At 44.0% G+C, this 57,671-nt stretch carries 52 protein-coding genes, 1 pseudogene and 1 riboswitch (1 of these 54 running past the window's edge); of the genes and pseudogenes, 12 read left to right on the top strand and 41 right to left on the bottom strand.

Features of this window, described 5'->3' with window-relative positions:
* Both H065_RS26305 and H065_RS0118155 read right to left on the bottom strand, forming a co-directional pair.
* Nucleotides 1–346, bottom strand: a 346-nt coding sequence (locus H065_RS26305) for a hypothetical protein (RefSeq protein ID WP_036630329.1), incomplete at its 3' end; no start/stop codon positions are given.
* A gap of 518 nt (nucleotides 347–864) precedes the next feature.
* The gene (locus H065_RS0118155) at nucleotides 865–1,086 is read right to left on the bottom strand and encodes a hypothetical protein (protein ID WP_017814510.1); all 222 of its coding nucleotides are present in this window, start codon (nucleotides 1,084–1,086) and stop codon (nucleotides 865–867) included.
* 536 nt (nucleotides 1,087–1,622) lie between these two features.
* On the opposite strand from H065_RS0118155, the gene H065_RS26310 reads away from it, so the two are divergent.
* On the top strand, nucleotides 1,623–2,264 hold the full coding sequence (locus tag H065_RS26310; protein WP_017814512.1) for an RDD family protein: 642 nt from the start codon (nucleotides 1,623–1,625) through the stop codon (nucleotides 2,262–2,264).
* A 513-nt stretch (nucleotides 2,265–2,777) separates the two neighbouring features.
* Here H065_RS26310 and H065_RS0118170 read toward each other — a convergent pair.
* Nucleotides 2,778–3,242 (bottom strand): annotated as a pseudogene (locus tag H065_RS0118170) (GntR family transcriptional regulator); the annotation flags it as partial.
* A gap of 558 nt (nucleotides 3,243–3,800) precedes the next feature.
* On the opposite strand from H065_RS0118170, the gene H065_RS26315 reads away from it, so the two are divergent.
* Nucleotides 3,801–4,325 (top strand): RDD family protein, encoded by a 525-nt coding sequence (locus H065_RS26315; RefSeq protein ID WP_081604170.1) that lies wholly within the window; start codon nucleotides 3,801–3,803, stop codon nucleotides 4,323–4,325.
* Nucleotides 4,326–4,549: 224 nt separating this feature from the next.
* Here H065_RS26315 and H065_RS0118180 read toward each other — a convergent pair whose 3' ends face one another.
* The 11 genes from H065_RS0118180 to H065_RS0118230 form a co-directional block, all read right to left on the bottom strand.
* Nucleotides 4,550–4,918 (bottom strand): iron chaperone, encoded by a 369-nt coding sequence (locus tag H065_RS0118180; RefSeq protein WP_017814515.1) that lies wholly within the window; start codon nucleotides 4,916–4,918, stop codon nucleotides 4,550–4,552.
* Between the two features lie 328 nt (nucleotides 4,919–5,246).
* Nucleotides 5,247–5,885 carry an endo-1,4-beta-xylanase XynA gene (gene xynA, locus H065_RS0118185; protein ID WP_017814516.1) on the bottom strand — a complete coding sequence of 213 codons (639 nt, stop codon included), beginning with the start codon at nucleotides 5,883–5,885 and terminating at the stop codon, nucleotides 5,247–5,249.
* A gap of 465 nt (nucleotides 5,886–6,350) precedes the next feature.
* Nucleotides 6,351–6,920, bottom strand: coding sequence for an SF0329 family protein (locus tag H065_RS0118190; protein WP_017814517.1), 570 nt, complete (start codon nucleotides 6,918–6,920; stop codon nucleotides 6,351–6,353).
* Between the two features lie 64 nt (nucleotides 6,921–6,984).
* Complete coding sequence (locus H065_RS0118195) at nucleotides 6,985–7,809, bottom strand: hypothetical protein (RefSeq protein ID WP_017814518.1); 825 nt, start codon at nucleotides 7,807–7,809, stop codon at nucleotides 6,985–6,987.
* A gap of 208 nt (nucleotides 7,810–8,017) precedes the next feature.
* On the bottom strand, nucleotides 8,018–10,873 hold the full coding sequence (locus H065_RS0118200) for an amidohydrolase family protein (RefSeq protein WP_017814519.1): 2,856 nt from the start codon (nucleotides 10,871–10,873) through the stop codon (nucleotides 8,018–8,020).
* A gap of 11 nt (nucleotides 10,874–10,884) precedes the next feature.
* The gene (locus H065_RS0118205; protein ID WP_017814520.1) at nucleotides 10,885–13,860 is read right to left on the bottom strand and encodes a P-loop NTPase fold protein; all 2,976 of its coding nucleotides are present in this window, start codon (nucleotides 13,858–13,860) and stop codon (nucleotides 10,885–10,887) included.
* The gene (locus tag H065_RS26320) at nucleotides 13,857–14,747 is read right to left on the bottom strand and encodes an SIR2 family protein (RefSeq protein ID WP_017814521.1); all 891 of its coding nucleotides are present in this window, start codon (nucleotides 14,745–14,747) and stop codon (nucleotides 13,857–13,859) included. The genes H065_RS0118205 and H065_RS26320 overlap by 4 nt, the downstream gene beginning before the upstream one ends.
* Complete coding sequence (locus H065_RS0118215; RefSeq protein ID WP_017814522.1) at nucleotides 14,744–15,328, bottom strand: non-canonical purine NTP pyrophosphatase; 585 nt, start codon at nucleotides 15,326–15,328, stop codon at nucleotides 14,744–14,746. Before H065_RS0118215 ends, H065_RS26320 begins: the two co-directional genes overlap by 4 nt.
* A 181-nt stretch (nucleotides 15,329–15,509) precedes the next feature.
* Entirely contained in the window at nucleotides 15,510–16,493 is a 984-nt protein-coding gene (locus tag H065_RS0118220; RefSeq protein ID WP_017814523.1) for a tRNA dihydrouridine synthase, read from the bottom strand.
* A 237-nt stretch (nucleotides 16,494–16,730) separates the two neighbouring features.
* A complete protein-coding gene (locus tag H065_RS26325; RefSeq protein WP_017814524.1) occupies nucleotides 16,731–17,621 on the bottom strand; it encodes a hypothetical protein in 891 nt (296 codons plus the stop codon).
* 88 nt (nucleotides 17,622–17,709) lie between these two features.
* On the bottom strand, nucleotides 17,710–18,177 hold the full coding sequence (locus H065_RS0118230) for a MerR family transcriptional regulator (RefSeq protein ID WP_017814525.1): 468 nt from the start codon (nucleotides 18,175–18,177) through the stop codon (nucleotides 17,710–17,712).
* A 170-nt stretch (nucleotides 18,178–18,347) separates the two neighbouring features.
* On the opposite strand from H065_RS0118230, the gene H065_RS0118235 reads away from it, so the two are divergent.
* A complete protein-coding gene (locus H065_RS0118235) occupies nucleotides 18,348–19,199 on the top strand; it encodes an aldo/keto reductase (RefSeq protein WP_017814526.1) in 852 nt (283 codons plus the stop codon).
* Between the two features lie 119 nt (nucleotides 19,200–19,318).
* Here H065_RS0118235 and H065_RS0118240 read toward each other — a convergent pair whose 3' ends face one another.
* Both H065_RS0118240 and H065_RS0118245 read right to left on the bottom strand, forming a co-directional pair.
* Complete coding sequence (locus tag H065_RS0118240; RefSeq protein WP_017814527.1) at nucleotides 19,319–19,861, bottom strand: GerMN domain-containing protein; 543 nt, start codon at nucleotides 19,859–19,861, stop codon at nucleotides 19,319–19,321.
* A 30-nt stretch (nucleotides 19,862–19,891) separates the two neighbouring features.
* The gene (locus tag H065_RS0118245) at nucleotides 19,892–21,253 is read right to left on the bottom strand and encodes an N-acetylmuramoyl-L-alanine amidase family protein (RefSeq protein ID WP_238557988.1); all 1,362 of its coding nucleotides are present in this window, start codon (nucleotides 21,251–21,253) and stop codon (nucleotides 19,892–19,894) included.
* 367 nt (nucleotides 21,254–21,620) lie between these two features.
* Between H065_RS0118245 and H065_RS0118255 the strand changes: the two genes are divergently transcribed.
* The gene (locus H065_RS0118255) at nucleotides 21,621–22,556 is read left to right on the top strand and encodes a copper amine oxidase N-terminal domain-containing protein (protein WP_017814530.1); all 936 of its coding nucleotides are present in this window, start codon (nucleotides 21,621–21,623) and stop codon (nucleotides 22,554–22,556) included.
* A 267-nt stretch (nucleotides 22,557–22,823) separates the two neighbouring features.
* Here H065_RS0118255 and H065_RS0118260 read toward each other — a convergent pair whose 3' ends face one another.
* Together H065_RS0118260 and H065_RS0118265 are read right to left on the bottom strand one after the other, a co-directional pair.
* Nucleotides 22,824–23,564 (bottom strand): glucose 1-dehydrogenase, encoded by a 741-nt coding sequence (locus H065_RS0118260; protein ID WP_017814531.1) that lies wholly within the window; start codon nucleotides 23,562–23,564, stop codon nucleotides 22,824–22,826.
* Between the two features lie 180 nt (nucleotides 23,565–23,744).
* Nucleotides 23,745–24,713 (bottom strand): phosphotransferase enzyme family protein, encoded by a 969-nt coding sequence (locus H065_RS0118265; protein WP_017814532.1) that lies wholly within the window; start codon nucleotides 24,711–24,713, stop codon nucleotides 23,745–23,747.
* Nucleotides 24,714–25,002: 289 nt separating this feature from the next.
* Here H065_RS0118265 and H065_RS26330 point away from each other — a divergent pair, with 289 nt between their 5' ends.
* The gene (locus H065_RS26330) at nucleotides 25,003–26,079 is read left to right on the top strand and encodes a polysaccharide deacetylase family protein (RefSeq protein ID WP_017814533.1); all 1,077 of its coding nucleotides are present in this window, start codon (nucleotides 25,003–25,005) and stop codon (nucleotides 26,077–26,079) included.
* Between the two features lie 466 nt (nucleotides 26,080–26,545).
* On the opposite strand, the gene H065_RS0118280 is transcribed toward H065_RS26330, so the two are convergent.
* The 12 genes from H065_RS0118280 to H065_RS0118335 form a co-directional block, all read right to left on the bottom strand.
* On the bottom strand, nucleotides 26,546–27,175 hold the full coding sequence (locus H065_RS0118280; protein WP_017814535.1) for a hypothetical protein: 630 nt from the start codon (nucleotides 27,173–27,175) through the stop codon (nucleotides 26,546–26,548).
* An 88-nt stretch (nucleotides 27,176–27,263) separates the two neighbouring features.
* Nucleotides 27,264–27,965 carry a CPCC family cysteine-rich protein gene (locus tag H065_RS0118285; RefSeq protein WP_017814536.1) on the bottom strand — a complete coding sequence of 234 codons (702 nt, stop codon included), beginning with the start codon at nucleotides 27,963–27,965 and terminating at the stop codon, nucleotides 27,264–27,266.
* 190 nt (nucleotides 27,966–28,155) lie between these two features.
* Nucleotides 28,156–29,739: a 23S rRNA (uracil(1939)-C(5))-methyltransferase RlmD gene (rlmD, locus tag H065_RS0118290; RefSeq protein ID WP_017814537.1), complete on the bottom strand. Its 1,584-nt coding sequence runs from the start codon at nucleotides 29,737–29,739 to the stop codon at nucleotides 28,156–28,158.
* 373 nt (nucleotides 29,740–30,112) lie between these two features.
* Nucleotides 30,113–30,634: a glycosyl-4,4'-diaponeurosporenoate acyltransferase CrtO family protein gene (locus H065_RS0118295; RefSeq protein ID WP_017814538.1), complete on the bottom strand. Its 522-nt coding sequence runs from the start codon at nucleotides 30,632–30,634 to the stop codon at nucleotides 30,113–30,115.
* Nucleotides 30,635–30,741: 107 nt separating this feature from the next.
* Entirely contained in the window at nucleotides 30,742–31,671 is a 930-nt protein-coding gene (locus H065_RS0118300; protein ID WP_017814539.1) for a YwqG family protein, read from the bottom strand.
* Between the two features lie 378 nt (nucleotides 31,672–32,049).
* Nucleotides 32,050–32,949, bottom strand: coding sequence for a diacylglycerol kinase (locus tag H065_RS0118305; protein ID WP_017814540.1), 900 nt, complete (start codon nucleotides 32,947–32,949; stop codon nucleotides 32,050–32,052).
* Between the two features lie 90 nt (nucleotides 32,950–33,039).
* Nucleotides 33,040–33,813, bottom strand: a complete 774-nt coding sequence (locus H065_RS0118310; RefSeq protein ID WP_026136324.1) for a sirohydrochlorin chelatase — start codon at nucleotides 33,811–33,813, stop codon at nucleotides 33,040–33,042.
* 2 nt (nucleotides 33,814–33,815) lie between these two features.
* Entirely contained in the window at nucleotides 33,816–34,106 is a 291-nt protein-coding gene (locus H065_RS0118315) for a YerC/YecD family TrpR-related protein (RefSeq protein WP_017814542.1), read from the bottom strand.
* Between the two features lie 136 nt (nucleotides 34,107–34,242).
* On the bottom strand, nucleotides 34,243–35,205 hold the full coding sequence (corA, locus tag H065_RS0118320; RefSeq protein ID WP_026136325.1) for a magnesium/cobalt transporter CorA: 963 nt from the start codon (nucleotides 35,203–35,205) through the stop codon (nucleotides 34,243–34,245).
* Between the two features lie 104 nt (nucleotides 35,206–35,309).
* Nucleotides 35,310–36,311, bottom strand: coding sequence for an inorganic phosphate transporter (locus H065_RS0118325; RefSeq protein ID WP_017814544.1), 1,002 nt, complete (start codon nucleotides 36,309–36,311; stop codon nucleotides 35,310–35,312).
* Between the two features lie 214 nt (nucleotides 36,312–36,525).
* Nucleotides 36,526–37,140 (bottom strand): DUF47 domain-containing protein, encoded by a 615-nt coding sequence (locus H065_RS0118330; protein WP_017814545.1) that lies wholly within the window; start codon nucleotides 37,138–37,140, stop codon nucleotides 36,526–36,528.
* A gap of 195 nt (nucleotides 37,141–37,335) precedes the next feature.
* Nucleotides 37,336–38,505 (bottom strand): DUF3048 domain-containing protein, encoded by a 1,170-nt coding sequence (locus H065_RS0118335; RefSeq protein ID WP_017814546.1) that lies wholly within the window; start codon nucleotides 38,503–38,505, stop codon nucleotides 37,336–37,338.
* A 690-nt stretch (nucleotides 38,506–39,195) separates the two neighbouring features.
* On the opposite strand from H065_RS0118335, the gene H065_RS0118340 reads away from it, so the two are divergent.
* Entirely contained in the window at nucleotides 39,196–39,726 is a 531-nt protein-coding gene (locus H065_RS0118340) for a DoxX family protein (protein ID WP_026136326.1), read from the top strand.
* A gap of 127 nt (nucleotides 39,727–39,853) precedes the next feature.
* Here H065_RS0118340 and H065_RS0118345 read toward each other — a convergent pair whose 3' ends face one another.
* The 7 genes from H065_RS0118345 to H065_RS0118375 form a co-directional block, all read right to left on the bottom strand.
* Entirely contained in the window at nucleotides 39,854–40,654 is an 801-nt protein-coding gene (locus tag H065_RS0118345; protein ID WP_017814548.1) for a hypothetical protein, read from the bottom strand.
* A gap of 34 nt (nucleotides 40,655–40,688) precedes the next feature.
* Nucleotides 40,689–41,105 (bottom strand): hypothetical protein, encoded by a 417-nt coding sequence (locus H065_RS0118350; protein WP_017814549.1) that lies wholly within the window; start codon nucleotides 41,103–41,105, stop codon nucleotides 40,689–40,691.
* Nucleotides 41,106–41,418: 313 nt separating this feature from the next.
* Nucleotides 41,419–42,699, bottom strand: a complete 1,281-nt coding sequence (locus tag H065_RS0118355) for a helix-turn-helix domain-containing protein (protein ID WP_017814550.1) — start codon at nucleotides 42,697–42,699, stop codon at nucleotides 41,419–41,421.
* Nucleotides 42,700–42,942: 243 nt separating this feature from the next.
* On the bottom strand, nucleotides 42,943–43,704 hold the full coding sequence (thiE, locus tag H065_RS0118360; RefSeq protein WP_017814551.1) for a thiamine phosphate synthase: 762 nt from the start codon (nucleotides 43,702–43,704) through the stop codon (nucleotides 42,943–42,945).
* Nucleotides 43,701–44,510 (bottom strand): bifunctional hydroxymethylpyrimidine kinase/phosphomethylpyrimidine kinase, encoded by an 810-nt coding sequence (thiD, locus tag H065_RS0118365; protein ID WP_017814552.1) that lies wholly within the window; start codon nucleotides 44,508–44,510, stop codon nucleotides 43,701–43,703. Before thiD ends, thiE begins: the two co-directional genes overlap by 4 nt.
* 81 nt (nucleotides 44,511–44,591) lie before the next feature.
* Nucleotides 44,592–45,389 (bottom strand): hydroxyethylthiazole kinase, encoded by a 798-nt coding sequence (thiM, locus tag H065_RS0118370; protein WP_017814553.1) that lies wholly within the window; start codon nucleotides 45,387–45,389, stop codon nucleotides 44,592–44,594.
* Between the two features lie 124 nt (nucleotides 45,390–45,513).
* Nucleotides 45,514–45,615: riboswitch (TPP riboswitch) on the bottom strand.
* Between the two features lie 165 nt (nucleotides 45,616–45,780).
* Entirely contained in the window at nucleotides 45,781–46,617 is an 837-nt protein-coding gene (locus H065_RS0118375) for an alpha/beta hydrolase (protein ID WP_017814554.1), read from the bottom strand.
* A gap of 256 nt (nucleotides 46,618–46,873) precedes the next feature.
* Here H065_RS0118375 and H065_RS26335 point away from each other — a divergent pair, with 256 nt between their 5' ends.
* From H065_RS26335 to ppk1, 5 genes are all read left to right on the top strand, one after another.
* A complete protein-coding gene (locus H065_RS26335; RefSeq protein ID WP_017814555.1) occupies nucleotides 46,874–47,542 on the top strand; it encodes a DUF1129 family protein in 669 nt (222 codons plus the stop codon).
* A 457-nt stretch (nucleotides 47,543–47,999) separates the two neighbouring features.
* Entirely contained in the window at nucleotides 48,000–49,007 is a 1,008-nt protein-coding gene (locus tag H065_RS27145) for a nuclear transport factor 2 family protein (protein ID WP_017814556.1), read from the top strand.
* 192 nt (nucleotides 49,008–49,199) lie between these two features.
* On the top strand, nucleotides 49,200–50,177 hold the full coding sequence (locus H065_RS0118390; RefSeq protein WP_017814557.1) for a polysaccharide deacetylase family protein: 978 nt from the start codon (nucleotides 49,200–49,202) through the stop codon (nucleotides 50,175–50,177).
* Nucleotides 50,178–50,383: 206 nt separating this feature from the next.
* A complete protein-coding gene (locus H065_RS0118395) occupies nucleotides 50,384–50,602 on the top strand; it encodes a hypothetical protein (protein ID WP_017814558.1) in 219 nt (72 codons plus the stop codon).
* 151 nt (nucleotides 50,603–50,753) lie between these two features.
* Nucleotides 50,754–52,910 carry a polyphosphate kinase 1 gene (gene ppk1, locus H065_RS26340; RefSeq protein WP_017814559.1) on the top strand — a complete coding sequence of 719 codons (2,157 nt, stop codon included), beginning with the start codon at nucleotides 50,754–50,756 and terminating at the stop codon, nucleotides 52,908–52,910.
* Here ppk1 and H065_RS0118405 read toward each other — a convergent pair.
* Complete coding sequence (locus H065_RS0118405) at nucleotides 52,831–54,387, bottom strand: Ppx/GppA family phosphatase (protein ID WP_017814560.1); 1,557 nt, start codon at nucleotides 54,385–54,387, stop codon at nucleotides 52,831–52,833. The genes ppk1 and H065_RS0118405 overlap by 80 nt on opposite strands.
* A 243-nt stretch (nucleotides 54,388–54,630) precedes the next feature.
* Between H065_RS0118405 and H065_RS0118410 the strand changes: the two genes are divergently transcribed.
* On the top strand, nucleotides 54,631–55,353 hold the full coding sequence (locus H065_RS0118410; protein WP_017814561.1) for an HAD family hydrolase: 723 nt from the start codon (nucleotides 54,631–54,633) through the stop codon (nucleotides 55,351–55,353).
* A gap of 109 nt (nucleotides 55,354–55,462) precedes the next feature.
* On the opposite strand, the gene H065_RS0118415 is transcribed toward H065_RS0118410, so the two are convergent.
* The 3 genes from H065_RS0118415 to H065_RS0118430 all read right to left on the bottom strand — a co-directional run.
* On the bottom strand, nucleotides 55,463–56,209 hold the full coding sequence (locus H065_RS0118415) for an SDR family NAD(P)-dependent oxidoreductase (RefSeq protein WP_017814562.1): 747 nt from the start codon (nucleotides 56,207–56,209) through the stop codon (nucleotides 55,463–55,465).
* A 137-nt stretch (nucleotides 56,210–56,346) separates the two neighbouring features.
* A complete protein-coding gene (locus tag H065_RS0118420) occupies nucleotides 56,347–57,054 on the bottom strand; it encodes a Crp/Fnr family transcriptional regulator (RefSeq protein WP_017814563.1) in 708 nt (235 codons plus the stop codon).
* Nucleotides 57,055–57,228: 174 nt separating this feature from the next.
* Nucleotides 57,229–57,671, bottom strand: the end of a protein-coding gene (locus H065_RS0118430) for a Na+/H+ antiporter (RefSeq protein ID WP_017814565.1). 1,633 nt of this gene lie beyond the right edge of the window; the window shows 443 of its 2,076 coding nt (coding positions 1,634–2,076); its start codon lies off the right edge, out of view; its stop codon occupies nucleotides 57,229–57,231.

The raw sequence follows: 57,671 nt of genomic DNA on the forward strand, positions 1-57,671 counted from the left end.
GGGTTTTAAAACACGCCCTAATAACAAACATTTGGTAATCAGCATTATCAATATCATTTTTGATAAGTATTTGATTATCTTTCATATAATTATTGACCATTTTGATTGCATGGTCGTATTTTTTTAAAACTTCTTCTCTACTAATATCTATCTCTTCTAGTTTTTTAATTGGTAATTTAATTTTCCCATCCTTTATGTCATTTAAATAATCAAGATAATTGGCCTGGGCTGTAGGTACATCAATTTCAACTGGATTCAGGTCAGCTGTAGCATTTGAAATACTAGAAAAAAGAAAAAATGACATCCCAAGAGCTACAAATTGAACAACTTGTTTTTTAATATCCAAATAATGTTCCTCCTTTTATTTAATACTAAAAAAGATAACATATACTCAAATATTGTAAACAAGACAAATTTACTAGAGCAGAATTGCTTTTTTTGTATTTTTAAGTCGAAATCCTTCTAGAAAATCGTATTGAATAGATTATTGATTAATAAGACGTATACTATTAATCCATAAAACGTTCGATCAGACTATTTTTCACATTTAATGTTACAAGAAGGTTTTTATAATAATGATTAGATCCTTTTATTAAAACTATATCCTAGATTATTCATTCTAAAATTAAAGCTCTATATTTAGTATCTAGGATCATTCTAATCCTATTATATAGATTCCATTGCCTTCGATTGTTTTGAACTGTACGTATTCTTAAATTATGAATATAAAAATAGACCATTCCTGATCAGGTTGATGGCCTATTCCTCGTTAGTCTGTACTCTAGATTATTTATGCTGTTATCTTATGTCTATGTACGTCCAACTCTATTCCGGCAGTGAAAGGAAGTGACCATACCTGATCGATTAATTGAAATAAAAGTATTCATTGGGGTTGGTGCTTGGCTTGCGCTGCGGAGCTTCAGTCAAGTGATAGTAAGCGATATTTGCACATTTCAAATGGTAATTTTGGTAGTAGAAATTATCTCCCCGCTCTACGGCTTCTTTTAACTGAGTGACCTGTTTGTCATTAACCCCCTGAATATACAGCTCGGTATTCCCCGTAAATACAATCTTCACATCATACATACAATCACCCTTGAATAATTATTTAACTGCTTAACTAGCATAATGCATTATTCCCATATGATGGAATAGTCAATTGGTATGTTTTCGATATAAATATAACTCTGTATTCGTCAAAATGTTCTTCTATGCCTAACTATATAATTAATTATCCATACTTTTTTAACTATTAAATGCAATTACTTAGTAAAAACTCAGTACTCATGACCTACATCACATAAGTTACTTAACAATAATATAAGTCAATAGTTGAATATTCAGTCTTTTCCAAATGATATATAATACTATTTTGGAGAAAGGAGGAAATACCGTACGATTTTTACACAGATGGCAGTGAATCGATGAAACATCTACTTTAATCTTCAGTACAGCCGGTTGTTTTAGAATATGAATGTCTTATACATATAGCTAACGATGAATACAGACCAATATTAAGGAAGCTTCACTACGATGTTTCGAACAATCGGCTTTTTGCATATTTACGCAAAGCAGCTGAAGAAGATCAACTATAACGAAAAGATTGTGGAGGAACATCAGCTATGATGAATGAACACCCTGCTGCTGACGCAGCAAATCGGATTTACGAACAGACAGTGCGTGGTAATAACAATGCGCAAGAACAAAAAGAAATTCACGCAGGCTTCTGGAAAAGGTTTCTCGCAACATGTATTGATGGAATTATTTATTTTATCATCTTTTTTATCGTGACACGTTTGATGGCTTTGGTTAGTGATCATAATGGTTATTTGAGCGGAGGTTATCCGTATCATACTTCATCGACAGGGGAAACTGTTTTCATTCTCATCTCTGCACTCTTGATCTTTGTAATGCGAATGATCTTTCCGTGGTTGTATTTCAGCTTATTTGAAAAATCCAAATACCAGGCAACTATAGGCAAAATGGCTGTTGGTATTGTAGTAGTAGACCAGCAATATCGTCCACTGCGTTTTGGTAAAGCTACCGGACGCTATTGGTCAAAATGGCTAAGTGGACTCACTCTCTGTATCGGTTATATGATGGCAGGCTGGACGGGTCGTAAACAGGGACTACACGATATAATTGCGAGTACCTATGTGGTGAACAAACGTGCTCTTCCCCAGCTTCAACAGCAGCAGCTGGAATATGAACAGCAACTCAAAGAATTCAATGCCCATCAGGCTGTAAAACATACCTTGCTTTAAATATTCAATCGTATAAATATTGTATCAGCGCAACAACTGAATCCTTTATTCTAGTCAGATTATCCATAAAGACTCTCCGGCATAGCATATAAAAAAAGAGGTAGCCCTATCTAAACTGTACCCTACAAGATGACTTTTTTCAAAGTGTCCATCTTGTAGGGTACAGTTTATCCAGCTGCCTCTTTTTTATATGCGTAAATCTCAATCACTGGGTAACGCTCTTACTACGGCTCCACAGAATCACTAGTATGAGCGGCAGGGGCACTATGCCTCCGATGATCGGCAATGTGGAGTAACTCGAGCCTGCCACGACCATGCCCGGCAATACTCCTCCGGCAGCATCCAGCGGAAGATCACGGTATCTGTATCAGACAGGTATAGTCTGCCAGATAGCGGTTAACAATCTGGTTCCGGTACGTATTCTGCTACTAATGATGGGCGAACAGTCAGTTCGGTCAGAACGATATTGAGATTATAAAATACCTTGATCATCGGTTCCTTGAACGCTTCCGGTACAGCGACATCCTTTTGCCACAGACTGTCACCGGCACGACCATAGCCAAACCACTTGGCGTAATCCGTCTCCTGCAGCATACTTTTGAGCTGGTGAAGCAGCGGCTCATAGGAAGCATCATCCGGCAAGGTGGCGCCCATCTCGATCAAATGCTGCGGCTTCGTATCCTCCAGCAGATAACCGCTCGACAGCGCATCATACGATACAAAGGTTCCGCTTCCCACCGTTGCACTGAGCAGTCCTTTTAGTTCGCAGACCTTGAATGCTTTGGAAATGGTACTCAGATTAAGATCCAGATAATCCGCCAGCTCCCGCTGGGGTGGAAGCTTGGTGCCGGGTAACAGCAGACCGTTCATAATATCCTGTTCCAACTGTCGGGCCAGCGCCTGGTAAATGGGCTTTTGCGATTTGTCGATCTCCGGCTTCCAGCTCATCGGGTAATGTTCAAATGAATTAATGGGCATGATCCGCATCCTTTTATACTTTTATATGATGATACTGATTATAGAATAAAACGGCAGTATGCATAAAGATGAATCGTTCTCTTCTCCATGAGGTCCTGTGGGCCTATCCCTTAAAAGTTACCTGCGCATAATATAAGTCTATAGTTGAATATCTCTCTTCTTTTAACTTATATATAATATAGTTTTGGGGAAAGGAGGAAATAATCAATAGATTTAACATTCATTCCAGTAAACAGGCTGATATCAGCGAGACTCTTCAGCAAATAGGTGGTTACCGTATATACGATTGTTATACATACCGTACGACATGAATACAAGCCCATCCAAATAAGCATAGCGAGTTTTGATAGAAAGTTTGTACCCAATCGCTTCTCGTCATTACAGACAGAGGCAGCAGAACGAAATGAATACAATACATAGAAGCATGGAGGATTTGTTGTTATGATGAATGAACATATGGATGCAAATGCAGCCCGAACGATGCACAATCAACAAGTGTATCAGCAAAATGCAAGAGACGAATGGAAGGACCTGTATGCGGGATTCTAGAAAAGATTTCTGGCGACCTGTATCGATTCTTTTATTCTACTATTGGTAGCCGGCATTATAATCGGTTTCGTGGTTCTGATGCTTAATCTGAATGGTGATATGAATACTGGTTATGCAAATGAACCGATGTCGACAGGCAAGAGCGTCTTTGTTGCACTCTTTCCATTTCTGCTCCTCTTGCTGGAACTGGTCTTCCCATGGCTGTACTACAGTATGTTTGAGCATTCCAAATATCATGCTACTCCAGGCAAAATGGTACTTGGTATTGTAGCGGTAGACCAACAGTATCGCCCACTGAGCTTTGGTAGAGCCAGCGGACGATATTGGGCACAGCTTCTGAATGGATTCACGCTAAATATCGGCTTCATGGTCGCTGGCTGGACAACACACAAGCAGGCATTGCATGATCTGGTCGCTGGTACATATGTGGTGAACAAACATGCCCTGGAACGCCTGCATCAACAGCAGCGTGAATATGAGCAGCAGCTCCAGGAGTATAACAACCAGATGGCTGCGCAGAAGAATATACTCTAAATGAATATATGCTAAATAACTATATTCTAAATTCAAGCGTACAAAAAGACGACTGTTCCCAGTCGTCTTTTTTGGCTTATCTATTGCTCCTCTATCACTGTTGCTTGCTGATATCTATGGATTGCGGATACGATAGCTGACCTTTACAATGCTTATCTCCCTGATCCGGTTCTTCTATTCCTGAGGTTCAGATGATATATGCAGCAGCTCCCACTTCGTACTGGTTATCGCCAAAATGTTGAACAACCAGCTTTGTCTTCCAGATTAAACTGGATCATTTCCTGCAGTAATTCATAATTAACTTCGCTTTTCCAGGGAATCCGAAACAGCTGGTTGGTATGGGTATAACCTGCCTGTACAATCTGCTGTGCAAAGCGGTCGATTCCTGCTTTTTCCGGTGCGACAGAGAGGTGCTGTTTGGCTGTACTGAATGCAATAATAAACGTGTCGTGATCCGTGAACATTGGCTGATTCCAGGCAATTTTGGGAACCAGATCCGCAAAGGTCTCGCCTACCCATGATAGTACATGTTCCATACGCTCCCGCTGCTGTGGATCATTCATCGAACCCAAGTATTCTGCAAATACTTCCATTGGTCTTCCCTCCTGAATAGAATATTCAAACTGTACCACTGGTCATTCTGTCCTGATCGCTGCGACGGGCAATATTGTAGTCTTTATTTCAGTTTGAAGCGTCTGGAAGTACTTTACAAGTGTTTTATGTACTCTTCTTTTCTCTGAAAACATAGTCGATTTACGAGTTTGCACCTGTCTGATCTATTCTTCAAAGGATGCGCAAAAAAGGCTTATCCCCCTGTCTTTGGTAAAGACTGCAGGACAAGCCTTTTTCTAATGAAATTACAGGATCAGGCAGAGCCATCTCTCACTTCTTTACGGTTCATACTGCAATAGACGGATTGCCTTACCATACCGTCACATTGGAGTTGCCGCTGCTCTGATAACCTTCAGTCGCCATGACCTGATACGACCAGGTGCTGCCAAGTTTCATACCGTGACTGGCCCATGCTTTTACATGGTTGCTAAAGGTGATCGTAGCATTGCTGCCGGTCGGACGCTTCGTCTGACGTACACTCCAGTATTGGGTGAATGTTTTGTGGTCGCCTTCGATCGAAGGTGCATCATAACGGGTGGTTGTGTAGATATCATATACACCGCCGTCGCTGGTAACCGTTCCTTTGTATGTACCGGTCGGACGGTACGTTCCCCAGCTGTCTACGACATAATATTCAATCAGCGAATTGCGGGTCCAGCCGTACAAGGTCAGATAGCCGTTACCGGATGGTGCCCACAATCCTGCATTATAGTTAATCACTCGATTCGGTGAACCGGTCGTCCAGCCTTTACCTACGACAAAGTTACCGGTATTTTGCCAATTTACGCTGTAGTTACCGCCGGTTCCATTCACCGAATTCACTGTACCGCCGCCATCTGTCCAGTTTTGCCAATAATCTGTAGCTGCGCTGGAAGTAGCTGCGAACACACTGGAACTCATGGAAACCGCCAGGATGGTCGTGAGGAATTTCTTTTTGAATGTAGACATATTGTGCCTCCTCTGAATCTGAAAATGGATTGTTGGCATCACCTATAACAACCGTTTGTATGAGGTTATGAGTAGAGTGATAGCCACAATCTATATATTCCATATTAAGTAACAAAATCCTTTTTTAACATGTTGATATCAACATATAATATAAACGAAGTCGAGCTGGAAATATGTAATACACAGAAAGGTAATGGCACTGTTATCCTGGTTGTCATAACTTTATATTATCCGATCCGATGACGATAATCTGGAAATTGAATAGTCTGCGGCAACTTCCACTCCTCCAGAGTACGCAACAAAGGCTGCCGAATCATCGACAGCCTCGCGTATTATACATGTTGAATAGGGTATATCGTTATTCCATAGTGTGTCATCCGCTACCTGTTTGGAACATACAGCTAGATCGTTAGCCTGCTCGTTGTTCATGATGGTACAGGCTCTCTTGCTATTAACTGAATTGAACTAACATTTACCCAATCGCAGCTCATAAAAGTACTGCACAATCGGATGTTTGAGCTTGATCGTGCTGCTCATGCTGAGAATTCGCTTTTTGCCTACGCGGCGGTCCATCAGTGCCAGAATATTCAGCAGGATATCACTGCTTTCCAGACTATCTTCGATCGAACTTGCCAGAAAACGGGTAGCTACAGCGGTAAAATTGGATTTGCTGAGCGCTGTCTGGGCAGTCAGGATTTCTTTGGCATAGGTTGTGACTTTGCGATTTCTCGCCATTACCTTCATGCGTTCTTCCGGTACATTCCCGTTGGTTTCTTTGCGGATCGCTTCGATCTCTTCCGGGCTGACTGGAATCTGCAGTTCCGGATCACTCTTGATTTCCTGCTCCGTCTGATACCAGCGGATCGGGCTGGTCTTGTCGTTCATGTTGAAGATATTTTTCTTGTCTACCGTAATATAGCAGTTTCCCGATTTGCCGGTCATATAACTGTAACTGGTTGCCCGGTACTCTACTCTTCCATCCAAGGCAGGAGCCAGAAAGCTCTCCAGGTTTTGTTTTAATTTACTCCAGGACATGTATCCTCCTATGTTCTCAAAGCTAGACCATAACTTATAATGATAACTTTTTTTATTAATAAAGCTAATTATTTCTCTCTTCTTCATCTAATAATACATTTATTTTTTTATTCATTAATTCATTTTTATCTATAAATTTGTATTCTGTTGAATTATGATATGATTTATTATTACCTAATAATACTTTATTTTCTTCTGTAGAATGAAAAATATACCAATTGATTAATTCTCCATTATCCTCCTTTATGAACAAGCTTCTGCTAAAAGATTTTAAAATATAACTATCAAGAAATTTAATGACATCACTAAATATTTTTCTATACATTACAGAAAACAAGAAAAGCATTATCCCAACTATTAACAAGGGAATTATAAGAGAATTTGTTTTTGAATACTCTTTTATTTCATCTAGTGCTTTACTATCAAGAGGAGCAACCCATCCTAATAAAGCTGGCAATATCAAATAGGAAATTATTAGAGTTGCCATGATTAATAAAGCAAAGTAACTTTTTCCTTTTTTGGATAAACTGCTAATATACTCCTCTACTCCTGGCTTAAAAACTTTATATAAAAAGAATATCGATATACTTGCCAAGATACTTAAAGCCGAAAAAAAAATGATTTGAGATAGTATAGGATGATTCCAACTCAAAAATAATAGCATAAACCATAAAAGTCCTATAAAGGTCACTATAATTTGAAAACTCACTTCAACAATTCTAATAAAAGTGTTTCTTTCTTTAGAATATAGCTTTTTCTCAATATCAGTAGCTGTAAATATAGTAATTGGTTTGATTTTAAAAACAAAAAGTGCGCTACCACCTATAATACTTAATACACTGCCTGACAATAAATACTTAGAAAAAACACTTTCCAATTCCGTGATCATCTTAATTCTCCTTATGTATTTTATAAAAAACCTTCTATTATTGATATTTCTCAATAATATTTTATGAGAATTCACAGTAATTTTAATTCCATTTTCAAAGAGGGATAATATAAGCTCTACACTAAAAAGTAGAGCTCATATTATTCTACATGTTAGCTATAAATTAAGTGATCAGATATTACATTTCTATAAAGACGATAAATCTATATTACAAAGAAGAAACATAAGCTGGGTCTTCTAAAGCTGCAATCGTCATATCTAGAATGTGTAAATATTGCTTACGGCTACGAACACCACGAATGAAAGAAGTATCCATACCTGCTTTTCGAAGTTTCTCAATCCATTCTAATGCAGCTTCACGTCCCATTCCCTGCTGAAGCATTCCATAATACATATACACCAATTCGTTACTAACATTAGTATTAAATACCATAGGATCATCTGAGTTAACATTCACCAGTACATTTCCTAAATCTGGATTACCTGCTGATTGCAACTTGAACAGCTGATTACCAAAAACAGAACGAATTTCTCCAATCGCTTCATTTGAAGAAGGATTAACTTCAATTACAATTCCACTTGCAGACAATTTTCGTATTAGATATTGCTGCATATCCTTCATCATCATCTGTTCAATTTCGTTAGCTGTAACATATATAGGCTCTTCCATCTTACGCAATGTATCTTCTTGATGATATGCCTGGTACAGCTTATCTTGTGCTTTGAGCGATTGTTCGTACTTATTAAGATCAAGTGCCTGTTCACGCATTGTCTTAAGTTTTTGAATTTCAGTTATGCGCCTTTTGAATCTTCTCTCATATACATCATACAATACCGAAATACGCATATTACCTGCATCAATTATTTCACCAAAAATCTCTTTAGCAATCCGATAAATTGTACGCTCTAAATAAACGAGAGTTTCTGTTTGGAGATTTGGTGTATAACTATATACTCCCCAAATCCAAAGTAAATTATCTAAATACTCACCTCGTGGTAAGATCACTAATGGATTATTTCTAATCCAATCTTCAATTTCTACCCCAAGTGCGATTCCATGACCTATTCGGTCACCAGCATGTAGCTTACAATAACGTACAACTTCATCAATTCGACGTAATCCAGAAATTAAATGTCGGAAATCTTCACCTGCATGGAAAGTGAAAAATAGGCTTTGACGAGGTAAAATATTTCCTTCTGGATCCATAATTCGTAAAGCATCATACCGGCTATCACGAGCTTCCTCAAAGACCGGAGCAAAAACTTGTACTGGTGTGTTATTTTCAAGACTTGCTGCATCTAAACCTACAATAAAGTTTGTCGCCATAGGTACAATTTTTCGTAGCTCTTGAAGATGTTCAACTTGTTTAATATATTCCTCCTGAAGATGTCCAAAATGGAGTGATGTCTTCAGGGTATGATCACGTTCTTCGTCATATAGAGAAAAGTCTTTATTAATATCATCTGGACGTTTGATTAGATGGTAAACAATTCCAATTAATGGATAGTCTACATTCGGATCATTTTCCACGTCATAATCTTCTCGAAGTACTTTTCGATAAGACGTTAAGATATCATACAGAATTTTTTTATTACTATACAAGTTATCTTTAATCGAAATACGAAGCTCCACTTTTTTAAGATAACGATTTTGAAAGAGAGTTCGAAGCATAATTGGGTAATAATCCGAGTTCTTCATAATTCCGTCTGTAGCCCGATCAAAATATCCTCTAAAAAAATCTAATCCATTCATTACTGTTGGCTGAATCACTTGTTGATAAAACTCATTTTTAATAGAAATATACATGAAAAAAGCCCGATAAAATTGTTCGAAATGAGTAGTGTATGTTGAGCACATCGAATGATTTGATGATATCTTCAGAAGATGTTTGTAGGAAACTGCTAAATGTAAAAAAATATTTTCACCATATGTTTTGATTCCTCTATAATTAGCAAAGATATCAAAAACAAAATCTGTAGATTTCAATCTATTTATATCTACCAATTGTAATTTGACGCGTTCAATCGCATTTTCAATTGCAAAAGGTGTAGCAAATTGACTAACAACAGGCTCTCTTAATAATTTGAGAATCAAATCCATAGTCTCTACGTCTTCATAAAAAGTATCCTCTACCCATTCAAATAAAGAACGATGTTCCTTCAAATTACAATTGAGATCAAACTCCAAACCAGACCCATCATTGTGATAAACTTCGGATTGTAAATATATTGTCATTACCCATCGTAAAAGTCGAGCAGTAAGAATATAAGATTCCACTTCAGAAGTTGTAGCTAAATGATTAGTTTGAAACCTTTTTAAATACTTGAACATGTCAACTTCATTACTTTTACTGTTCATTACTGCTTGCCATAAAACTGAAAAATTAAAAGCTGCTGAGGCATGAATATGATTTTCTGCTATGCCTTTTCGCAAAATCTCATCTAATCCAGCATCAGCTAAATTAACGTGCTGATAAAACTCATGTAATTGAATGGGATCAAATAAACCGTTTTGAGTATGATGCAGTGCGATAATTAAATCAAGTGAAATAAATCGACTAATGGTATGAAAAAAATGTACCTTGTCTTGTCCTTTATAGTAATCCATAAAATCTATGAATCGCCATTTTTTATCTTGATTAGCATCATTTTTCCAATATTTAAATACAATATCTCCATCACGATAAGAGAGCAAAGCATCTCCAAATTCTTCAAGTATTTTAAAATAATGCATGTATAAATTTTGTTCTGATTTTAACAATCGATATTGATCTAAATTTGAAAAACCCGCGTTTTTTGCTTGTTCTTCATTACAAAGCATAGGATAAAATTTTTGTAACAATAAATCAATCTCATCAATACTTTTAGGTCTCGCTTTACGTAGTATTTCATTTTGAATTTTGATATGAAGTTCTTTTTGAAGTTTTTCGCGTTCACTTCGTTCATACTCACTATTAGTACTGTCTTTATTTAGTAAAGTTAAGATCTCTTGTTGTCCGAAAAATCTCATATTTTGAAAAGGAAAAAGTGAAAGATTAATAAGAAGAGTGATTTTTTTCAACATTAATTTTGCTCCTAAGAATCCAGATCATTATTATCTAAATTTCGTTTCTGCAATTGATCGATCTGAGCCTCGCTTAATCCTTCTGTATCTAAATCAGATAATTCAAAACCATACTCTTCTATTTCTAATTTCACTTCTTTGTTTATATTTTCAATAGCTTGATTAAGTTTATCATAAACTATTTTTTTGGCTTCCTCATATTCGTTAAATGACACTTCAGTTGCATCTGTGCCAACATATATAGCATACTGCTCAATAATGAAATTTTCTTCTTCAGTAAATGAGTCTGTTGGAAAATATGCTGCATTACGTAATTTAGGCAGAAATGTACGTGCTTCATATTGACCATACCAAACTTTATTATTTTCCGATAATTCTTCTATATTATTTAATAATTCATTATACATTTCAAACGTAAGATTCTGGTTATTATTCTGAGAAGTTTCAAATTTCCACTTTGCATAAGCATATTTAGTTAAAGAGTTACCACTCTCACCACTGTTAAATTTTTCAACATCCTTTTCATTAAGATCTTCAATTGATATATAAAACTTAGAATCCGTAGAAGAATTGTTCTCTTTTATAATCTTATCTATTAAGTTCTCAGCAAACTTTCTAATTCCATTATCTATAGTTTGTACAACTGTTTCTGGCATTTTTTGATTATTTTTAGTAGCAGTGTTAATTTTCTCTAGTTGATTACCAATACTTTCTTTTTTTACCTTGATAGCTGTTTTCTTAGTCATATCTGTTTTAATAACTTTTTGCAGAAAATTAACAAATAATGATCTTTTTCTAATAATTCTCAGAAATTCTCCATAGTTTCTAACTCCCCCACTAAAATCATCCGTTTTTTTGTATTGCTTCTGCAATTTAGAATCCCACACTTCCAAAATTGTTCTAAATTGTCGTTCAACTGTAGTTGAAGCCTCTGTCTTTGTACATAATTCTTGAAGCATAATAATTCCATAATTCGCTAGTTTTTTTGCATATTCATTTTGACTATATTTAGATTGTTGATATAGTGTTGTTAACAATTGCTCTTCTGGTGTTATTTCTTTATTTATTAAAGCTTGTTCTTCTTTTTTTAATACTTCTGCAACTATTCGAATAAAAAATTCATCTTTTAATTGCACTTCATTTGAATCCCATTGTGTTTTATAATAATACTCAGAAAAATTACTTTTTAAAATCAATTCAATGAGAAGCATTGATAATTTAGGTGTTGCAAATAAAGATAGTGCTTCTGCTAAGTAGAACAATCGAAAGTTTACACTTTGATAATATTCAAAATTTTCTGTAACAGTATAGTTTTCAATTTTCAATTCATCATTTTTAATTAGTAGACTATCGACAACTTTTTTTTTCCAATTAAAGTAAGCTTCTACTGAATAAGAAATTTCTGTAGATACTGCATTTTTCGGTTTAAATAAATACTGTATCATTTCTCCTATAACATAAAGAGGACGTATAAGTTCTTTAGATATATTGGGTTCTTGTATTAATTTCAAGATTTCTTGTTTATCTTCATTTTTTATTATTTCTTTTTGATCTTGTATCCATTCTTCTAATATTTCATATTTTATTACTGTACTTTTAGCATCACTCCCCCATAATAAAAATTTTTCAAAAATAAAATCTTGATGTGGAAGCAACTTTGAATTTGACATAATCAAAGTATCAATAAAAACTTTGACTAACTGAAATTTTCGTTCTACATTTAGTTCTTCATTTTTTTGAAGAACCTTATTCAATTGATGAAGATGGTAATAAGCATTTACAATTCCACGTGGTCGTTCATCAAAAATCACATAACTTCTATTAATAGCTCGATCTATACGTTTATTATTCTGCTGATCCATTTCTTCGTAATTAAAAATCGACCAAGAACCCATCAATCTTTTAAGTTGCTTAAGAAGATTATCATCTTTAAAAGCAAAGTTAGGCAGTGTTTCTTCACTCCATTTAATTAGTTGATGTCTTCTAGCTGGAGGAATAATCTTTTTTAGATATTCATGTGCAAGATCAGTTTTACGTTTCAAAATGGTCAATGAATCCATAGATGATTTGTAATCATTGACTTTATTAAGTACTTTTAATGAATCATAAACACTTAATCCTAGTTCTTGTAATGGATCATCTTGTAACAGTGCCAGTGTAAGTGATTCTGTTAAAATTTCGTAATCACCAGAAAGAACAGTTACAATGTTGGGATGATTAGTATATTGCAAAAGTGCTTCGATCAATTCTCGAGTTTTAGTTGTTTTTAAATCAATATCATCAATAAAGATATAAATAAGCACGATTTCGTCATTATTATTTATTGCGTTTTTCACTTTAATTATTTCATGAATTAATTTCATTAATTTCTTCTTAAACTCAATATCAGGAATTAATAACCGTTCTGATTTACGGATATGTGTAGGAAGGTCAACATTAGATTGGATTAACATTTCTCGATATTGATGCTCTGTGTACAAATGATATTCAATAGTTTCATTAATAAGTTGCTTAAGCGGATTATTGGGCTTTAATATACCGTTATTAAAATATTCACAAAGTAATTCTGAACAAGTAACATTCTTTTTTAATTGATCGATCAGATTCTTGCCCACTGCACAAAGTAGCCCTACAATCGATCCTATAATTTTTGTGTTTTCACCAAAATTATCTGGTTCAATTAAAGGCAAAATAATATTTCCTTTTTTATTTTGATTTAATTCTTCTTGCAATGTATAAAGCACAGAAGATTTTCCAGTTCCGCGTGAACCAAATATTCCAATGGTATTCAGATAATCCTGTTTACTAAGCTTATTCTTTTGATCTGCACATTTATTAAAAGGATTATAGGCATTAAACCGAATTTCTTCTAATTGTTCTAAAAGAAGATCGTACGTTGGCATGATTTTATAAATTTGCTCACCTAATGCTCTAGCACCTATCTTAGGTGAATCTTGTTCTTGTTCTTGTTGAAGTTGATTATTCATTTTTTAATTGTCCCTTCTATTTGAAAATAAGATACTCTATCTTTAGTATTTAGCTTGCCCGTGCCTTCAAATACTCTTTCTAAAAATTCAATAGTTCCTTCTTTGGGATCTGGATTTTTTGATACAATGGGGATAATACCACGAGATCGCAAAATTGTTTCCTGAATTTCATTTGGACTAGTTAAGAACATATAAGAAGGAGGTCTAACGGTCGACGAATGAAATATTTTCCATGTTGCATTCAATTTATGTAGCAGCAAACGAATGTTGATATCATTCAAACTATATCCTAGGAATAAAATTGACTTACCTAAAATATCTGAACGAAACTTAATATCTAGTGGAGAGTCAAAGTTCAAACGTTCAAAATAACTAGATTCTGTCAAAACAATACTTGATTCGTCGGTTGTCTCCATATCTCCATGGAACTTGATAATTTGCGTATCACATCCGTTGCTACAGGCAATATCGCCCACATCAGCAATCTTATGATAATGAGTATTCGGCGAGTACTCTTCAAAAGCTAATTCCAAACCATTATCGTAATTTGTAGTATAGATAATAGGGAAATTGAGTTTTGCAATTAACTCATGTACACGTGAAGCTTTCACTTCTTTGATAGGAACTGTCCATTGATTTTGGAATTTTTCTAGAAGTGGCACTAGTGATCCTTGTTTCAGTACATAATATTCAGCTAGTGTTAAAGGATCACCATTGCCTAATATCTGATAGATTTCAGAATCAAAACCTAGATCTTCTGATAACTGATTGATAAGCTCTCCATAAGAAGGTAACCCCAGATTACGTGATATTCCTGCACCTACAAATAAAATAGTATTCCCCTGCTGAATACTTCGTACCAGTTTGTAAATGTAACTATCACTCATAATTGCAGTTCTCCTTTTGTTTGCATATCCTCTAAAAACTTTTCTATTGCTTTTCGTCTCATAGAAACTTCATTCTTTTCTTCTATTGTCATTTCAGATAACGTTTTTTTGTAGCCTTTAGGAATAAAAATACTATCCCAACCAAATCCATTTCCTCCTTGAACTTTTTGAGATAATTTCCCTTTAATTTCACCTGTATAAATATGTAGCCTTTTCCCATCTATATAGCCTAGATAAGTTTGTGCAACTACTTTTCTTTTTTTCTTAGCAAGTTGTAGAATTCCTTGCTCCTTCAATTCACTCCATATAATACTAGTCAATCCACCTGGGAAATCGCTCCATTCTTGCAGATGTAAGCTAGTATGTTCTACAATCAATGGTCTTTTAATCTTTTTAAAAGCTTCTAGTGCCTTATTTGAAATCAATTGCTTCATGTCTTTTGTTTGAATTTCATTTATTGTTGCTTCGTGAAACTTAATTAATTCTACTGCTTTTTTCTCCCCCAGAATTACACTAGCAATCTTTTCGAACTCCTCATACTTGTTTTCATCACTACTAATAAACCATATCTGCTTGTTCAACTTTATTGCTCCTCTCGCCATACAACATTATTCGAATCATTTATTGTCTATTTGCATAACAGAAAAAGACGATAATTAATTATCGTCTTTTTCTGTAAAAAAAATTAATTTATACCTTAATGTTATACAAGCAATTAATTAACAGTATTTTAGTGCTCATATAAAACTTCGATAATAAATCTCAGCTTTCTTCCACTATCTCCATTTGTTTTGCCAAAAAATCATCCAGCATCGCTCGCACTTCATCCGTGGATCTCGCACTCATCAGTTCATTGCGCAGCTCACCCGCTCCGCGGAAACCGCGAACATAGATTTTGAAGAAACGCGGCAAAGGCTTGAATGAACGAGGTTCAACGGCTGAGTACTTGTCATGCAGATCCATATGCAGTCTGAGTAGATCCAGCAGTTCTGTACTGCTGTGCTCTCTGGCTTCTTGTTCAAACGCAAACGGATTACTGAATATCCCGCGCCCAATCATCACGCCATCGACGCTATACTTCTCAGCCAGTTCCAGCCCTGCATTACGATCCATAATATCTCCGTTAATAGTTAGCAATGTATTGGGCGCAATCTCATCCCGAAGCTGCTTGATCTCTGGAATCAGCTCCCAGTGCGCAGGAACCTTACTCATCTCGTCTCGCGTCCGCAGATGAATCGACAGGTTGACAATGTCCTGCTTCAGGATATGCGTTAGCCAACCTCGCCATTCCTCGACTTCCGTAAAACCAAGACGCGTCTTTACACTGACCGGCAACCCGCCAGCCTTGGCTGCCTGAATAATCTCTGCTGCCAGCTCTGGACGGCAGATCAATCCGCTGCCTTTGCCATTTTCGGCCACATTCGGTACCGGACAGCCCATATTGATATCGATTCCCTTGAACCCCTGCTCTGCCATACCAATACTCATCTGGCGGAAATATTCCGGTTTGTCTCCCCAGATATGCGCCACAATCGGCTGTTCATCCTCGGTGAACATGAGCCGGCCGCGTACACTATGGTGCCCTTCCGGGTGACAATAGCTCTCCGTATTCGCAAATTCAGTAAAAAATACATCCGGTCTGGCCGCTTCACTCACAACATGACGAAAAACAACATCCGTCACATCCTCCATCGGTGCCAGTATGAAAAAAGGCTTTGGTAATTCACGCCAAAAATTGTCTGTCATTTTAAAAATCCTTTCATGGTATATAGCTGTAAGTCTTCATTCTGTATTTATATTTAGACGGCTATTAAATTTGGAAATCGTAGGATAAAGCAGATGCAGATAGCAGTACCTGCTCTGCATGTCTTGCGTATGGTACTACGTTAGCTGCCAAAAAATATACAGCAGTAAGCACTATACATACAAGGTAACGATATAGACCTCCATCATTATACTAGATTGCATAGCCAAAACAGAAGGTTAATTTCTTCTTTTGGCTAATTCATCAGGTATATCTCTATTAGTAAGCGCTATATTGATAGCTTCTTTGGTAAAGGTATACTTTTTCTTTTGCGGGAAAAAGTCCACCTGCTCAAGCGTAGGCGATTGCAGCAAAAAGCTCAGCTCTCCGTCCTGTACATCCCAGAAACGGATGGTTTTCAGATTGATCATATGCGGTACAAAAGAGAGCGTTTGGATATCCGACAGAAATAATTGCCGAATCGATGTATTACCCTTTAATACAGTATAGTCGGTTATTCGTTTACATTTCTCTATGTATAATTCGGCGAGATATGTGCATTCATTAAGCCCCTCCAGATCAGCGAGCCGCGGGCTGTGAGTAATCTGCAGAGATTCCAGCATTTGCAGTGAATCTATACCGGTTAGAGTTTCTATACTACTGCTGCTGATTCGTAGGCTGATAAGAGAAGATAGCGAACTCAGACAGCGGCAGTCTTTATTTTTAGTTCCTGCCAGCAAGAGATGCTGTAAGTTAGGAATGTCGATCAGTTCAATCTCTCCGTCAGCTCTCGTAATATAGAGAGTATGTAGTCCTTGAAGCCGCGAGAAATCCAGTCGATCTTTGACATAAGCGAGACTGAGATGTCGGAGATGAGGCAGAGAATAGAGCGGTTCCAGAGATATTTTTTTTAATGGAATCTCTTCATCTATCGTCAGGAAGTAAATATACGGTTTGTTGGCTAGCGGAGCAAGATCCAGCTTGGTCCCTGAATGATTTGTATCTTTTGGGATAGGGATGATCTTCAAATGATGAATATCTTGTTGATCCATGTATTGAACGCCTTTGGCTAATTGATGCAGCGGGACTTCCAGATAACCGGCATCTTCATTGTAAATAAACTTTACCAACGCATTCCCTCCTGTTTGCTTGGACTCTGTGTATCGCCATAATGGACATATAATTAGAAGCATGCACGCGAGTACATTCATTAATTGCTTATGCCTTATGTTGTTTCTCAACACTTCCTGTAGAAGAAGCATAAAATACATCACTGTGCATATGCTGAATACGGTCCCAATTCCGGGGATTCATCATGTCGAGAGAAGCGCCCTTCAGGATGGTCTGATACAGTTCGGTTTTCTCTTCCAAATGAGCAATATGCCGCTGTGCTTCTTCCAGTTTGATCTTCGCCGATTCTTTGTGCTCCATCATAAGCTCATAACGCTGCTGAATCGTCGTATCGCCTTCGAGGCAGAGATCAACGTACATTTTAATCGTTTCAATCGACATGCCGGATTGCTTGAGGCACCGGATACCATGCAACCAGTTGATCGATTGCTCGTCGAATAGTCGAATATTATTCTGATTACGCTGTACGCTGGGTACCAGCCCTTTATCTGTATAAAAGCGGATCGCATGCTCGGTAAGCCCTGTGATCTGTGCAGCATCTTTGACCGTATACATGGAATTCCCTCCCAAAAAATAAATTTTCATCTTCCTCTTGCCTTCGTGTAAGACGAAGGTATTAGGCTTACTGTAATGCAAGCCGCTGATAAATGGAAGTCTATCGACCAGATCGATGACGAACTGCGCGGCAGCATATCTTTTACTTTTACCATTCGGGAGGAATAATGATGCAGACTGTTACATTAAACAACGGTATAGAAATGCCAATTATCGGCTTTGGGGTATATCAGGTGCCGGATGCTGAAGAATGCGAGAATGCGGTATATGAAGCTCTGATGGCAGGTTATCGCCTGATCGATACGGCTGCTGGTTATGTGAATGAGGAAGCGGTCGGACGTGCGATCAAGCGCAGTGGTATCCCGAGAGAGCAGCTGTTTGTGACGACCAAGTTGTGGGTGCAGGATGCCGGCTACAAGAAGACCCAACAAGCCTTTGCCCGTTCTATGCAAAAGCTGCAGCTGGACTACCTTGATCTGTATCTGATTCACCAGCCGTTCGGCGATTACTATGGTGCCTGGCGCGCGATGGAGGAGCTGTACCATCAAGGAAAGATCAGAGCGATCGGTGTCAGCAACTTCCTGCCTGACCGGCTCATGGACCTTATCATGAACAACGATATTACTCCCGCAGTGAACCAGATCGAGACGCATCCTTTTTACCAGCAAAACGAGAGTGCTGCCTTCCTGAAAGAGCATGGCGTATATCATCAGTCATGGGCTCCATTTGCCGAAGGGTTGAACAATATGTTCGGTAACGACGTACTGGTCGCTATTGCAGCCAGACACAACAAATCGGTCGCCCAGATTGTGCTGCGCTGGATGGTACAGCGTGACATAGTAGTCATTCCCAAATCTGTTCGAAAAGAACGCATTATCGAGAACTTTGATATTTTCGATTTTGAGTTGGATGCAGAGGATATTCGGCAGATCGCGTCTCTGGATACAGGCAAGAGTCTGTTCCTGTCCTACCTCGATCCGGAAGTTGCCAAGAAGATGGGCAGCTGGAAGATTGATCTGTAAAGTTGGATATAGATAGGCTATCTCTGTGGCAAACAGGTAAAATCATTATTCAGTCAGCCTTATTATTGAACAAAAAAGCAGCCGATTCTCCAGGGAGTGTCGGCTGCTTTGGTATTCCTCTATTCACGAGTGAGCGGATTTTCCAGCTCTGCTTGCCCCATCAAACTGTCCGTCTGTTTTCCATCAACCAGCAGCTGAATATTTTTTACTTCGTCAAATTGAAAAAAGGTCTTTTTCAAAGCATCGAGCGCCAGAATCTCTCCGGAAGATCCCATGCGTGCTTTATCCGGAATATGCACATCCAGTGTCAATGTCCCTTGCTCCAACTTGGCGGAGAGCAAGTCAATATTCTCCCACAAAGGAATAAGCTCTTTTTGATCGCTCTGCTGGAGAGCTGCATAAGCTGCACTGTATTTCTCCGAATCCTCTTTAAACGTAATGGTCTGTGTATGTGGTTCCAATTGCATGACTTGAACATCCGAATAATACACTTTGATCTCCTGGGACTTCTCTTCTTGATTGTCCTTGGTATCTGCCGGTGCCGGCTTATTCGTTGCAGGATCAGAACCTTGAACGGTAGTGGCAGCAGGCTTACTCTCGCAACCGAGGGCGAGTACGCTCAGAGCGCATATGATGATCGCCAGATAAATTCCTTTTTTCATAATCCACATCCTCTTTATTTAATTCGTATTCTATAATTCCAGATATTCTTTGATGCCATCCACAATCGCTTGTGCCGCTTTATTCTGATTGTCTTCTGACATCATGGCTTCTTCCTCTTCTTTGTTGCTCAAGAATCCAATTTCCAGGAGGACAGCCGCCATCGTGGTTTCCCGAATAACCTGAAAATTTTGATTTTTAACTCCGCGATCCGTAAATCCCAAAGCCTGAATCAATTTTTCATGAATACAATTGGCTAATTCCTTGCTGCTCTCGCGCTGATAATAATACGTCTCTGTTCCTTTTGCCTGGGGAGAAGCCAGGACGCTGTTGGCATGTATGGATACAAATACATCTGCCTTCAGATCATTAGCCAGCTTCACCCGTTCCGGTCTGGTAGGGTAGACATCTGTCTCACGAGTCATAACCACTTCTATACCAGGTTCATTTTGTAAAAGAGCCTGCACTTTAAGACTTAGCGCAAGGGTAAAGTCTTTCTCATGTTTTTGTGTGATACTTATTGTCCCTGGATCTGTGCCTCCATGACCTGCATCAATAACGACTATTTTTTTTCCGTTGTCTACCGGGAGGGTAGAACCGGAATCATTGACCATGTCCAGATCAAGAATAAACTTGCCGGTACTGGTCTGCGGTTGGTAATGAACAGAGCTGACATTGTTCAGTTCCATAACCACACGAACCTGGGCAGGATTGTTTTGATACAGGGAATAACGTATTTCCTTCACATTGGGAGAATCGCTCGTATCGAGTCTTGCTATCGCTCCTGGAGAAGGTGCGTTTTCCATATTGCCAAAGTTGGTAGCCGGAAAATCCAAGACAAGACGCTCCGGATTTTTGAGCTCTGTAATCACCGGATTAATCTCGCGATCCAGTGAGACGACCAGTTGATTATTCACATAATTGATCTCATGAATCGAGTTCGTTGCTGCTGCACTCCCATTATCAGGCAGCGGTGTATCAGGTGTACTGCTGACCAGACTGGCTAAAGTTACGATTTTATCGCTATTGTTCCACTCTACTCCCAGCCCCATCGCTTCACTAACAAAACGCAAAGGAACAAAAACTGTATTTTGGATGATCTGGGGAGCTACTCCGAGCTTTACTGTCTTGTTACCTACAGAGGCTGCATTTTTGCCTACTGTTAATGAAACGGTTTTAGATCCTTGCTGAATATGTACATTTTGTGTAGCTTGATCCCAATTTACTTGAAACTTCAAATTTTCGGCGACTACACGGATTGGAATCATAATATTATTTTGCATATTAACGACTCCGACATCCTGGGGTAGACTCAGTTCCTGACCATCCAAAACGATCCGGGTTTGATTTGCCGCTGCATCAGTCTGTGTGGGGATCAGAAAAATCAAAATCATACTAAACAGTAACAGCATTATTGAATTTTTCATTTTACACCTCGGTTTTAAGTTACATAGACTCTATTTTCAGTAGAATACGAAAGTAGCTATGCCGTTATACAGCTATACTTTATCAGAGAAAATCACAGAATGATCTCCCTCTTCGAAATAAGACTCTCCTCCAATCAGGGATATTATGCCAGCCTTATCGTGCACGTCGAATTGCATTAGAAGCAATCCTAGTACGATAAGCTGCCCAGCTTGCTAAATGTAAAACGTTATTGCATGATAAAAGTTGTGAAATAAATGATTTTTATCCAGTATTATTCAAATTGCAGTTTTTTTTATGTAGTTTATTCCACCCAATCAAAGGAGAATCCGAATTATGAAACGATTGACCAAAGCTATTCTGACTTCATCACTTGCTGTCGCCCTGCTCGCAGGCAGCTGTGCTGGTATGAGCAATGCCCATGCTGCCGGTTCAAAGGATGATATCTCCATCATCGTCAATAATGAAATGGCCAACGTAGATGTAACACCCTACATCCGGGATGGAGCTACCCTGGTACCGCTAAACGCGATCAAAACAATCCCGGATGTTCAGATTTCCTGGAACAACAACAGTAAAATTGTCACTGTCAACAACAGCGGACAGAAATCTACACTGAAAGCAGGTTCCACTACAGCCACCATTATCGGACACCAGGTTAAGCTGACCAGCGCAGCCGAAATGAAAAATGGACGCATCATAGTTCCGATCCGCTTTATTACATCTGCGGCTGATGCTTATGCATATTGGAATGCAGAGCAGCACGCTGTATATGTCGCCAAGCCATCAGCCACACTGGCCAAACAGCTTCAATCCAGCGACACCGCTACAGCACGTAACGCTGCGATTCGTTTTCCCGCAGTCGACAAAACAGGCACCTTGCTGGAGACACCAGAGACAGGCGACAATATGCTGTATACGACCTACTTTCCCAAAAATAAAGTAGACGAGTTCTTCAAACAACATATGGATATCGTGAATTACTATCGTATTATTAACAATCATGCCGAGCTGCTGTGGTCCGCAAAAGTGGATCTGAAGCAACAAGTCAAAAATACGAATCTGCCTATTGTTCCCTATAAAATAATAGATTCCAAAGGCAAAATGCCATCGATTCCGACAGGTGGAGTCTACTTTGCTTTCTCTCTTCCGGGAGCATTCCATTATGGAATCATCGATAAAAACGGCAAAATGACAGAACTACCAACCGCTACACCCGAACAAAGCCAACAGGGTATCTTCAATATACCGGAAGAAGAACAACTGAAATAAACAGAGCGACGCTGTTAAGCCAATATCCTATGGTCTATATTGCCCCTAGTATCTCTTGGTATGCACAGAATTGGTCCGTCCTGTAATTCCATCAAAAAACAGCAATCGGATATCGATTGCTGTTTTTTTGATAAGTATCTATTATTCATCTAATCCGATATTCATCCAATCCGACTCGCCAAATAGAATCTATTTTGGATACATTTCCTTTAGATATCCTTTGCCAAAGTCAGTCGCATTCCTGCAACTCGCCTCTGACATCATCTATTACTGCGCCGTATATCCCCCGTCTACCACAAACTCCGAACCCGTTGAAAATTTGGACTCGTCCGAAGCAAGGAACAGCGCCATATTGGCCACATCCTCGGCTTCTCCAAGATGCCCCATCGGATGCAGTGAAATCAGATACTTCAACGTCTCTGGATCTTCGCCGATCATCGGTGTGTTGATATATCCCGGATGGATGCTGTTCACACGGATCTTGTACGGAGCCGCATGCAATGCAGCCGACTTGGTCAGTATGCGTACGCCGCCTTTGCTGGCATTGTAAGCCGCGATACGCGGATCACCGATCAGACCTTCGATCGAGGAAATATTAATAATCGATCCGCCATGCTCTTTCATATGAATCACTCCATATTTGGTTCCGAGGAAGACGCCATTCAGATTGACGTCGATCACTTTTTTCCAATCGGAATAGCTAGTCTCCTCCACGTTACCCTGCAGCCCGATGCCCGCATTATTCATCACGATATCGACCTGTCCAAATGTCTCTTCTGCTTGCTTGAATACATGCTGCCAATCCTCTTCCAGGGTGACATCATGCTTGAGGAAGAGGGCTTTGCCGCCTGCTGCTTCTACCTGTGAGACGATCTCCTCTTTGCGAGCTTCAGTAATGTCTGTCAGAATTACATTCGCCCCCTCCCGTGCAAAACGAATACCGGATGCCAGGCCGATGCCGGACGCTCCTCCTGTGATTAACGCCGTTTTTCCGTCGAGTCTTTTCAATGTAGTTCATCCTTTCTGAATGGAATGAGCAGTTATGCAAATAAAGCTGATGTACCAGCTTTGCTTCTCGTTGAACAGGCAGTTACACTCCTACTTGCCGCCGCTACTATATCAATTTTACCCCTATAGGCAGATCGGTTGAATTCTTTATGTTAAATGAAAGAAGCTAATTGCTTATTCTCAGAATCCCTGTCTCAATCGATCTCTGGCACGGACAAGCTTGATTTTCAGATCCTCTAGCCACTCCGGGGCATCTGCTACATCCGAACCTTCCAGCGACCATAGCAATTTCGAGAATTGATACAACTTCATGAACCGCTGCAAATAGGGTAGCGCTCTCATATCTTCGTCACTGAGCGGACGAACCAAGCGGTATCCTTGCAGAAAGGACTTCACTTGCGAATGGTCCAGATTCATATTATCGTCCAGAAAATCATGCAGCGCTGTAACCAAATCCTGCACATACCAGCTGTAGAACGCATCATCGAAATCAATCACGGTAAACAAGCGACGATTCTCTTGATAGAACAGATTGTCCAGCTGAAAATCATAATGGATTAAACCGAAATTGTTGCTGGAGATTGGCAAAGAATGTAGCTGTGCTGTCAGTATACGCAGCTCTTCTACAGCTTCCTTTTCATCCGGATGAGCCTGTAATACCGTGTCTATGTTTTGCAGGATATCCTGCCAGCTCCACCTTGCCACCTGAATAGGTTGATACGACATGGCTAGCTGGTGCAGAGTGGCAAGCGATCTCCCCCAATCTTCACACTGCATTTCGGTAATATCCTCATCCAGAGCAGCCCCTGCAGCTGCCTGAAATACAACAGCAAAATAGGTTCCTCCATCATGTGCCAGCGTCTCCACGTATCTGCCATGTACAGAACGAATCGGAGCAACACAAGGATAGTTATGGGACAACAGATACTCCATGTATTCAAGCTCTGCCGTAATCTGCCCAATAGAATGTTCCTGATCCGAACTGAATCGCAAAAAGTATCGTATCTGCTTGTGCTCGAACGCATATACAAAGTTGGAACTGGCGCGCCAGAATAACAAGCTGCTCTCGTCATGTTCCCAATGCTGGATAAGCTCCTGGGCGATAGCATCCCCGGACAAGCCTTTGACCATATTGCTTAATTTCATCATTTCGTTTTTTCCTCCCGTTAGCCATGAGAGGACTGCATTTCACTAAGAGGACAGCCCTCTCATCACTATGTAATTTGGATTAGTTACGCTTTTCAAAACCCATCACTCCTTTCAGGTTTGGGAATAACTTGCAGCTATAGGTTACCATAAAATGGTTGGTATGATATTAAAAAGGTACAAAGTCTACTTCTTTCACTATTTGTACTGCGTAACTGTTATCTCCTACTCTCTATTTTCCGATATTACGTCTATTGACGCCTCTTACTTTCTGGCAAAGGATGGTCTATGTATGAAGTTATTCAAAATATCTGTGTTTGTCATTACCGGCCTAGTAACAGCTATAGCCATGGCGCTTATCCTGATGGCACTGTATTCCGATCATGATTTATTTTCATCCTTTACTACTGCGCAAGCCAATCGCATAGGAGATTCTATTCAGGGAGCTTCTAACAACGTAGTAAATCAACCTTTATCCGCAAATCAGCTTCCGCCTGTAGAACAATTTGCTTCGATTGCCAAAAAAGATCGTTATCAGCACAAAGTGGCTGTATTGATGTATCACGATATCGATCCGGTCAAGCAGGGTGGAGATATTATTACCCCTGCGCTGTTTGCTGCTCAATTGGATTATTTGCGTTCCAAAGATATGAATTTCATTTCGCTTGAACAATTCCGTCTTTTTATGGAAGGCGGCAAAGTACCGGATAATGCGGTACTGGTCACATTTGACGATGGGTATGAGAATTTCTATACCACTGCTTATCCGATTATGAAACAGCGCCATATTCCGGGCGTTAGCTTTGTCATTACAGGAGATTTTAGCAAAGGTGCTCTGGTGGCAACTCCCCATATGACCAAAGCCGAAATCCAAAATATGACCCGCTCAGATCCTAATATGGAAGTACAAGCACACACTAACAAATTGCACTACAAAACAAGTGATACCACCGATGCACTTACCGCTCCATCGGTGAAAGATGGCGTCACCGAGACTCATGAACATTATCTCGCACGTATCGAAAATGATCTCAGACGATGTGTAGAAGCACTTCGCCCGCTTACGCCTCATGTCGTGAATACCTTTGCTTATCCTTACGGATTGCATACACCCGAAGTGGAAAAAGTGGCTCAAGATGTAGGCATCCGTTATGCCTTTACAACCGAGCTTGGACTGGCTACCCGTGATACGGATCTAATGAAGATTCCGCGTATTAATGGAGGTTCTCCCCTGATCGATCCAGAACGTCTGTACAATTCGATCATGTGGGAAAATCAACTGCCGGGTCGCAATCTATTTATTCCTGATTCGATCCAGCACAGTGGTCGCGAAGCAGGAGAGTCGGAAAAATCTGCTTCTTCCAAATAAACTGAGGTACCTTATACTCAAGCAACAGTTTCTACCAACACTTTAGAGAATATTTTGAATCTTTGGGGTTTAGCAAGATCACTGTAAAAAAAGTCCCTGACTGAATTGGTCAGGGACTTTTTTATCTAGGAGAATAAATGTGGTTAATATCGGTATCGATCACAAAATCTACTCGCAGATCTGCTGAATACGGCACTATCTCAAAATCATAGAGATCACAGAATACTTTGGCCAGTTCTTCAATATGTGTGACTCGTGTTAATGCATGATAATACATTGTATTCAGCTCATATTGGTTGCATTTCCGCCCCCAAACTATAACTTGTTGAAAAAAACCATCGATTTCGACTAACATAGTTCTCACGACCGGTTGCTAACCAATCCATATAGCTTAGTATGTTGAAGATCACCCTTACCAATTTAACAAAGGTAAAAAAAGTCCGAGCATTTTTTACTTTTTCATTTGTTATCTAATATCGCCTAACCAAACATCACCTACTCTAACCTTATAAACAGTATCCTCACTGATACCTAATTGTACAGTTTCACACTTGTATGCTTTATTTTTAATAGCCTCAATATCCTTATCGGTTCTAATCCCCATTCCAATATCCTCTTGTAAATCAGAAAGCCAGTAATCAACTGAATCTATTGCAAGTTCCCATTTAAATTCCTGAAGACCAGATATGCTCTTGTACCGATGTGAAGGAAATACTTTATACTCGTTGCTTTTATCGAATGTATTATCGTAATAATCGAAGCACTCACGAAAAGCGACAACTATTTGTGAATGAATAAAATTAGGATGATAGAGCCATATTTTCAGATAGAATGGTTCATTCAAACGTTGCATCTGCTGTGACCAGGATTGATAGATTTCTACCATATCCGCGAGGATTAATCGAGAATACCAGATTGGAGGATTGCGTCTGGTGAACCTGTAAAATGGGTCAATCCACAACTTTACATAGTGTCTATGGTTACGGTATAACTGCTCTATATCCAGATCAATATGACGTTGTTTCCATTTCTCAATCTGTTTGATTCGACGCTTCCAACCACGGATTTTCTTTTTATTAGAGAATGAATTGGCCATAGAATTATCCTTTATTTAATTTATTTGAATGACATGGAGCTTACCGGAAAGAGCTCAACGAAAGGCTTTGGAAATTATCTTTATTTTTTTACTGACAGAACATATAAATATCTTCCAGTGCTGACTCTGCATGTCCTCTGACAAACGAACTTTCATCATGTAGTGCATTTTGGATAAGCGGGATAATTCGCTCCTTATGTACTGCTCCGTGTATTCTTGCGATATGACCAAAACAAAGAATCGCTATTCCTCTTATGTTTTCATTATCATGCTGACTGTACCTGGTCATCACTTGTTCGGCAAACTCTCTATCGTCTGCACTCAATGCCAGAGACAACAAGCCGTCTACAACCGTATCCGGATTGTCAGAATTAATCAGGTGGATGACCTTCTGATGTTTCTCTATATTGTTACTGTATCTTTCGACGGTTTCATGAACAAGATCTGCTAGCACCTTTTCAAATGAATAGATTTCCTGCCATATGTATGGGATACATGCATCTGCTGCAGTTTCCAGTTGCTTGAATGCATGAATCAGGCTTTTCTTTGTCTGGATTTCTTTATCAGTTTGTTGCAGGATTCTTTGTGTGTCCCTGTACATAGTGTAGTGCATTTTGAAGTTCTTCCGGGCTTCGGTAAGAGAATAATCCTCATTAGGACCACCATAGACTCGGTCTGCATCAGGATCATCCTGCCCATCATCCTCCCAGTTACATAAACAACAAATCTCCCAACTCCGTCTCTCCTCCAATGTAGGATAGCCACAGCAGGGACAATTATACCGATTCATTTCGTACTCACCTTCTTTTCAGTTATTGATGGGTTACGCTTTATAGTTATGAGAATTATCAGCAGCAAACCAAGCATCGTATAGGCTACTTCATTTCTATAGTATTAGAATTTATGCAACTGTGAACCTTATTTTTCATAAAAGAAAGCTCCCTCAAAAAGAGAGAGCTGGCTACCTTTACACTTGTATATTATTTTTCGCGAACTAATACCGCCACCGATTCCACATGCACCGTATGCGGGAACATATCCACCGGCTGCACTTCCGTCGTGACATACCCGCCATCCTCCAGCACTTTCAAATCCCGTGCCAGCGTCGATGGATTGCACGACACGTACACCACTCGCTCCGGCTGCATTTCTAGAATCGTCGTCAGCAGGCGCTCATCGCACCCTTTACGCGGTGGATCGACAACGATGACGTCCGGCGTAATCCCCTGCTCTTTCCAGCGCGGAATCACATCCTCGGATGCGCCGACTTCGAACTCTACGTTATCCATCTGATTCAGCTTCGCATTCTTGCGAGCATCCTCGATCGCTTCTTTGACAATCTCCACGCCATACACACGCTCGGCATGCTGCGCGAGAAATAGCGAGATCGTGCCGATGCCACAGTAGGCGTCAATAACGGTTTCTTTGCCGGTTAACCCTGCATACTTCACCGCCTGCTCATACAGCACTTCGGTCTGTGTCGGATTCACCTGGTAAAAGGATCGTGCCGAGATGGCAAATTTCACATCGCCGATATAGTCGTGAATGACTTCGCTGCCCCACAGTACACGCGTCTCGTCGCCGAAAATCACGTTTGTCTGGCGGGTGTTGATGTTCTGGCAGATGCTGGCGACCTGCGGCATCTCGGTGCGGATGTGCTCAATCCATTCTTCTTGGCGTGGCAGACGGCTACCGTTGGTGACGAGCACCACCATCATCTCATTGGTGCTGAAGCCGACCTTGACCACCACATGGCGCAGCAGTCCTTCACCGGTCTCTTCGTTATATGGACGAATGCCCAGATCGCTGCCGATCTGCTTCACTTTGTTCACCAGTTGATCGTTACGGTTGTCCTGGATCAGGCAGCTCTGCATGTCGATAATCCGGTGCGTTCCCCGTGCATAGAATCCGCCGATGAGGCGACCATTTTCTTCGCCCATCGGGACCTGTGCCTTGTTGCGGTAGCGCCATGGCTCGCTCATACCGAGTGTAGGCAGGACACGTATACCCTGTGTCGAAGCTGCTGGATCTGGCTGCCCGGTGGCTGCGCTAAGTGGTTGGGTATTGCCGTCCTGCTGTTCGGCAGCTCCGGATGTGATACTCGCGGATCCAGCTGCTCCTTGCGGCAGGTTCGCATGATCTGACAGCACATTCAGCTTGCCGATGCGCTGCAGATTGTCGATCACATGCTGACGTTTCCATGCTAGCTGTGCATGATAGTTCATATGCTGAATCTGGCAGCCGCCGCATTGGGAGTAGATCGGACAAGGCGCACTGACACGATCCGGGCTCTCCTGCAGTAGTGTCAGCATTTTGGCATATCCGTACTGCTTCTTCGTCTTCACTACGCGAGCCTGTACCTTCTCACCTGGCAGTGCACCCGCGACAAACAAAGTGTATCCTTCTGCGCGACCTACTCCTTCTCCCTCATGAGTCAGTCCAACAATATCCAGCTCCAACTCATCATTCTTGGCAACCGGCAGATTTGCGATCGCCGCCGACACCGCCGCCGGTTTACGCTTATTCGAATTATATGTTTTGCCGCCTTTGCGGTCTTTATTCATAATCATTACTCCATTTTCTATACCATATTTCCACACGTCATTCTTAGCCTCTTCGTCACTACCTCAGACTGCCCGATGGGCAACTACTAAATTGTATAGAAAACCAACGAATGTGACAATACAATATAGGTACTTTTATCAAGTATATTTTTAGTAACGGGAAGAAAGCTCGTTCTTCTCACTTAATCGGTATATCTTCATATATCTTAAAAGAGGATGCCGCAAGGAAATGATGCTCAAACTAAAAAAAGATTGAGCGCAGCATCCAAGAGCTGCATCTCAATCTGGATAAAATCAATTATAAGTTAGCCTTGTATCCTATTGTGAAGACGCAAGATAATTCGAAATGGACTTCTGCTTGGATACGGCTTGATTAGACACCTGCATCGGTCTGGGGCTTAGTCGTATGTGATTGCGTATTCTTACGCGCCAAACGTGATTTCAAACGAATCAGCCGTGGCCTATTGTACCTCTGAATCAAACAAAATGGGATTTGAACGATCACATTGACGATCGCGCAAATCAGAGCGACATTCGCATAGCTGCTTGGATTCACCCATATGCAAGCAAAGCCCAATACAGCCATGCACCAATGCCCGACTTCGCCATATTTCGTTTCTAAAATGAATCGATCTGTATATTCCAAAGTAAGTGTCTCATGGAGTTCTTTCTTTTGGAATTTCCATAACCCGCCGCCTTCCGGAAGCTTATCTTTCCACCGATCGAGGCGAATTTTTTTATATAATTTTTTTTCGAAAGAATGTTCCGCAAAAAACCAATCATTTTTTTCGTACCAGGACTTGGGCAAGAATCGAACCACATGAGCTGTGCCAAGGCAGCAGACTAACCAAAACAGCGTATTGATTACGATCATCCACACAATAAAACTACTCATGTCCCACCGCCCTTCCCTCTTGCTTCTCTTCCGCTTCCTTATGTATTCACCCGTTTCAACATATAAAACGGATGATGGATTAGCTACATTTTAAGCACATTACTATTTTAACTAGAGTAAATCGAACAATACGTTCGCTCAAAATTCCCTGCCAGCAGATCCTCCTTGCGAATGAAAAAATGGATACATCCTGCATCCCACCAGAGGAATCCAATATCCCGGTCACTGTCCACCTCAAGCAGCATCAGCATCTCATCAATCTCCTGATCCACTTTCTGTTCATCTCCACCAAAGTGCTGAATCATGCGCTTTTTGTCTTTTTCCTGATTATACGTATGCTTCCCGGTATGCAAATAGGATGCCGCGACGAACTCGTGATCCCCATGTTGTCCATCACCGTAGCCGAGCATTTTGCCGATCACATGTTCAGGTTCCCAGCCCATCTCTTCGGTGAGCAGCAGATAGTTTTCTGCGGTCTCTTCTGTAATCTCTTCATCATCCAGATTATAGACTTCACTATATCCGTAATTCGGGAATTCAACTCTGGCCTGTGCATGCACCTGGTAAGGTAAAAACGGCTCCTCTGCTTCCTCTTCCAGTATCGTCAGACCATCCGGTTCATAACAGGTTAATAGCGAAGTATCCATACCTGACCAGTACAGCACACGATGTTCGATGTTATAAGCAGGCTCGTCTTGGCCTACGAAAAAGTACAGCATACCCTGCGCAGGAAGCAGCGATCCAGGAATTGCGCCATGAGCTGAGTCCTTGATCTCCGCAGTAATCTGTGACAGGTTTAGCTGGGCGACCAATGTCATCCATTCGCCACCTTGACTTCGCGGCCACTCCATACCTACTGGCAGATCTGGACTGCCTCCAAAGCGTGAACAGCCGGTCTGACCGTTGCCGCCTTCACCGCGTACCATTTTGACCACTGGACGCTGATGTTCTCGCAGATAGTTTTCTAATTCAGGGACTTCATATCGTTCCATGAGCTGCTTCAACTCTTCGTCTGATAATAGATTGCTGTATTCCATCGTAATCCTCAATCTCCTTTACACTTGGATAGGTATGATTCTGGCTAACCTGCTTCAATACTGAGTTCTAATGCATATACAGCAAAAGATGTCGTACAGGCAGTTAAATATATGTATTCGAACGTACTTGAATATACTTGGATGTACTTACGTGTCATTGACGATACTGTTCATCCCCACTATATCTATTATACTCTGATTTTTGGCAACAGCAAAAAGCTCCCATCCACTCGGCAGAGACATTTCCATGTAGAAACGTCAACGATAGAGTGTACAGGAGCTGTTATGAGCTTGAGTCAGTCATACAATTGGTTAAATCTAAATTCTACATTATCCATCATAACCATCAGATAAGAGAGCAGCGGATTAGATCAGTCGTTACTTATCATCCGCGAAGATACGCAGCTTGTGCTTCATCACTTCAAAATGGCCCGGCAGACTGCCGCCCAGCTCTCCATCCAGATTAAGCATGACTTCATCCGCCCGTGGGGCTTCGATATCCAGCTTGCTTGTCCGGAAATAGAGTACCTTGGGATCGTCCAGATGCTCACCGCGCAGCGCCATCGTGACGAGGCGGATAAACTCGGCCAGATTGCACTTGCGTACTGCCAGCACATCAAATAGTCCATCGTCGATCCGCGCATCCGGCGCCAGCTTTTCAAATCCGCCGACCGAATTCGTATTAGCCACGAGGAAGATCATGAACTGGTCATGGATGGTCTCCATGCCCTCAGCCCTTATAATCAGCTCGGTAGGCGCCAGATTGACCATTTTCTCGATGCCCTTCATGTAATAGGCCATCTGTCCAATCATTGTCTTGAGCTTGCTGGGCACCTCATACGTCAGCTCGGTAAAGGAACCACCGCCCGCGATATTGATAAAGTAACGGTCGTTGACCTTACCGATATCGATTGGACGCGACTGCTGGCGGATGACCAGATCACAGTACTGCTCCCAGTTGCGCGAGATTCCCAGCGCACGGGATAGATCGTTGGTTGTTCCCAGCGGGAAGATGCCCAGCGGCGGCGGGTTGTCGTAAGCAGCCATGCCATTGATCACTTCGTAGATCGTTCCATCGCCACCAGCGGCAATGATCATATCGTAACCGCCGCGTTCAATTGCTTCCATGGCAGCCACCGTCGCATCGGATTCACCTGTCGTTGCATGACAGCTGGCCTCGATGCCTCCCTCGTCCAGACGCTTCAGGATGTCCGCCAGACGGCGTCTCATCTCTTCACGACCGGAAGTCGGGTTATAGATTAACCTCGCTCTTTTCATGTCCATGCCACCTAATATTGTTGTGATTCGCCTGTTGTGCAGATCATAGAGGCAGCGCTAACTACCCGATCCGGTCAGGCCGGCTATGTCCTATTCTACAACCTGAAGCTGCTGCATCAGAAGTTCTACCTGACGCTCCATCCAATGAGACAACCGCGGATGCGGCAGCAGCGCTTCACCGGCATATTCATAGCTTAACCCTTCAATACGCCCTGGAATCACCGACCGCAGGAAAATGCCCGAGCTCAGGAACAGTGGCGCAATCAGCACGCGATAGCCACGGCTTGTCCACTCTTCGGTCTTGGCACGCAGACTGTCCGGATTCAGCAGCGCATAATCGGCATGAGCCGTACCGCTGATATGTCCAACACGCTCGGCAAGCGACGAGATGCCCTTTTCCCAGCGGTGACGGAATCCATCATGGATACTGCCATGACCAACTACCAGTACTGTCTCCTCCTGCGGGACAGTCGACAGATGCTTGACCTTGTCCCATACCATATGGGCAATATCATCATCGTCGTCTACCGGATAACCAAAGTGCACATTGGCTCTAATGGTAAACGGTTCCAGATCTGTCTCCCGATCCGGTTCTGCCTTTACGCCCAGTGCGTAGGCAATCTCATCCATATGTGTACTGCCGGAGGACACGAACAGCGGAATAACGAGCAGATCGGTCACTCCCTGTCCCTCCAGTTCATCAATCCCGTCCTGTATGAATCGTCCCGGAACATTGTCCAGATAGACGGAACTTACAGGCAGATCGGCAGGAAAGGAGGTGTTTGCTACTGCATCATCAATCCAGTGCATCCATGTCGGGTCCGGCGATCCATGACTGATTATCAATACACCCGGTTTCATCATGATTATCTCCCCAGACGCTCCAGCGTCATTTTGTATCCGTCATTACCATAGTTCAGGCAGCGTTTGACACGGGAAATGGTCGCTGTACTCGCGCCAGTCTCCGCTTCGATCTGATTATACGTTGCGCCTTTGCCCAGCATACGAGCTACTTCCAGACGCTGGGACAGCGATTGAATCTCGTTCACTGTGCACAGGTCATCAAAAAATACATAACATTCTTCCAGGTTTTTGAGCGTCAGGATCGCTTCGAATAATTGATCGACACTTTTATCATCAAGTTTTTTAAGTTGCACGATTAGATCATCCCCTACTACGGTTAATGTAATTTCATTGTATAGATTACCATTTGTTTTTTCAAGCGTTAACGATGTACAGTATCACAGAATCAGCACGTCTTCTTCATAAAATCTTCCAAAATTACCGTACAGCTTATTTAAACCATCCCCGGCGCTGGAATAGCAGCATCATGCACCCGCCCAGCAGGAACATTAGCAGCAGCACGCCAAAGTAACCATATTTCCAATGCAGCTCCGGCATAAATTCAAAGTTCATCCCATAAATGCCTGCAATCAGTGTCAACGGCATGAAGATGGTCGTAATGACCGTTAGTGTTTTCATGATCGTGTTCATCCGGTTCGAGTTGAGCGAGATATAGCTGTCACGCAGATCCGATGTCATCTCGCGGTCCGCTTCGATCATATCGGATAATTTAAGCAGATGATCATAGATATCGCCAAAGTAGGAATGATGCTCATCGACCTTCTGCATATGCTGGGAGTTCACAACCCGGTACATCAGATCGCGCATCGGTACCACGGTGCGGCGCAGCTTGAGCAGACGTGAACGCAGAGCAAATACCTGTGCCAGCAGTTCATCGACCGCTTCATCAGGTCCCAGACTCTCCAGTTCGTTCAGTTCATCTTCGATATCGAATACACACGGGAAATACTCGTCGACAATTTTGTCGATAATAATATACGCTGCTGCTACCGGTCCACGCATCCATTTGGGACGCTTGCCGGTACGATAGCTCAGTACCCTTTCCCAGGCAGAATCGACTTCCGGCTGCTTCTGATGATGGAAGGAGACGAGCAGATGCTCACCAATGAACAGATCCACCTCTTCCACATTCAGCGTATCCCTTTTCACCGCATGCAATACCATAAATTCCACACCGGTATAATAATCCATCTTGGGCCGCTGCAGCAGATGCATACAGTCTTCCACAGCCAGCGGATGAAAGTCAAAAAAGGTGGTCAACAGCTCTGATTCCTCTTCGGTAGGACGATCCATATCGACCCAGCACCACAAATAATCGCCGGATTTCACTTTCTCCAGCGGTACATCTTCCACAATCATATGTTCATGCGTAACGCCCATTATACGTATCACGGTTCGACCTCTTTTCTCGGAAATCAGATAAGGCTAGAATCGCATAAAAAACCGCCGTTCGCAAGAAACGGCGGAATCGTTCAAACGGATATACGAGTAGAAGCTTAGAACAGATCGAACATGACTTTGTAAATAATTCCGGACAGTGTTGCCGCAATAGGAATGGTCACTACCCAGGCAATAACGATCCGGCCTGCCAGTCCCCATTTCACTTCACGGAAGCGCTTGGCGGCGCCTACACCGAGAATTGCGGAAGTTACCGCATGGGTTGTACTTACCGGCAGGTGAGTCAGTGTAGCTGTAAAGATAACCGTCGCGGATGTCGCATCAGCGGCAAATCCGTTGATCGGCTCGATTTTGAAAATCTTGGTACCCATCGTTTTGATGATTTTCCATCCACCAACAGAAGTACCGAGTGCCATCGCAGTCGCGGCAGAGATTTTGACCCAGAGCGGAACTTCCAGATGATCCTGGACATTTGCCGCTACGAGAGCAAAAGTGATAATCCCCATTGCTTTCTGCGCATCATTCGTACCATGGGAAAAGGATTGCAGGGCTGCCGTCAGAATCTGCATCGTCCGGAAGCCTTTGTTCACCGAGTGCGGGCTGCGCTTGGCGAAGATCCATTTCAGAATATGCATAAAGATAAAACCAATCGCAAAAGCGATGAGCGGAGACAATAGCAGACCTTCGACGATCTTGATAAATCCGCTCCAATTGACAGAACTTGAACCTGCTCCGACAAAGACAGCTCCTGCCAATGCACCAATCAGTGCATGGGAGGACGAGGATGGAATCCCGAACCACCAGGTCGCGAGGTTCCAGATAATCGCTGCGATCAGCGTCGCTATAACGATTGGTATCCCATTTTCCAGCGTCGCCGGATCGGCTACACTGCCGCCAATTGTCTTGGCAACACCGGTGAATGTAATCGCACCGAGGAAGTTCATGATCGCAGCCATCAAAATGGCAGTACGCGGCGGCAGTGCCCGGGTGGACACCGATGTGGCAATTGCATTAGCCGTATCATGGAAGCCGTTAATAAAATCAAACGCCAGTGCCAGGAATACGACAATACATAGCACGAATATTGAGGTTTCTACCATAGTTGTTCATCACACAGGATTTCTCCCCACTCCTATTGGCAGAGAAGCTGTATGATACTACCTCCTTAATTATCTTAAGATTTTGCAATCGCGGCAAAATCCGAATCTTCTGTTAGCATCAATAATCTGTTCCTAAAAGTAGCTCAGTTTCTGCCAGGTGACAAAAGAAAAACGAACCAGCTCGTCTATATGTCGGTTCGGTTTCTTTCCGGTATCAGGAATTGCTCATAACGATCGATTCCAGCATATTGGCTACGTCTTCGCAAGAATCTGTCGTATTCTCCAGACGTTCGTAGATTTCTTTGCGTTTGATCAATTCGATAGGGTCTGTAATAGTAGCAAACAGTTCCGTGATGCATTTGCGCATGATATCATCGCCCTGGTTCTCCAGATCATTCAGGCGGATCGAGTGCTCACGGATCGGCAGCAGTTTTTTCTGGGAAAGCAGTTGGATCGCTTTTTGAATCTCATAGGCACACTCGCGCAGGATTTCTGCAAAGGCATTGATATACTGGTCCGGCTTGTTCAGATGATACATCTCGAAGCGGGAAGCACAGGCTTCAAGACCGTCCATTACATCATCCATTTTGGTCGTGAGTTCCATGATATCGTCGCGCTCCAGCGGCGTGATGAACGTCTTATTCAACTCGGTGATGATCGTATGGGTATACGTATCGCACTGATTCTCATAATCCTTCATCGTTTTGGTAAACTGTGGAATGTCTTGAAGGCTTGCGACCTGCTCTGCGAAGTAATCCGCAGCCTGTACCAGGCTATCTGCCATATTCTCCAGCGTCTCAAAAAAGATATCCTTCTTTTTAATACGCATTCCTATAACCCCTTTTCGAAATTTTGCCGAAAAATGTCGTAAAATCGCATTTTAAGCACAATTCTGGCTTTGATAACAACCTTTGTTATCTTATCAATCCGTGTGCGGTTTTGTAAAGAATAGCTTAACAAATAATCTACAATTCTCATACAAACTTCAGTTGTTCTTTATATCATTACACCGAAAGTCTTAATTTTATCCATTATTCTCCATTTTTTTACCGTCAATTGTAAGGTGACTGTCAAATGAAGGGCTATTCGGCACAATATTGTAGTAAGTGACGCCGGGAACGAGCGGAGTCTCCTGACCGTCGCTTCGGAACCGGATTACATCCCCTTTGGTGCGGCTCCATTCACCGCGAATCATCCGCCCCTGCTGGAACATTAGCGCTTTGCCGCCGGCATCCAGATTAAGACTGAGACGTCCCACATCATCCAGCACTTTGTAATCCGCACCTATTACGATTACATTGGCAGCGGTCAGTGGCTGCTTGGTGTTCAGATCGATATGCGGCTTGTTATTCATGCTTCGGGTATACAGGCCGCTGGCTGAATCATACGTGTAGCCGACCGTATAGCTATCGAGCAGATACTTGAGCTGTATGGAATTCACCTGTTCTGCATCGGAGGCAGACGCTGGAGAGTTATCTGCGGCAGTAGAATTAGCCGCTTCACCGGTTGTATGTTCTGTACTTACTACATCCTTGGATGAATCATCCTCAGCTGGCAGGAACGGATAGACCGGCAGGGTTACCTGCTCCGTGTATCCGTTACCCGCTGCTGCTTTGCGCAGCTTTTGCTCATTGGTATACAGATTATGAGGTGCCTTGCGGCTGGAATCACGCCAGAATGGAGCGCTGGCGTTAGTAATTTCGTCGAGATGTTCCTTGTTTCCATTTTGCAAAATCGCGTAGGCATCCGTACTGCCGCCGGCATGGACGAGCAACCCATTAACCGTCTCCCCGAGAGTAATCAGATATGGACGGATGCTGCGTACGGGACCGATGGTAGCGTCACCGTGGTAACTCTGGTAAATGGCGACCAGACGGGTAATCCCTCCCTCGGCAAGCACTTCATAGATCATATCGGCTTCGGCAAGACCGGACTGCGGCCTTGCCGCCGGTGCGTTGTTAATCATAACTGCTACAGGACGCGCCGGATCAGGCTTTTTGACCGCAAGACCGGTGAGCGGCGCAGTATAAGCCGGTACCTGTACTTCCGGTTTCGGTGCAGGCTCTGCTTGTTCCGGAGCGGGTACGGCAGTGGGCGGCGGAGCAGCAACTTCCTCCGACTGACAGGCAGTCAGGCTGATGCCGAGCACAACAGGCATCAATCCTTTGAAAAATGGCAACCTGGTAATTTTCATCATATCCTCCTCTGAATAAAGGACGCAGCAGAGAAAGCAGCCAGCGTGACAGCAGCGTATGGGCTGCAGACAAGAGCATTTCTCTCATCATCCCAAACCACAACGTCAGGCATGAGCAGAAATGCAATGAACACAGCTGCTATATCAAATCATATACCGCGCAGGTGAATTCCCTGTGAACCAGTAGATCATGGAGAGCAATACATAAATACTGCAGTCGGCTGGATCGATGGATCTGCTGTTCTTTTATGTCCTTGTAATAGGCGTTTCTACGGATTATGTACGTTTGTATTCATCTCCTGCCGGATTACCGAATACAAGCAAGCAGTTTCAGACAATATATCCATTATATACATAGCTGTAGCAATGGGAGAACCGAAAAGATCAGATTTGGCAAATTTCTGTCTCGTTTGGAAAGCATATTACGCAGACAAATAAGCAGTCTGGTATTGCACAGGCGGAATACCCATTCCAACCATAAAGTAACAAACCGTATGAATATGCTATTTTTTACAAACTCTAAAGTTTAAGCTCCTTAATCATAAAATATTAAAAATTAAGCTAGATTGTGATTTTTGTTACATATTAAAATTTAGGAATGTTTTAAGATAAAACCATGAAAGAGACAATCATCACATAACATCACAGCATTAACAAAATAGCTTGATACTATACTTAAGGGGTGCATCAATTATGAACAGATGGCTTAGAGAAAGCAAAGTGGCAATGTGGTTGTTAACTATCATACGTGTGTATATCGGCTTCCAGTGGATTGAAGGCGGCTGGGGCAAATTGACCGGCGGATTCGATGCTACCGGATTCCTGACCGGCGCTATCGCCAACACTGGTGGCGAGCATCCAAGCGTACAAGCTGGCTGGGGCGCCTTCTTGCAGAACTTTGCACTGCCGAATGTAGAACTGTTCAACATCCTCGTACCGATCGGTGAATTCCTTGTCGGTCTGGGACTCATTCTTGGTACCTTCACTACCGTCGCTGCCCTGATGGGTATGGTCATGAACTTTGCCTTCCTCTTCTCGGGTACTGTGAGCACCAACCCGTACCTGCTACTGGCCGAGATCTTCATCGTTGTCGCTGGTGCTAATGCCGGTAAAGTCGGTCTGGATCGCTGGGTACTGCCTTATCTGAAAGCTACTCTGTTCAAAAGAAATAATCATCAGCGCGGCGGCAGCCCGACGGCTCCCACACATAAAGCAGCTTGATCATATGCCAAAAATATAGCAAAACAGCCATCTCTAAGCGGATAATCCGTACGAGTTGGCTGTTTTTTTTGTAGTTGGTCTATTTCGTGTATTTCGAATAACAAAACGGATAAATCGAATAAAATGCTTATTTATTTTGCCCGAATACACGGCGCAGTTCCTCTTCCCCTGTCGGCAACGCAAGGGCTACCTCGGACGGATGAGCACGGGAATACATCACCCGGATCACATGCCCCTGCTGCACCAGAGGAAGCTGACTCTCAAAGATTTCCTTCTGTGTATTTATCGTAACCGTATCACCCTGATTGGTTGTAATGGATAATGTCAGTTGCAGCCGGACTTTGCCGTGTCCAGCATTTCCGAGAGGCACTATATCTGTCACCTTGGCATAAGCCTGCTCACCATGCTGGGCAATCTCCATAATATTAGGCGATACTCCCTGCTGCATCATTCGCTCATGCAGCAGATTCTGTATATCAACCTGGGAGACCTGGCCTTGTAGATCGACGCCGACTTTGGCAGGGTCTTTGGGTGAAACCAGCAGCGGAATAATGCTGCCCGGCTGGAACTGGGCGAGTGCCGTCTGCGGAATAACCGCTCGTGTACGTGCCGGGTAAGGCGAATGACCCTGACGGGTAACTACAACATCAATCTCCAATTGCGGCTGCTCGTTGATATAGGTACCAGTCTGCTGTACCCGCTCAATCAATCCTACAGCCGATTCGCCGGATTTTACGGTACGCAGGCTAAAAACAGTACCCAGAATAGAGGGAATAAATACAAGAGCAAAGCCAACATATATCAGTGGACGATACCAGCTGGAATTTATAATACTGAATGCACCGTCTCCCTGAAAGTTGGCATACAGCGGTAGAATGGCAACAGCCATAAGACAGAGTGAACCTATTGTTACAAGAATTTTTCTCATTTTATTTTGCTCCTTATCGATGATTGAGTCTCAACTATCCGTGCAGCGGTCCCATGTAGATCCATTCGGATGGTCGGGATGGATGTGTACCGAGTCCGATTCGATCACCCGGACGGGGAATTTGCATTTTGGGCACCAGTGTCTCCATCGTTTTCTGATAGCGGGCACCGCTATTTTCCAGGATATCCAGCGTCATGACGACAATAGGATCAAAGTTGACCAATTTGCCGGTATCCCGAATCGTAAGTACTGTCCCCATGGCAGTCACCGGAATATGTCCCTGCACGGCTGTCTGTGCATCACGGGCAGATTGCAATCCTGCATTCATCCGGTCACGATGTTCTTTGGGGATGATGCTTTTGACAAACAATCCGCTGATTCCTTTGTTTAGTGTCTCCTCTGCCTGATCCAGTGCATCCTGCTGCTTCTTATTTCGTCTAAAAAATCCCATCTTGATCACGCTCCTGCGCCTGTATTGTTGTTCCTGCTTTTATTATAAAAAGGTTGCAATCGTGCCACAATACATTCCGGCACATACAAAAAAGCAGGCTGTTAGCCTGCTTTAAATACGATAATCGTTTGAATTTTTGCGGAAACAAGACACTTACGACAAATAAAATCAGATATGCCAGCGAGGAATCTGCTACTCATTTACTTTTTATTGCAGCAAATCGGCTTTTTTATGGATATTTTCACCTTTTAGATATGCATTTCATGCCCATGTACGTATTCTGGTAGATGTTATATCCCTCTATTATTGCCTTTTAGGCATGGCGTAGCAAATAGACCAGTTTGCGGTAATACCAAGCTGCATCCTTGTATCTGCGCTGCTCTTCCGACATGACAGCCAGCCCTTCATACAGAATGTTCAATCGTTCCTGATGACGAATCTGCTCAAAATAAGGCAGACAGGCTGTCGCTTCTTCTATAAAAAGATCCGCCTGTCCATGAGCCAATGCCTGCTGGCTGCTATAAAATCGTGCTGCCATCTGCTGGTCCTCTGTCAGCGTCAGAGCGCGCAGCTGCTCCAATCGCTGCACCAGCGCTGCCCAGTCCTGCCTTGCCAGCTCTATCTCGCACCGGTACACCAGCAGCACCGGGGCCATCTGCTGCTGTACTTCGACCGTCTGTGTATCGACCATACTGCCGAATCGATCTACTTCCTGCTCTGCCTGCACCAGTTCGCCAGCCATGGTAAGCATCAGAATACGATTATTCATAATCGCGCTCCATGTATCGCTCTGATGCTGCGCATACACCAGATGCGCTTCGGCCATCGACAGGGCAAGCAGCGCTTCATGAGGCTGCTGCATGGAATGACAATATCCGCTATATAGTACATACAGTCCGGACAGACGGTGGAATAGCCGCTGTTCATAAATATACGAAGTGATCTTTTCAAAAGTCTGCTTGGCATGTTCAAATTGCCGGGTATGTACACAAGCTTCCATGCGAATCTGCTGTGCAGTCAGCCAGGTCTCTCCCTGCTCGGGCAGCAGCTTTAGCCACTGCTCTACCTGCGTTAACACATCATGATATTTTTGCCGGGAGCGGGCAGACTGGATTTTGTAGAACAACATGGCCTTGGTTAACGGCAAGGGCAGCATGGCTTCATCCGGACGTCCAAACCGTTCCAGATAAAAATTCAGATAAGACTGATGCAAATAAGCATAGGCATCCTGATCATTCAGCTGCTGATAATAAGTCGCTTTCATGAGAGCGGTAGTCAGCTCCACCGTCAGCGTATCATGCCGATCCGGCAGATCATTCACCTGCTGCTCCTCAAGCGCTGATGCCTGCACCGATAACTGCTCTACAATCTGATCCGCCTGCTGCAGTACATCATCATCCTGATCGTCAGTATGCAGCAAATAACCCGGCGATACGCCTAGCCGCTCGGCCATCGGTTCTGCCAAATCATCCGGCAGCGGATACCTGCCTGCCAGAATATTGGAGAAATGCGCCTGCGTCACCAGGCCGTCGGTCAATTCCTTGCGTGACATGTCTTTTTTGTGACAGAGATAATCAATCCGTTCTTTTAACAAATGACTCTTCCTTTCGGCAGCGGATCATACGAGCCGCTTTGCTGATTGCTTATATACCAGATTGTAAAGGAAATGCCGGATCGATCTCAAATCGTTATGAACCAATAGTATGTCTCTGCTGCATAACAGATGATCCCACACAAAAAGAACATCACATATGACAAAAAGCCTGCATCCGGTTTACCCTGTGCAGGCACAACCGAATGCAGACGCTATAAATAATCCTTTACTCCAATTCTGCTATCAATACATATCACTGGCCGAAAATAAAGCAGCAAGCTCGGCGGCTGCCTGTCTGCTGTCTATGGCCCCCGCGATAGCTGAAATAACAGCGATCCCATCTGCTCCGGCCTGCAGCACAGGTAATGCATTATGAACATGAATCCCCCCGATGCCAACAAGAGGTATGTTTATCCCCGCTGCACGGATCTGTTCAATAATCGCAGTTCCCTTTACCGGCTCGGCATCAGCTTTGGAACGGGTTGGATAGACAGGTCCGATACCCAGATAATCTGCTCCATCTGCAATCGCCTGCTGTGCTTCGGCCAGGGAATGGGCAGACACGCCAACAATCTTGTCCGGCCCCAGCTGCTGCCAGATCAGTACAGCAGGCGCATCATCCTGACCAATATGCACGCCATCCGCATCCAGCAGCAGTGCCAGCTCCAGATCGTCATTGACTATAAAAGGAACGCCGTGCGCTCTGCATATCCTTTGCAGCCTCCGAGCCAGTTCCAGGGAATCGCTGCCAGTCAGTGCCCCGTTCTCTTTTTCCCGATATTGAAAAAGAGTCGTTCCTCCCGCAATTGCTTCTGTGAGCACCTGTTCCGGTGAACGGGTACAGTTGATGCTACCCATCACCAGATATACCGGCAGCCTTCCGCGAATCCAGCTGCTGCGCGCTTCGGTGCCATGCGCAGGGATACGATTCTGCTCCTCTGATTGTACGGTATATTCTGCCGACTGCCCGGCATTCGGTTCGGTATGTTCTCCGGAAGGCTTCATAATACAGCTCCTTTGCGCCGATAGGCAAAATGATTGGTCGGCCCATGTACCGAGCCGATCCCCAGTCCGTCTGCTATTGCAGCCTGGACAAATGCTTTGGCGGTGCGTACTGCAGACAGCATATCACTGCCGCGTGCCAGCTCGGCGGTAATTGCTGCCGAATAGGTGCATCCCGTCCCGTGTGTATGCGGCGTGTCGATACGGGGACTCTCTGTATAATGGAACTGCTCTCCATCGTACAGCACATCCACGGCCTGATTGGTGGACAGATCATGTCCTCCTTTGACGACTGCATAGCGTGCGCCCATCTGGACCAGCTGCCTAGCAGCCTCTTCGCGTTCAGCCAGTGTATGGATAGTCATACCGGTCAACAATTCAGCTTCCGGCACATTCGGCGTAATAATCGCTGCCAGTGGCAGCAGCTCATCGATCAGTGCTCGTACAGCCTGCTGCTGAAGCAGTACCGATCCTCCTTTGGCTACCATGACCGGGTCAATTACGAGCTGTCGCCAGCCATGCCGGCGTACAGCCTGTGCTACTTCGCGGATAATATCTGCACTGAACAGCATGCCTGTCTTGACTGCATCCGGTGCAAGATCCTCTCCGATCGAATTCAGCTGCTGGATTACGCCTTCCATCTCGACAGGATATACGCCCTGTACGCCCGCCGTATTCTGCGCGGTTACCGCTGTGATCACGGACATGCCGTACACACCCAGTTCCTGAAATGTTTTTAGATCCGCCTGTATGCCTGCACCGCCCCCACTGTCCGAACCTGCAATCGTTAATGCCTGATGAATATTCATCGCTGCTCTCTCCTTTGGATAGGGATATATAGATCGAAATATGGAATGCACGGTATGACTGTTTATGCATGGGATCGATTCTTACAAACGTTCGATTCGTGCCAGCTTCTGCAGCTCTTCCGGGGTTAGCAGGGAAAGTTGGTTGATCAGTTCCACCTGGAAGCTGCCTGTTCCCTGTCCCGCAGTAAGTTTAGCCGCAATCTCTGCTGCTGCTCCGTAAAAGGCCAATGCTTCGGCTGCAGCAGGTAACCAGTATTCCCTGCCTCCACTCACTGCCGCAAATGCTGCTACCACCGAGCTGAGCAAGCAGCCTGCACCGGTGACGCGTGTCAGCAGTTCATGCCCATTACTTATGATCAAGGTCGTCTGTCCATCGGTCACGATATCTTGCTGGCCGGTTACCACGACCAGCGTTCCCAATTGCCGGGCAGATTGCTGCGCCAGCTTCACCCGATCCCCTTCGCCTGCTCCAGCATCCACGCCCCGAATATTCCACTCTGCTCCGGCAACATGAGCCAGCTCTGCAATATTGCTGCGCAAAATATCGACCTGCATCTGTTCGGTCACCTGCCGGGCAGCCTTTGTACGATAGGCAGTCGCTCCGGCCCCTACCGGATCAAATACAACAGGTACTCCCGCCCGGTTGGCCGATTGTCCAGCCAGCATAATCGACTGCAGTGTATATTCATCCAGCGTACCCATATTCAGCATGACAGCTCCCGCCATCGCTGCTACATCAGCCACCTCTTCATGGGCATACGCCATAAACGGCGATGCACCCAGTGCCAGCAGACCATTTGCCGTAAAATTGGTCACCACCACATTGGTAATATTGTGCACAAGCGGATTCTGTTGACGTACCTTTTGCAAAAATGACATCTCTTTTTCCTCCTTTAGTTTTGAACTGCAAAATACATATACAAAAAAGACCCATTCACCTCCAGCAGGAGATCAATGGGTCGTGTCATTCATTCAGGCGTATAGTGCCCCATGGGGCATGAGTGAATATCCGCGTCCACTTCCCTCCGCTGGTATAACCCAGATCAGGTTCCAAGGGTCCGGATGATGATCCGTCTCAGCCTCTGCGGCTCCCCTAGTGAATTCCAAACAATATGATGAGCAACAGAGAATCATCTGTCGGCGATAACGCTACAGCTGTATCCACTGTCCTCTTATAGTTACGATCTTATAAGGATATCCCTTGACTGTCAAATCCATGAAGTAGCCGTCCGCAGCATGATCACACGGATCTATTCAGGAACCCAATCATTCAGATCATCCAGTGCTGCCACTGTGTCTGTGCGGCTTCGCGTCCGGCCAGCCATTCCCGGGTATAACGAAGCAGCTCGCGGCGATGCGGTCCTGACGAATACGTATGATTCGCCTGGAAAATAATCTGCTTGTCACAGCGACCTTCCTGCCGACTCCAGAATTCCTGCTGATACAAAAAAGCATAATCCACCGGAATCACATCATCGCCGGTGCCATGGATCACCAGCACATCCCCGCTAAACTGCCGCGCTTCGATAAATGGCTGGTAATTCCCCAGTGACTCAAAGTAGACCGGCTTAAAGCAGTAACCCAGATAATCCGCTTCTCCTTCGATGACAGCCTGATCATACGTCTCACGACCTACAATTTTAACAATATCATTAAAAGGATGCCCGACCGCCGACCAGAGAACCAGATGCTTGACCCGGTGATCGCGCACCGCCGTCAGGATCGCGACCGCGCCGCCGAGACTGTGCCCGATCAGTGTCACCCGCGTTGGATCGATATCGCTGCAGTTCATCACATAATCCAGTACACTGCGTGTCTGAGCCACCATGGAATCCAGTCCCTGTTGGCCATACAGACCACTGCTCTCCCCACAGCCCGCATAATCAAAACGAACGACCATATACCCTTCAGCCGCGAGTTCACGTGCACTGTTAACAAACAGACGATCCACGCCAATCCGGCTGCCAACAAATCCATGGCAAATGACGATCAGTGGTGTGCGATCTTTGCCTTTTCCCTGTCCATCGGCATGGCGATCCTGCGACGGATAGTGAATACTGGCTGTTAGCTCCAGTTCCTGATGACGAATAATGATATTCCTTTCCATACTGATTCCCCCCTACGATAGCTGTGTATATAATCAGCAAACTCCTATTTTTATAAGGTGAATATCTCAATTTAAATAATTCCGATAAGTTTAATAAGGATTAAATTAACAATATATTAGCATCCCGGTAATTCAATTGTCAATGGAGCAAAAGTGTGGCAGAATAATAGATTCCAGACCGATCTCCGGTACTATACGAAGCCGGTATAAATAGGAATATATTCAGTTACAATTTATTACGATTGGAGGAACGATTATGAGTACTGTACGTCATTTGGTAAAGGACATTAATTCGATTCGTGATCAGCTTAAACAGGATAACCTGAGCTACTATGATGATGTAATTGTACATGTGCGGGATGCACGCATCCGCCGCGAATCCGGTGAAGAACTGCTGCTGGAAATGGGACAGCATCTGCTTGAAGCCCAGCAAAGAGGCAAAACGGCACATCAGCTGTTCGGCAAAGAATCGGACAGCTATGCAAACCAGCTTATCGAGAACCTGCCGGAGGCCCGGCAGATGAGCAAACCTATGTATTATCTGATGATTGTCTGGGTCGCGCTTACATGGGTGTTCCTGCTACAGGCACTGATGGGGTTTTTCAAAATCAATATCAGCGGCTCCGGCGTTGTAGGCGAGATCAGTCTCTCCACCTTGATCCTTGTTGCTGCAGGTGCGGTTGTGCTGGTTGAACTGGTACGCCGCGTTGCCGATCAGCCTGCAGAGAAGAGCGATCTGGACCGTCCGCGGATGCAGATCAATGGCCGCTCGGTCGTATCCTATCTGGTCATTATGATAGCGATCATTGTCGTCGGCACCTATCTGCGCAATGTGATGCCTGTACTGGTTATCTCGCCGTGGGTCAGCCTGATTTTCTGTATAATCGGAATTCTGGGACAGAAGTTTATCTTTATGCGCCGCTAGGAATGCTCCGGATATGCATTCGATTCTATCGGGATCATTCCTTCCACTTCTAACAATATGCATTCATTTCAAAAACGGCTTTTATTGGGTCATACAATAAAAGCCGTTTTTTTGTTGGAATATATATGGAACCTCGATATAGAAAATAAAGAATATCTTTCACTGAAACGATCAGTTAAACCGTGAATCATAGTAACAGCATGAATACATAACGGATATTCCGCAACTTCGTAATTACGCTTTACGTCTTTTATAATAGAATCAGTCCTTTTCAACCGGTTCGAAAATAGCCTCTGTTCGTTATTAATGGCAGTCATGAACTCTCGATAGCTTCTATATTTTGGTGAACGATGCGTTCGCTGGCTAATCATTTGGTTAATATAAGCAAAGCAGCCTGCTACCTATCAAGATAACACCATGAACCGAATCCCTAACGAATAACCAAAGGAGTTTTATTATGAAAAAAACCAGTGTACTACTCTCAAGTCTTATGTTATTAGGTGTACTATCCGCCTGTTCGGGCAATAATACGTCCAATGCTCCGGCTCCATCAACAACCCCAAGTACCGAAAATTCTGGTGGTACGACTCCGGGTACAGCCGAGCCTGCCCAACCGGACAGCTCTGCAAATGCATCTGCCGAAGAAACCAAAATCACCAATAACAAAAAGCTGGTGACTGGATTGTATAATGATGTCCTGAACAGCCACAAGCTGGATCAGGCAGAACAATATCTGGCCGAAGGTTATGTAGAACATCATCCGGCTGCAGCCAACGGCCGCGAAGGATTCGCAGCATACTACGCAGCATTATTCCAGAAAAATGCCGACTACAAAGTAAATGTACGCGGCATGCTCGGCCAGGGAGATCTGGTTGCTGTCTTTACCGAGCCTGCTGCTCCGGCGGGCAGCTCTGCTGATACAGCTACCCAGGCTTCGTCTGCTCCCATGGTCGATATGTACCGCATCGCGGATAACAAGATCGCCGAGCATTGGAGTGTGACGGCAGCGAATCTGAGCGGCTCCGAGAAATCGGCTGATCTTCTGCCTGCTGCTTCCACTGAAGCAGTGGTAGCTGATACTCCACGTGCTACAGTGGCTGCGAATGCCAATTTCGTCAAAAACTTCTATGATGCATTCTTCAATAGCCATAATGCCGATGCTGCCAAAGAAGCAGTCAGTGACAATGTCATTCAGCATGGTTCCGGTATTGCAAATGGTCGTGACGCACTCACCAGTCATTATCTGACCGAGTTCCGCGCTCACGCTGATAGTACTGCCATAGTAACGAATGTGATTGCAGAAGGCGATCTGGTTCTGGTGTACAGCCAGATGCAAAACAGTGCCGATGATCGTGGTAATGCCGTCGTGCATATTTTCCGCGTTGAGAACGGCCAGATTGCCGAAATGTGGACACTGAGCCAGCCCGTCCCTGAAAAGTCCCCCAATGATAACACCATGTTCTGAATCATGATCCACCCTACAGTATGATTAACGCTTGAACCAGCACGTCTTCACGTTTTGTGGAGGCGTGCTTTTTCGTTATATAGGACATTCTACATGATTCGACAGTAGCATAAAATTTCACGGCTTCTTGTCCGATGTTATATATGGGAAGTTTATTCTGCCCACTCAGTCGACAGAAAAGGAGCCTGCGAAATGCGAATCCGACGTATCCGTAATTTATTCATCATTCTACTCTATATTACTATCGCCTTCGTCGTGACCTTCTATGTGCTGAGCCTGAAGTATCCACATGCTTCCGCTTTCTCCTATGAGACATGCAGGGCCACCTATGATATGACCGATGATCTGTTTGAGACACTGAACGGCGAAGTTCCCGAAGGAGCTGCCAATATTGCTTCCGCTTCGGAAGTCACCCACAACGCCCCTCCCGGCAAAGCCAGCCATATCCCGGTGCTGATGTATCACTATGTCGTACCGGAAAAGTATAATGTCGAACCGAATAATGCGCGGATCAATCTCGAAGCCTTTGAAGAAGGTATCAAATATCTGCATGATGAGGGTTATCATACCGCTACGCTCAAGGAACTGGAACGCTATGTCAATGGCGAGATTCAGTTGCCCGAGAAGACAGTCGTACTTACCTTTGATGATGGTTACCAGAACAATGTCGTGTATGCTTATCCGGTACTCAAAAAGTACGGATTCCATGCTTCGATCTTTATCGTGGGCACCAAGCTCAAGGATCACAAACAGAAATTCGTACCTACAGCCAAAACAACGATTTCCCGCAAGGAAATGAAAGCAACACGCGATGTATTCGAATACCACAGTCACACATACAATCTGCATTACAAGCGTCTAGTACAGTGTGCCGAGTACTATGCTGCCGGCAAGGACAGTACACGCTTCACCCATGATATTGATATTATGAAAGCCAAAACCGGTATCAATACGCCTTATTTTGCTTATCCTTATGGAGAATACGATCCCAAAATGGTCTATGACCTGAAAATGAACGGATATCGCATGGCCTTTACGGTACGTCCTGGTTATGTGCATCCGGGTGACGATCCGATGTATCTGCCACGAATGAACGTGACTTCGACAACTACAGTCAAACATCTGCTCAACTTACCGGATGTTCCCGAACCGCCAGTCAAATCCAAATGATGCGTAAACTCTCTCGCTCAATATCATCCAAATATCGCCCGATCCTGCCTGTCTCCTTTTACAAGGAGAAGAGCAGAATCGGGTCTTTTTGCATTTTGTGGCTATTTTACTCAAAATGAAAAGATAAGGGTAATAAAGAAAGAATACGCCTGTGCGTCCGCTGGATGCCTGACGACCATTTTCCATGTGCAAAGGAGGCTGACAGTATGACTCTTGGTGAATGCCTGAACCAGCTGCATAATGATCTGCTGCTGATCGATCTGAGCCGTCCTGGCTATCCAACCCGAACCGTAGCCGAGCTCAAGAAGACAATGCCGCTCGAAGAAGAGGGCTATGAAGTGCGCATTCGCAGCTTTAATTTTGGTCGCACCCAGAAAAGATCCATCGGCAGAATCGATGGCCCTAATTTATGGAATGAAACTTAATACCTCTTTTTACACAGCGTTAACAAAAGAAGGCTATACTGGCTACATATGATGTATTTTTGCAGATTTCGACAATATTCCTACACGTTCTGCACTATACTGGTAGTACCAGTACGTTAGAACAGGAAGTAAATGATTAACCGGAGGCATTATGGAAAACAAACATGGACATCAGCAATCCCAGTCGTCTTATATTAACCGTGACTTAAGCTGGATCGAATTCAACACCCGTGTGCTTGAAGAGGCCCAGGATACAGAGACTCCCCTGTTGGAGAGAATCAAGTTTCTCGGTATTGTATCCCGTAATCTGGACGAGTTCATGAGTGTCAGAGCAGCAGGTATCCGTAACCAGATCAAGGCCGGATACATCAAAAAAGACTTTACCGGCTATACGCCCGCAGGTCTGTACAAGCGCTTGACCAAAAAAGTTGAAAAGATGGTCTCCCAGCAGTACCGTACCTACCGCGAATTGATCCGTCAAATGGGCAAACAGGGTATAACTGTTAACCGCTATACGGATCTTAGCGCTTCCCAGCAAAAAGCTGCGGATACTTACTATCACGATGTGATTTACCCGGTGCTTACTCCGATGGCGGTCGACCAGAGTCGTCCGTTCCCGCTCGTGCACGGACTGAATGTATATGTATCGGTCGTGCTCGAACGCAAAGGGGATAAGCAAGAAAATGCCGAAGACGGCGACAGCTACTATTTTGCCATCGTACAGATTCCTTCGAATCTGCCACGCATGGTAGCACTGCCGCATCGTCAAAACAGCAAAAAGCAGCAGTACGTTATTATCGAGGATCTAATTTGCCATCATGTGCATACTCTGTTCGGCGGCTACGAACCGGTGGCAGTAAATGCTTTCCGGTTGACGCGCAATGCCGATCTGGATATTAACGAAGAAGAGGCAGAAGATCTGATGGAAGAGATTGAGAACCAGCTGCGCAAACGCAGACGCGGTGCACCGGTTCGTCTGGAGATCCAGAAGGATATTCATCCCTATGCCATGCAGATGCTGATGGAGGAATTCGATATTAGCGAAGCGGTATTCGAGATCGATGGACCACTGGATCTGGGCTTCCTGCTCTCCTTTTCCGATTCGATTCAGGGACATGATTCCCTTCGTTATCCGCCGGAGATTCCGCGGTACTCTCCCGAGTTCCCGGAAGGCAGTGAAACCGATTATTTCAGCGTGCTCAAAGAGCGCGATGTGCTGCTGTATCATCCCTATGAATCGTTTGATGCGATCAGTGACTTTATTGAACAGTCTGCTGAAGATCCCGATGTAATGGCGATCAAGATGACGCTGTATCGGGTCAGCGGCAAGTCTTCCCTGATCCACTCGCTCGCCAAGGCTGCCGAATCCGGCAAGCAGGTAACGGTCGTCGTGGAGCTGAAGGCACGCTTTGATGAAGAACGCAATATCGTATGGGCGCGCATGCTGGAAAAAGCGGGCTGCCATGTCGTCTATGGTCTGGTCGGTCTCAAAACCCATGCCAAGGTCATTCTCGTCGTACGCCGCGAAGGCAGCATGCTGCGCCGGTATATCCATATCGGTACCGGCAACTACAATGCCTCGACAGCCAAAAGTTATACCGATGTCGGTCTGCTAACTGTGAATCAGCAGATCGGAGAAGATGCTTCCGAGGTATTCAACCATATTACCGGCTACACGGAAAGTCATGACTGGCAGGCTGTCGCTGTCGCTCCCGATACCATGATGAACAAATTTATCGAGCTGATCCAGCGTGAAGCTGATCATGCCCGTAACGGCAGAAAAGCACGGATCATTGCCAAAATGAACTCCCTGTCCAACCAGCGTATGATTGACGAGCTGTATGCGGCTTCCCAGGCGGGTGTGGAGATTGATCTGATTATACGTGGTGTATGCTGCCTGCGTCCGGGTATACCGGGCCTGAGTGAACGCATCCGGGTACGCAGCATTGTCGACCGTTACCTGGAGCACTCCCGCGTCTATGCTTTTGAAAATGGCGGCCAGCAGGAAGTGTGGCTGTCCAGTGCAGACTGGATGACCCGTAACCTGACCCGCCGGGTAGAGCTGATGTGTCCGCTGTTCGACAAAAACACAAAAGCCGCCATGCTGAATATTCTGAACCTTATCCTCGAGGATAACGTCAAAGCCAGAATACTCCTGCCCAGCGGCAATTATGAACTGTTCAAGAATGGCAAACCGCCGCTTCGCAGCCAGTTCAGAGCATGGGATGTTAGTTCGTGGAAACCGTATGTACCACTAACCGGACCCGCACATCCCACTCCTTCTCCAAATCCTTCACAGCAACTTTAATATCGTTTAATTCCATAGAGGCTTCGGTGCGACAGTGTATGGTCAGCTCGAAGTCTCTTCCTTTGCGTACAGCGGTCATTCGATCGACCGGCTGTGTCTCGCTCGTATCCATAGCTGCCGCGAGCTGCAGCAATGCTCCAAGACGGCGGATACGCTCTTCGTCCTTGGGATGCAGAATATCCGCATATTCGACAGAGATGCGTCTTTTTTTGATTTTTCCTTTGCTGCCGAAGATGGCGATAAAAGCGACCAGCACCGTTTCCCGGTGATCCAGGCCAGCTACTGCGCGCGTCGTCAGCAGATAACGGGTGTGCTCTTCATATTCGTGATAGCCCACATTCATCCCAACCTGATGCATCAGAGCGGCTGTACGCAGCAGCTTGCGGTTCCAGGCATCGCTCTGGCCTTCGCCCAGTGCTTCATAGAGACGGACAGACAGCTCGTCTACCTGCCGCAGATGACGCTGCCGGGGCAATGGCTCCTGGAAAAGCGCCGCATGAATCTCGTATTCCAGTACATTGTCGAGTACCGCATGCTCTTTGCCGCGATCCCATTCAAAAAATAATCCGTCCCGCAAACCGGTACCGCTGATAATATAATGATCGCACTGCATATGGCGGAACATGGTATGCAGAATAATCGTACCCGGTACAATAATATCACTCCGCGTCTTGCTGAGACCGGCGATACGCTTGCGCTGTTCATTGGTCAGGGAAGGGAGCTGCTGGTAATAATAGTCGGTATCTTCCGGCTGAAGAGTATACTGGTGAATCTGCTCCATGGAATATTTGCGCTTGCGCTGATGCATTTTACCGACTGCACGGATCGTACCGCCAAGACCCACAAGCGGCAGTCCCGGATGGCTGCTGATCCATGGATGTTCACGTGCTGCCTGCAGTACCATTGACTCCAGTTCGGAGACAGATTTGTCATCCCATTTGCCGTTAACATGATTGCCAAAGCGCACATTCATATTAACTGCTCCAAACGGGAAAGATACTGTAGATACTCGTTTGCGATCCTGGAACAGGGTAATCTCTGTACTACCGCCACCGATATCGATAATATAGCCATCCTGGATATCAATCCGGTTCACGACGCCGATAAATCCGTAATGCCCCTCCATCTCACCAGGCAACAGTTCGATCGACAGACCGGTCCGCTCATTCAGATAGGAGATTACTTCTTCACCGTTCACCGCATTACGGATCGCTGCTGTAGCTACCGCTCGGATCTCACTTACCTCATAGACCCGGCTTACCTCTACAAACTGGCGCAGCACCGGTACGATCACACTCACTGCTTCCAGTGGCATCTCTCCCTCAGGTGTCACAATTGCACTGAGACGTGCCGATTCACGGCATTCCTTGAGTACTCTGTATCCGCCCGCCTTGCTGGTCTCATAGATAACCAGACGGATGGAGTTGGAACCTATATCCATGATGCCTACACGGCTGCGCTCCATTGTATTGTCCATAATATCCTCCTGTCGTTAACGGATTCAGCCAGGGAAACCGCCGTTTTGTCCATTTGATCCGATAACCTGCAGATCAGCCCGGGTTTACAAATCAGGGACGATCCTACATAATCACGCTTACAGTCTATCTTATTTTAATACAGTGTACAATAAAGCAGCGATCACATTACTTCTCGACCCGCGCTGTGGTTCCGCAAGATTACGGACCATTATACATTGTCAAATGATACGGAGGTACCTTTAATGAATTTACTACTGGATGTAGATGATACACTGTATGATCAATTAACACCCTTTACCGAGGCTTATCAATCAGTATTCGGTCCCCTGCACTATGAACACAAAGTAGAAGATGTATTCGCCCGAAACCGATGGTACAGTGATGAAGTATTCGAGCAGGTCAGAAGCGGACAGATGCTGGAAGCCGATATGCATGTATACCGGATCACACGGGCGATGGAAGATATGGGCGTTCACATATCGGTCGAGCAGGCCCGCGCTTTTCAGAACAGCTATGCGGATCAGCAACAGCGGATTATTATCCATCCACAGATGCAGGAGCTGCTGGATTTTGCAGTTCAGTCAGGGATACGACTGGGCATTATCACCAACGGACCGGCAGAGCACCAGGCGAGCAAAGTTCGTCAGCTGCGCATGAACCGCTGGGTAGATGAGCAGAATGTATTCATTTCCGGCAAATTGGGAGTAGCCAAGCCCGATATCCGTATTTTCCGTCATGTGGAAGAAAGCATGCAGATTACACCAGAGCAGTCCTGTTATATCGGGGATTCCTATGCCAATGATATTATCGGTGCCAAAGGTGCCGGCTGGAAAGCGATCTGGATCAACCGCCGTAATCAGTCTTTGCCTGACAATGCGCAGTATGTACCGGATAAAGTGGTCGAAGCAGACCTCACTCCACTCGATGCATTCAAATCTATATGGGCTGCATCCGGACATGTCTGAAAATGAATAAGCACATACCAAATGTGATTATGGAACAAGTATTCAACGAGATCGATTTAGACAAAAAAAGAACCCTTAATGGGTTCTTTTTTATTTAAGTCCTATACTTTTATACTTGGGCTACACCGCCATCAACAAATAATTCAATGCCGTTCACATAGCTGCTCTCTTCTGAAGCCAGGAACATCACTGCGCTGGCAATCTCCTCCGTTTTGCCAAGGCGACCAAGTGGAACGGTCGTCTCTGCTGATTTCAGAACTTGATCCAGCGCCTCGCCAAATAGCTCATCGTAAGCCGGTGTATGAATCATCCCTGGACTCACTACATTGAGTCGTATGTCTGTGTCTTTTAAGTCGATGATCCAGTTCCTCGCCATCTGACGAAGAGCAGCCTTGGTCCCTCCATAGACACTAAAACCCGGGTCCCCGATCGTACCTGCTGTTGATCCCGTCAAGATAATGCTTCCAGTCTTGTTGGGAAACAGCGGTAATGCCTTCTGGACAGTGAACAAAGTACCCTTTACATTCACGTCAAAGGTCTTGTTATACTGCTCTTCTGTAATCTGACCCAGCGGCAGGATGCTGCCGATTCCGGCATTGGCGAATAAAATATCCAGATGCCCTTTCTCCTGCTTTACCATGTCAAACAATCTGTCCAAGTCCTGCAAATTGGAGACATCACCTTGAACGCCGGTAACCTGGTCACCGATCAATTTTACAGCTGCATCCAGTTCGCTTTGTCTACGTCCGGTGATAAACACATAAGCTCCTTCTGCAACAAATCGCTGTGCTGTTGCAAGTCCAATACCACTCGTACCTCCAGTAATCACTGCTACTTTCCCTTCAAATTTCTTCATATATATGCCTCCATAGGTTTCATATTTTGTTATGACCTGTTACTGCACTTATCATAGCGTCATATGAATAATTCGACAGTAATGTAGATTACGAAGGGCATATATAGTCCGAAGGAAATTAACTACGAACCGTAAAATCAGGCCAGTTCCTGCAGTGTTTTTTCGGTATGGATCATGACTCTTCTCCGGCTGGTCACAAGAACTCCTTCATTGGATAATTCTTTTAGGGTCAGTGACACGGCTTCTCTGGTCGCTCCGATCATATTTGCCAACTCTTGATGAGTCAGCGGGATATCGATTTTTCGGTATTCATTTTCCTCGACACCAAACTTGATCGATAACCGGTTAAGAAAGTAAAGTACTTTGCCGCGCAGATCCCTGAAAACCAACTTCTCCACTAACTCATCTTGCTCCCGCAGCCGTCTGCTTACTTCCTGTAAAAACCGCAGCGATAATTCAGAATGTCTGGCCAACAGCGGTTCGAATTGTTCCGGCGGAATCGAAAAAACGATCGAGTCTTCCATCGTCTCTATATACGTTCCTCGGGTACCCAGTGAGAAAGTCTCTACTTCGCCAAACATGCCACCTTCACTTAAAATACATACCGTATGCTGTTTGCCGGCTGAATTGGTTTTGTAAAAGCGAAATGTACCGGAAATGATGAAAAACAAGCCTTTTTTCTCATTATTAGGAGCTTGCAGAATAGAATTTCCAGGCAATATATACGTATTGGCTCTGGTGACCAACTGTTCGAGTTCATGGATGATATTTGCCGGGAGCGCTTCAAATATTTTGATTTGCGGCAAAAAGGAAGTGATGGTTTCTATCTCCTTAACTTGTACCATTTTCGTCCTCCTTTTCTGTTTGCGAGCGGCAATTGCTGCATTCTTCGCGATGATGGTTCCTCGCATAAGCTGCTTACAGCAGAATATTATTCCCATCATAAGTCACTGTAATTTTCTCTTCTGTAATCCAGATTACAAAACTTGGCGCTCTGCAAAAAAATCGAGTCCATGTGGTCAGCTCTCCATCAGAATCCATTTCTCCAGATCCTGGACAAAACTGCGCATCTTGCGGGCATGCTGGCGGTCAATTTCGCCGCTCTCGTACAATTCCTGAACCGTATCGCGCTGATTCTGGACAGCGGTGGTAATCAGGTTCAGCTTGCCCTCGTTCAGCGTCACATCCGGTACCATTTTCTCCGTATAATAACGGATGGATTCCATGACTTTGCGGTATTTGGCAATAACTTTCTGCGCAGCTTCTTCATTGTGATCATCGATCTTGCTGCGGATCGACTCAATCGCTGCCGGGCAGGTCTGCATTTTGAGCTGTTTCAGCATATGGATTTTGTCCAGCATCTGCTGTGAATGGGGCTCACCGGAAGTCGTCTGTTCGGACAGTAGCGGCGGAGCCGGAACATGGATCGGCAGCATGCCTTTCCATTTGTCTACACATTCGG

Origin of the sequence: Paenibacillus shenyangensis, assembly GCF_000346635.1 — a bacterium.
In the GTDB taxonomy this organism is placed as follows: Bacteria; Bacillota; Bacilli; order Paenibacillales; family Paenibacillaceae; genus Saccharibacillus; species Saccharibacillus dauci.

Excerpts from the sequence above, each read along its gene's own strand:
- H065_RS0118325 (WP_017814544.1), bottom strand. The coding sequence starts at position 36,311 with ATGGTAGAAACCTCAATATTCGTGCTATGTATTGTCGTATTCCTGGCA.
- H065_RS0118190 (WP_017814517.1), bottom strand. The coding sequence starts at position 6,920 with ATGTCCTGGAGTAAATTAAAACAAAACCTGGAGAGCTTTCTGGCTCCT.
- H065_RS0118230 (WP_017814525.1), bottom strand. The coding sequence starts at position 18,177 with ATGTATACGGTCAAAGATGCTGCACAGATCACAGGGCTTACCGAGCAT.
- H065_RS26320 (WP_017814521.1), bottom strand. The coding sequence starts at position 14,747 with ATGAGTGATAGTTACATTTACAAACTGGTACGAAGTATTCAGCAGGGG.
- H065_RS27145 (WP_017814556.1), top strand. The coding sequence starts at position 48,000 with ATGAAAAAAACCAGTGTACTACTCTCAAGTCTTATGTTATTAGGTGTA.
- H065_RS0118390 (WP_017814557.1), top strand. The coding sequence starts at position 49,200 with ATGCGAATCCGACGTATCCGTAATTTATTCATCATTCTACTCTATATT.
- thiD (WP_017814552.1), bottom strand. The coding sequence starts at position 44,510 with ATGAATATTCATCAGGCATTAACGATTGCAGGTTCGGACAGTGGGGGC.
- H065_RS0118245 (WP_238557988.1), bottom strand. The coding sequence starts at position 21,253 with ATGATTTTGATTTTTCTGATCCCCACACAGACTGATGCAGCGGCAAAT.
- H065_RS26335 (WP_017814555.1), top strand. The coding sequence starts at position 46,874 with ATGAGTACTGTACGTCATTTGGTAAAGGACATTAATTCGATTCGTGAT.
- H065_RS0118410 (WP_017814561.1), top strand. The coding sequence starts at position 54,631 with ATGAATTTACTACTGGATGTAGATGATACACTGTATGATCAATTAACA.
- H065_RS0118195 (WP_017814518.1), bottom strand. The coding sequence starts at position 7,809 with ATGATCACGGAATTGGAAAGTGTTTTTTCTAAGTATTTATTGTCAGGC.
- H065_RS0118345 (WP_017814548.1), bottom strand. The coding sequence starts at position 40,654 with ATGAGAAAAATTCTTGTAACAATAGGTTCACTCTGTCTTATGGCTGTT.
- H065_RS0118255 (WP_017814530.1), top strand. The coding sequence starts at position 21,621 with ATGAAACGATTGACCAAAGCTATTCTGACTTCATCACTTGCTGTCGCC.
- H065_RS0118220 (WP_017814523.1), bottom strand. The coding sequence starts at position 16,493 with ATGACAGACAATTTTTGGCGTGAATTACCAAAGCCTTTTTTCATACTG.
- H065_RS0118200 (WP_017814519.1), bottom strand. The coding sequence starts at position 10,873 with ATGTTGAAAAAAATCACTCTTCTTATTAATCTTTCACTTTTTCCTTTT.
- H065_RS0118330 (WP_017814545.1), bottom strand. The coding sequence starts at position 37,140 with ATGCGTATTAAAAAGAAGGATATCTTTTTTGAGACGCTGGAGAATATG.
- H065_RS26310 (WP_017814512.1), top strand. The coding sequence starts at position 1,623 with ATGATGAATGAACACCCTGCTGCTGACGCAGCAAATCGGATTTACGAA.
- H065_RS0118405 (WP_017814560.1), bottom strand. The coding sequence starts at position 54,387 with ATGGACAATACAATGGAGCGCAGCCGTGTAGGCATCATGGATATAGGT.
- thiE (WP_017814551.1), bottom strand. The coding sequence starts at position 43,704 with ATGAAGCCTTCCGGAGAACATACCGAACCGAATGCCGGGCAGTCGGCA.
- H065_RS0118295 (WP_017814538.1), bottom strand. The coding sequence starts at position 30,634 with ATGAGTAGTTTTATTGTGTGGATGATCGTAATCAATACGCTGTTTTGG.
- H065_RS0118155 (WP_017814510.1), bottom strand. The coding sequence starts at position 1,086 with ATGTATGATGTGAAGATTGTATTTACGGGGAATACCGAGCTGTATATT.
- H065_RS0118415 (WP_017814562.1), bottom strand. The coding sequence starts at position 56,209 with ATGAAGAAATTTGAAGGGAAAGTAGCAGTGATTACTGGAGGTACGAGT.
- rlmD (WP_017814537.1), bottom strand. The coding sequence starts at position 29,739 with ATGAATAAAGACCGCAAAGGCGGCAAAACATATAATTCGAATAAGCGT.
- H065_RS0118235 (WP_017814526.1), top strand. The coding sequence starts at position 18,348 with ATGCAGACTGTTACATTAAACAACGGTATAGAAATGCCAATTATCGGC.
- H065_RS0118420 (WP_017814563.1), bottom strand. The coding sequence starts at position 57,054 with ATGGTACAAGTTAAGGAGATAGAAACCATCACTTCCTTTTTGCCGCAA.
- xynA (WP_017814516.1), bottom strand. The coding sequence starts at position 5,885 with ATGTCTACATTCAAAAAGAAATTCCTCACGACCATCCTGGCGGTTTCC.
- H065_RS0118205 (WP_017814520.1), bottom strand. The coding sequence starts at position 13,860 with ATGAATAATCAACTTCAACAAGAACAAGAACAAGATTCACCTAAGATA.
- H065_RS0118395 (WP_017814558.1), top strand. The coding sequence starts at position 50,384 with ATGACTCTTGGTGAATGCCTGAACCAGCTGCATAATGATCTGCTGCTG.
- H065_RS0118285 (WP_017814536.1), bottom strand. The coding sequence starts at position 27,965 with ATGAATCGGTATAATTGTCCCTGCTGTGGCTATCCTACATTGGAGGAG.
- H065_RS0118335 (WP_017814546.1), bottom strand. The coding sequence starts at position 38,505 with ATGAAAATTACCAGGTTGCCATTTTTCAAAGGATTGATGCCTGTTGTG.
- H065_RS0118300 (WP_017814539.1), bottom strand. The coding sequence starts at position 31,671 with ATGGAATACAGCAATCTATTATCAGACGAAGAGTTGAAGCAGCTCATG.
- H065_RS0118350 (WP_017814549.1), bottom strand. The coding sequence starts at position 41,105 with ATGGGATTTTTTAGACGAAATAAGAAGCAGCAGGATGCACTGGATCAG.
- H065_RS0118375 (WP_017814554.1), bottom strand. The coding sequence starts at position 46,617 with ATGGAAAGGAATATCATTATTCGTCATCAGGAACTGGAGCTAACAGCC.
- thiM (WP_017814553.1), bottom strand. The coding sequence starts at position 45,389 with ATGTCATTTTTGCAAAAGGTACGTCAACAGAATCCGCTTGTGCACAAT.
- ppk1 (WP_017814559.1), top strand. The coding sequence starts at position 50,754 with ATGGAAAACAAACATGGACATCAGCAATCCCAGTCGTCTTATATTAAC.
- H065_RS0118310 (WP_026136324.1), bottom strand. The coding sequence starts at position 33,813 with ATGATGAAACCGGGTGTATTGATAATCAGTCATGGATCGCCGGACCCG.
- H065_RS26330 (WP_017814533.1), top strand. The coding sequence starts at position 25,003 with ATGAAGTTATTCAAAATATCTGTGTTTGTCATTACCGGCCTAGTAACA.
- H065_RS0118265 (WP_017814532.1), bottom strand. The coding sequence starts at position 24,713 with ATGATGAAATTAAGCAATATGGTCAAAGGCTTGTCCGGGGATGCTATC.
- H065_RS0118180 (WP_017814515.1), bottom strand. The coding sequence starts at position 4,918 with ATGGAAGTATTTGCAGAATACTTGGGTTCGATGAATGATCCACAGCAG.
- H065_RS0118240 (WP_017814527.1), bottom strand. The coding sequence starts at position 19,861 with ATGAAAAAAGGAATTTATCTGGCGATCATCATATGCGCTCTGAGCGTA.
- H065_RS0118280 (WP_017814535.1), bottom strand. The coding sequence starts at position 27,175 with ATGGCCAATTCATTCTCTAATAAAAAGAAAATCCGTGGTTGGAAGCGT.
- H065_RS0118305 (WP_017814540.1), bottom strand. The coding sequence starts at position 32,949 with ATGAAAAGAGCGAGGTTAATCTATAACCCGACTTCCGGTCGTGAAGAG.